The sequence below is a fragment of the Butyrivibrio sp. NC2007 genome, assembly GCF_000421405.1.
Lineage (GTDB): Bacteria > Bacillota > Clostridia > Lachnospirales > Lachnospiraceae > Butyrivibrio.
Genome location: NZ_ATWY01000011.1, coordinates 1 through 57,671, shown reverse-complemented (window position 1 = coordinate 57,671; position 57,671 = coordinate 1). Strand labels below are relative to the sequence as shown.

The 57,671-nt window shown below is 42.7% G+C and carries 56 protein-coding genes and 1 pseudogene (1 of these 57 running past the window's edge); 6 read left to right on the top strand and 51 right to left on the bottom strand.

The window, feature by feature from the left end; all coding sequences use genetic code 11:
- From G632_RS21205 to G632_RS0110070, 3 genes are all read right to left on the bottom strand, one after another.
- Positions 1-1,607, bottom strand: the 5' portion of a protein-coding gene (locus G632_RS21205; RefSeq protein WP_196802286.1) for an ATP-binding response regulator. 1,276 nt of this gene lie to the left of the window's left edge; the window shows 1,607 of its 2,883 coding nt (coding positions 1-1,607); the start codon lies at positions 1,605-1,607; its stop codon lies off the left edge, out of view.
- A gap of 53 nt (positions 1,608-1,660) precedes the next feature.
- Positions 1,661-4,189 carry a bifunctional diguanylate cyclase/phosphodiesterase gene (locus tag G632_RS21200; protein WP_022768989.1) on the bottom strand — a complete coding sequence of 843 codons (2,529 nt, stop codon included), beginning with the start codon at positions 4,187-4,189 and terminating at the stop codon, positions 1,661-1,663.
- Positions 4,190-4,363: 174 nt separating this feature from the next.
- Positions 4,364-6,010, bottom strand: a complete 1,647-nt coding sequence (locus tag G632_RS0110070) for a SulP family inorganic anion transporter (RefSeq protein WP_022768988.1) — start codon at positions 6,008-6,010, stop codon at positions 4,364-4,366.
- Between the two features lie 187 nt (positions 6,011-6,197).
- Here G632_RS0110070 and G632_RS0110065 point away from each other — a divergent pair, with 187 nt between their 5' ends.
- From G632_RS0110065 to G632_RS0110055, 3 genes are all read left to right on the top strand, one after another.
- Positions 6,198-6,413, top strand: coding sequence for a hypothetical protein (locus tag G632_RS0110065; protein ID WP_022768986.1), 216 nt, complete (start codon positions 6,198-6,200; stop codon positions 6,411-6,413).
- 124 nt (positions 6,414-6,537) lie between these two features.
- Complete coding sequence (locus G632_RS0110060; protein WP_022768985.1) at positions 6,538-6,837, top strand: STAS domain-containing protein; 300 nt, start codon at positions 6,538-6,540, stop codon at positions 6,835-6,837.
- Between the two features lie 14 nt (positions 6,838-6,851).
- Entirely contained in the window at positions 6,852-7,382 is a 531-nt protein-coding gene (locus G632_RS0110055; RefSeq protein WP_022768983.1) for a hypothetical protein, read from the top strand.
- 168 nt (positions 7,383-7,550) lie between these two features.
- Here the strand turns inward: G632_RS0110055 and G632_RS0110050 are convergent, their stop codons facing one another.
- The 26 genes from G632_RS0110050 to G632_RS0109925 all read right to left on the bottom strand — a co-directional run bounded on the left by G632_RS0110050 (position 7,551) and on the right by G632_RS0109925 (position 37,307).
- Complete coding sequence (locus tag G632_RS0110050; RefSeq protein WP_022768982.1) at positions 7,551-9,413, bottom strand: peptide ABC transporter substrate-binding protein; 1,863 nt, start codon at positions 9,411-9,413, stop codon at positions 7,551-7,553.
- Between the two features lie 99 nt (positions 9,414-9,512).
- Complete coding sequence (locus tag G632_RS0110045; RefSeq protein ID WP_022768981.1) at positions 9,513-10,520, bottom strand: ABC transporter ATP-binding protein; 1,008 nt, start codon at positions 10,518-10,520, stop codon at positions 9,513-9,515.
- On the bottom strand, positions 10,517-11,506 hold the full coding sequence (locus G632_RS0110040) for an ABC transporter ATP-binding protein (RefSeq protein ID WP_022768979.1): 990 nt from the start codon (positions 11,504-11,506) through the stop codon (positions 10,517-10,519). The genes G632_RS0110045 and G632_RS0110040 overlap by 4 nt, the downstream gene beginning before the upstream one ends.
- A 16-nt stretch (positions 11,507-11,522) precedes the next feature.
- Positions 11,523-12,581, bottom strand: a complete 1,059-nt coding sequence (locus G632_RS0110035) for an ABC transporter permease (RefSeq protein ID WP_022768978.1) — start codon at positions 12,579-12,581, stop codon at positions 11,523-11,525.
- Positions 12,582-12,595: 14 nt separating this feature from the next.
- Positions 12,596-13,525, bottom strand: a complete 930-nt coding sequence (locus G632_RS0110030) for an ABC transporter permease (RefSeq protein ID WP_022768976.1) — start codon at positions 13,523-13,525, stop codon at positions 12,596-12,598.
- Between the two features lie 334 nt (positions 13,526-13,859).
- Positions 13,860-14,630, bottom strand: a complete 771-nt coding sequence (locus G632_RS0110025) for a flagellin (protein ID WP_022768975.1) — start codon at positions 14,628-14,630, stop codon at positions 13,860-13,862.
- Between the two features lie 367 nt (positions 14,631-14,997).
- Positions 14,998-17,634, bottom strand: a complete 2,637-nt coding sequence (locus tag G632_RS0110020; RefSeq protein ID WP_196802285.1) for a YfhO family protein — start codon at positions 17,632-17,634, stop codon at positions 14,998-15,000.
- Positions 17,635-17,733: 99 nt separating this feature from the next.
- Positions 17,734-18,144 carry a hypothetical protein gene (locus G632_RS0110015; RefSeq protein WP_022768972.1) on the bottom strand — a complete coding sequence of 137 codons (411 nt, stop codon included), beginning with the start codon at positions 18,142-18,144 and terminating at the stop codon, positions 17,734-17,736.
- Between the two features lie 101 nt (positions 18,145-18,245).
- Positions 18,246-18,998, bottom strand: coding sequence for an ABC transporter ATP-binding protein (locus G632_RS0110010; RefSeq protein WP_026512525.1), 753 nt, complete (start codon positions 18,996-18,998; stop codon positions 18,246-18,248).
- 5 nt (positions 18,999-19,003) lie between these two features.
- Entirely contained in the window at positions 19,004-19,810 is an 807-nt protein-coding gene (locus tag G632_RS19575) for an ABC transporter ATP-binding protein (protein ID WP_051154926.1), read from the bottom strand.
- Positions 19,801-20,625 (bottom strand): ABC transporter permease, encoded by an 825-nt coding sequence (locus tag G632_RS0110000; protein WP_022768971.1) that lies wholly within the window; start codon positions 20,623-20,625, stop codon positions 19,801-19,803. The genes G632_RS19575 and G632_RS0110000 overlap by 10 nt, the downstream gene beginning before the upstream one ends.
- Positions 20,618-21,565: an ABC transporter permease gene (locus G632_RS0109995; protein WP_022768969.1), complete on the bottom strand. Its 948-nt coding sequence runs from the start codon at positions 21,563-21,565 to the stop codon at positions 20,618-20,620. The genes G632_RS0110000 and G632_RS0109995 overlap by 8 nt, the downstream gene beginning before the upstream one ends.
- A 39-nt stretch (positions 21,566-21,604) precedes the next feature.
- The gene (locus G632_RS0109990) at positions 21,605-23,128 is read right to left on the bottom strand and encodes an ABC transporter substrate-binding protein (protein WP_022768968.1); all 1,524 of its coding nucleotides are present in this window, start codon (positions 23,126-23,128) and stop codon (positions 21,605-21,607) included.
- A 129-nt stretch (positions 23,129-23,257) separates the two neighbouring features.
- A complete protein-coding gene (gene nrdR / locus G632_RS0109985) occupies positions 23,258-23,770 on the bottom strand; it encodes a transcriptional regulator NrdR (protein ID WP_022765473.1) in 513 nt (170 codons plus the stop codon).
- A 138-nt stretch (positions 23,771-23,908) separates the two neighbouring features.
- The gene (ftsZ, locus tag G632_RS0109980) at positions 23,909-25,159 is read right to left on the bottom strand and encodes a cell division protein FtsZ (RefSeq protein WP_022768966.1); all 1,251 of its coding nucleotides are present in this window, start codon (positions 25,157-25,159) and stop codon (positions 23,909-23,911) included.
- A gap of 112 nt (positions 25,160-25,271) precedes the next feature.
- Positions 25,272-26,144, bottom strand: coding sequence for a cell division protein FtsQ/DivIB (locus tag G632_RS0109975; RefSeq protein ID WP_022768965.1), 873 nt, complete (start codon positions 26,142-26,144; stop codon positions 25,272-25,274).
- A 7-nt stretch (positions 26,145-26,151) separates the two neighbouring features.
- Positions 26,152-27,282 (bottom strand): FtsW/RodA/SpoVE family cell cycle protein, encoded by a 1,131-nt coding sequence (locus G632_RS0109970; RefSeq protein WP_026512523.1) that lies wholly within the window; start codon positions 27,280-27,282, stop codon positions 26,152-26,154.
- A 31-nt stretch (positions 27,283-27,313) separates the two neighbouring features.
- Positions 27,314-28,684 (bottom strand): UDP-N-acetylmuramoyl-L-alanine--D-glutamate ligase, encoded by a 1,371-nt coding sequence (gene murD, locus G632_RS0109965; RefSeq protein WP_022768963.1) that lies wholly within the window; start codon positions 28,682-28,684, stop codon positions 27,314-27,316.
- 31 nt (positions 28,685-28,715) lie between these two features.
- Complete coding sequence (gene mraY / locus G632_RS0109960; RefSeq protein ID WP_022768961.1) at positions 28,716-29,681, bottom strand: phospho-N-acetylmuramoyl-pentapeptide-transferase; 966 nt, start codon at positions 29,679-29,681, stop codon at positions 28,716-28,718.
- Between the two features lie 23 nt (positions 29,682-29,704).
- Positions 29,705-31,945: a penicillin-binding transpeptidase domain-containing protein gene (locus tag G632_RS19570; RefSeq protein ID WP_022768960.1), complete on the bottom strand. Its 2,241-nt coding sequence runs from the start codon at positions 31,943-31,945 to the stop codon at positions 29,705-29,707.
- Between the two features lie 43 nt (positions 31,946-31,988).
- Positions 31,989-32,429 (bottom strand): cell division protein FtsL, encoded by a 441-nt coding sequence (locus G632_RS19565; protein WP_022768959.1) that lies wholly within the window; start codon positions 32,427-32,429, stop codon positions 31,989-31,991.
- Between the two features lie 15 nt (positions 32,430-32,444).
- Positions 32,445-33,383 carry a 16S rRNA (cytosine(1402)-N(4))-methyltransferase RsmH gene (gene rsmH, locus G632_RS0109945; RefSeq protein ID WP_022768957.1) on the bottom strand — a complete coding sequence of 313 codons (939 nt, stop codon included), beginning with the start codon at positions 33,381-33,383 and terminating at the stop codon, positions 32,445-32,447.
- 4 nt (positions 33,384-33,387) lie between these two features.
- On the bottom strand, positions 33,388-33,828 hold the full coding sequence (mraZ, locus tag G632_RS0109940; protein WP_022768956.1) for a division/cell wall cluster transcriptional repressor MraZ: 441 nt from the start codon (positions 33,826-33,828) through the stop codon (positions 33,388-33,390).
- Between the two features lie 243 nt (positions 33,829-34,071).
- Positions 34,072-35,649, bottom strand: a complete 1,578-nt coding sequence (locus G632_RS0109935; RefSeq protein ID WP_022768955.1) for a helicase HerA-like domain-containing protein — start codon at positions 35,647-35,649, stop codon at positions 34,072-34,074.
- Positions 35,650-35,706: 57 nt separating this feature from the next.
- A complete protein-coding gene (locus tag G632_RS0109930; protein ID WP_022768953.1) occupies positions 35,707-36,558 on the bottom strand; it encodes a DegV family protein in 852 nt (283 codons plus the stop codon).
- A 155-nt stretch (positions 36,559-36,713) separates the two neighbouring features.
- Entirely contained in the window at positions 36,714-37,307 is a 594-nt protein-coding gene (locus G632_RS0109925) for a low molecular weight protein-tyrosine-phosphatase (protein WP_022768952.1), read from the bottom strand.
- Between the two features lie 299 nt (positions 37,308-37,606).
- Between G632_RS0109925 and G632_RS0109920 the strand changes: the two genes are divergently transcribed.
- Positions 37,607-38,149 (top strand): hypothetical protein, encoded by a 543-nt coding sequence (locus tag G632_RS0109920; protein WP_022768950.1) that lies wholly within the window; start codon positions 37,607-37,609, stop codon positions 38,147-38,149.
- A gap of 32 nt (positions 38,150-38,181) precedes the next feature.
- Here G632_RS0109920 and G632_RS22675 read toward each other — a convergent pair.
- The 16 genes and pseudogenes from G632_RS22675 to G632_RS22160 form a co-directional block, all read right to left on the bottom strand.
- Positions 38,182-39,033: pseudogene (locus G632_RS22675) on the bottom strand (integrase DNA-binding domain-containing protein).
- 108 nt (positions 39,034-39,141) lie between these two features.
- Positions 39,142-39,396 carry a hypothetical protein gene (locus G632_RS0109905; protein WP_022768946.1) on the bottom strand — a complete coding sequence of 85 codons (255 nt, stop codon included), beginning with the start codon at positions 39,394-39,396 and terminating at the stop codon, positions 39,142-39,144.
- 79 nt (positions 39,397-39,475) lie between these two features.
- On the bottom strand, positions 39,476-39,952 hold the full coding sequence (locus tag G632_RS0109900; protein WP_022768945.1) for a zinc-ribbon domain-containing protein: 477 nt from the start codon (positions 39,950-39,952) through the stop codon (positions 39,476-39,478).
- A gap of 327 nt (positions 39,953-40,279) precedes the next feature.
- The gene (locus tag G632_RS0109895) at positions 40,280-41,434 is read right to left on the bottom strand and encodes an ATP-binding protein (protein WP_022768943.1); all 1,155 of its coding nucleotides are present in this window, start codon (positions 41,432-41,434) and stop codon (positions 40,280-40,282) included.
- A gap of 111 nt (positions 41,435-41,545) precedes the next feature.
- Positions 41,546-42,781 carry a S41 family peptidase gene (locus tag G632_RS0109890; protein ID WP_022768942.1) on the bottom strand — a complete coding sequence of 412 codons (1,236 nt, stop codon included), beginning with the start codon at positions 42,779-42,781 and terminating at the stop codon, positions 41,546-41,548.
- A 25-nt stretch (positions 42,782-42,806) separates the two neighbouring features.
- The gene (locus G632_RS0109885) at positions 42,807-44,000 is read right to left on the bottom strand and encodes a winged helix-turn-helix domain-containing protein (RefSeq protein WP_022768941.1); all 1,194 of its coding nucleotides are present in this window, start codon (positions 43,998-44,000) and stop codon (positions 42,807-42,809) included.
- A 29-nt stretch (positions 44,001-44,029) separates the two neighbouring features.
- Positions 44,030-44,476: a hypothetical protein gene (locus G632_RS19555; RefSeq protein WP_022768939.1), complete on the bottom strand. Its 447-nt coding sequence runs from the start codon at positions 44,474-44,476 to the stop codon at positions 44,030-44,032.
- A gap of 46 nt (positions 44,477-44,522) precedes the next feature.
- Positions 44,523-45,281 carry a hypothetical protein gene (locus tag G632_RS0109875; RefSeq protein ID WP_022768938.1) on the bottom strand — a complete coding sequence of 253 codons (759 nt, stop codon included), beginning with the start codon at positions 45,279-45,281 and terminating at the stop codon, positions 44,523-44,525.
- Positions 45,278-45,799 carry a GNAT family N-acetyltransferase gene (locus G632_RS19550; protein ID WP_051154925.1) on the bottom strand — a complete coding sequence of 174 codons (522 nt, stop codon included), beginning with the start codon at positions 45,797-45,799 and terminating at the stop codon, positions 45,278-45,280. Before G632_RS19550 ends, G632_RS0109875 begins: the two co-directional genes overlap by 4 nt.
- Positions 45,800-46,078: 279 nt before the next feature.
- Complete coding sequence (locus tag G632_RS0109865) at positions 46,079-46,378, bottom strand: helix-turn-helix domain-containing protein (protein WP_022768935.1); 300 nt, start codon at positions 46,376-46,378, stop codon at positions 46,079-46,081.
- Between the two features lie 76 nt (positions 46,379-46,454).
- Positions 46,455-47,003: a hypothetical protein gene (locus tag G632_RS0109860; protein ID WP_022768934.1), complete on the bottom strand. Its 549-nt coding sequence runs from the start codon at positions 47,001-47,003 to the stop codon at positions 46,455-46,457.
- A 6-nt stretch (positions 47,004-47,009) separates the two neighbouring features.
- Positions 47,010-47,225 carry a helix-turn-helix domain-containing protein gene (locus G632_RS0109855; RefSeq protein WP_022768932.1) on the bottom strand — a complete coding sequence of 72 codons (216 nt, stop codon included), beginning with the start codon at positions 47,223-47,225 and terminating at the stop codon, positions 47,010-47,012.
- Positions 47,226-47,442: 217 nt separating this feature from the next.
- Complete coding sequence (locus G632_RS0109850) at positions 47,443-49,488, bottom strand: methyl-accepting chemotaxis protein (protein WP_022768931.1); 2,046 nt, start codon at positions 49,486-49,488, stop codon at positions 47,443-47,445.
- Between the two features lie 132 nt (positions 49,489-49,620).
- Entirely contained in the window at positions 49,621-50,034 is a 414-nt protein-coding gene (locus G632_RS0109845) for a DUF6608 family protein (RefSeq protein WP_022768929.1), read from the bottom strand.
- A complete protein-coding gene (locus G632_RS21190; protein ID WP_022768928.1) occupies positions 50,021-50,488 on the bottom strand; it encodes a LytTR family DNA-binding domain-containing protein in 468 nt (155 codons plus the stop codon). Before G632_RS21190 ends, G632_RS0109845 begins: the two co-directional genes overlap by 14 nt.
- 9 nt (positions 50,489-50,497) lie before the next feature.
- Positions 50,498-51,208 (bottom strand): hypothetical protein, encoded by a 711-nt coding sequence (locus G632_RS22160; protein WP_022768926.1) that lies wholly within the window; start codon positions 51,206-51,208, stop codon positions 50,498-50,500.
- A gap of 227 nt (positions 51,209-51,435) precedes the next feature.
- Between G632_RS22160 and G632_RS0109830 the strand changes: the two genes are divergently transcribed.
- Positions 51,436-52,128, top strand: coding sequence for a hypothetical protein (locus G632_RS0109830; RefSeq protein WP_022768925.1), 693 nt, complete (start codon positions 51,436-51,438; stop codon positions 52,126-52,128).
- On the opposite strand, the gene G632_RS0109825 is transcribed toward G632_RS0109830, so the two are convergent.
- On the bottom strand, positions 52,117-52,764 hold the full coding sequence (locus tag G632_RS0109825; RefSeq protein ID WP_022768923.1) for an HAD hydrolase-like protein: 648 nt from the start codon (positions 52,762-52,764) through the stop codon (positions 52,117-52,119). The two genes, G632_RS0109830 and G632_RS0109825, sit on opposite strands and share 12 nt — an antisense overlap.
- Positions 52,765-52,856: 92 nt before the next feature.
- Positions 52,857-53,735 carry an SPL family radical SAM protein gene (locus G632_RS0109820; RefSeq protein ID WP_022768922.1) on the bottom strand — a complete coding sequence of 293 codons (879 nt, stop codon included), beginning with the start codon at positions 53,733-53,735 and terminating at the stop codon, positions 52,857-52,859.
- 196 nt (positions 53,736-53,931) lie between these two features.
- On the opposite strand from G632_RS0109820, the gene G632_RS19540 reads away from it, so the two are divergent.
- Positions 53,932-54,690, top strand: coding sequence for a transposase (locus tag G632_RS19540; RefSeq protein ID WP_022768921.1), 759 nt, complete (start codon positions 53,932-53,934; stop codon positions 54,688-54,690).
- A gap of 48 nt (positions 54,691-54,738) precedes the next feature.
- On the opposite strand, the gene G632_RS0109810 is transcribed toward G632_RS19540, so the two are convergent.
- The 4 genes from G632_RS0109810 to G632_RS0109795 all read right to left on the bottom strand — a co-directional run bounded on the left by G632_RS0109810 (position 54,739) and on the right by G632_RS0109795 (position 57,540).
- Entirely contained in the window at positions 54,739-55,482 is a 744-nt protein-coding gene (locus G632_RS0109810; protein WP_022768919.1) for a GNAT family N-acetyltransferase, read from the bottom strand.
- Positions 55,483-55,486: 4 nt separating this feature from the next.
- Positions 55,487-56,125, bottom strand: coding sequence for a GyrI-like domain-containing protein (locus tag G632_RS0109805; RefSeq protein WP_022768918.1), 639 nt, complete (start codon positions 56,123-56,125; stop codon positions 55,487-55,489).
- Between the two features lie 87 nt (positions 56,126-56,212).
- Complete coding sequence (locus tag G632_RS0109800; protein WP_022768916.1) at positions 56,213-56,626, bottom strand: VOC family protein; 414 nt, start codon at positions 56,624-56,626, stop codon at positions 56,213-56,215.
- Complete coding sequence (locus G632_RS0109795; RefSeq protein ID WP_022768915.1) at positions 56,623-57,540, bottom strand: helix-turn-helix transcriptional regulator; 918 nt, start codon at positions 57,538-57,540, stop codon at positions 56,623-56,625. The genes G632_RS0109800 and G632_RS0109795 overlap by 4 nt, the downstream gene beginning before the upstream one ends.
- Between the last annotated feature and the right edge of the window lie 131 nt (positions 57,541-57,671).

The window sequence follows — 57,671 nt, the reverse complement described above, 5'->3', positions numbered from 1 at the left end:
CTTGTAAGAACATGATCTACATTTACCAGCTGTTCCTGTATATATGCTTCTGTTCTTTCAGTGGTATCAATATCCTTGCCGGTGCTCTGGCTCTCATAGTAATCCTTTATGTTTCCGACAATATCTTTTGTCATGTCGTCGGTAGCTCTTTTAATCCACATTAGTGATGTGAAGAAAATCAGGAACAGGAGGGTCACCCAGACAACCGTTGATTTGCCGTATCTTCTTTCCGTATCCTTTTCAAATACGAACCTGAACCACAAGAACCCCAAAATACTCCAGGTCGCCAATATCAGATAGGACTCAGTTGACATAGCTTCTGCTGAAGACATCATAAAGAACAGGAAGAATAAAGCACTCATGACAATGCCTATTATGCCTGTTATCTCAACCTTCCTATTGTCCTCTTTTTTGGCAGTGGCAAGAGCCGCAGCTGAAGTATAGGCGTATGCTATTGTAGCTCCGATTGTTGTCACATCGACGATCCATCCTATGGCAGTCCTGCCAAGAAGCGGGATGAAAAGAGATATGCACATGATAAAAACAAGGGCATTCTTAGGATTCTTTTCCTCATTGAGCTTTGCAAACCACTGTGGAAGCATTCCCTCATCAGCCATGTAGAACATCAGCCTGCTGGCAGCGATAAAGTTGCCGATAAGGCCTGTTATTATTCCTGCAAAAGCAGCAAGTCCCAGTATAAATACGCCACTGCTTCCCATGGTATCAGAAACAACATGAAATGTGGGCAGTCCCTCTATACCGGAGAGATTACCAATATCCCTTATATAATCAAGCCAGGTTGAATACTCCTCATCAACATGTGCCACAGCTATCTGCGCAAGCAGCAGATAAGATAATACTGCTGTAAAAAGAGCTATCGCCATGATGCGAAGACTTCTTTTTGCAGGGAACTTGAATCCCGCAGCTGAGTTTGAGATGGATTCAAAACCTACAAAGGCCCAGGGTGAAAGAGCCGCAATTATAAATATCTGGTTGATCTTACTGCCTTGATTACTTACAAAATAAGGTCTTGGAGGAATCAGGATATTGCCGTCCACACCTGCAACAAATGCTGCACAAATGATAATTCCAAAGATGAGAATAAGCGCAAAGATCACCTGCAAAGTAAAGGCAATTCTTTTTCCTCTGATGCAGCATATTCCGCAAATAAGGACCGCTGCCACTGATAGCAGCACTTCTCCAAGATATACGTCATATCCAAGGATCACATAGTGGAAACCAAACTGAAAAGTGCTTCCTAAGAGAAATTTACTGATAAGCCCAAGGGCAGATGCATTGGCCCAAAGGATTGCGATATACACAAGAACCAGAAACCATGCACTCATAAAGCCATGGTCATGACCAAAGGTTCTAAGCGTATAGGTGAGAGTTCCTCCGCCATCCGGGAACTTGTTCATCAGATAGTGGTAATTGGCACCGATTATGAACATGACAATGGCGCCGATGATAAGGCCCACAAAAGTTCCGACAGGGCCTGCCTTTGGAAGGAACGTTGTTCCGGGCATGACAAAAGCCCCCCATCCCACGGCACATCCAAAGGAAAGCGCCCATATATGAATGGGATACAGATATTGATCAAACTTCATTTTATTATTGCCATTTGGCGTTGTATCCGTCCGGATCATCTCCCTTTTCAAACTTATTTCTTAAGTTCTTTCTTGTTCCTGTACATTTCCTCATCTGCACGTTTAAAGACATCTGCTACAGTTTCATTCCCCTTAAACCTGCTCATTCCGGCTGCTATTACAACATCGCCTTTTTGCTTATTCCTCATGTTGTGCTTTCTCATTTTCAGCATCAGAGCATCAATATTGAGATAATCATAGCCTTGCGCTATAACCACAAATTCATCGCCGCCAACCCTGTAGGCCGGACTGTGCTTAAAAATACGACAGATGGTATCGCATCCATGCTTAATGAACCTATCTCCCTCCTGATGGCCGTAAGTATCATTTATCTCTTTAAGGCCATTTAAGTCAAAGACACAGATTGCAAAAGAAGGTGTGTATTTCTCCTCTATTCTTGTATTTAATATCTTTTCCATCTCAACATAGGCATGCTTATTCTTGACGCCGGTAAGCTCATCAAGGTTTGCCTTTACCTCTGCTGCATTAAGGCTTATGGCATATTCCTGCTCGCGTCTTATCTTTTCATCAATATCAAAGATACCGACTATAAGCTTTTCTTCGCCGTCCTCCATGGTCAGAGTAGCCCTTAACTGAACATATTTGGGCTCTCCATTAATGATTGCTCTGTGTTCATTCTCAAACATGCCTGTCTTAAGTATCTGCTCATAGACATTTTCTTTGGTAAAAGCAGTCAGGAATGCATCCAGATCTTCATGATAGATACTCTTGTCGGCATTCTTTATGACGTCTACAAAGAAATCTTTTCCTTCACTTTCTATATTCAAATCCGTAGAATTTCCACCCGGATTATACTTGTAATATTCCTGAGTTCTTGGATCAATCGTGAAGATAAAAATAAAGTTTCCGGTCAGCGCACCTATTCTGGAATAAACAATGCTCTCTTCCTTAGCTCTTTCAACAATCTCCCTGCTCTTTATCTGATTGTCGACGTTATTGATTCCGATAATAACATGATTGGCTGCGTCATTTGTCTTTACTCCCTTGATGCTTACATATGTTGGAGCACCGCCCAGCATCATTCGAGTAACCATTGAAAAGAGACCATTCTCCCTGATCTGCTTTATGAAGTTATCCTTGGTAAACTCAGCTTTGAAGTTCTCAACATCCTCAGAATATATCTCAAAATCTATAGTATTCTTCTCAAGGTCAAAATAGTCATTTCCAAGCCTTTCAAAGGTTATATCCCTGCTATCTCCGTCAGGAGTATATTCTGCAAAAGTCTCTGTATCCAGATCTACAAAATACAGCTTGATATAGTCCTCAGAAAGAGCCCTTGCCACATAGTTATAGGTAAGCCCCTCATTACTTGCTATATCAGAAGCCGATAATATGGCCACCGCTACAGCTGCAACACCTGTAACAGGATTTACCGCCACCCTTCTGATGAACATCTGTATGGTATGACCACTGGCTGTAATGTCGTCTATTATTACCCTCTCTCCGTTTTTAGCACACTGTCTTATAGCATTATAAGAGTAATTTCCCGGGCCTTTACTTACAGTATCGTAAAAGATCTCCTTCCTGTTTTTGCCGTCAGGAAAATAATCCAGGACAAAACGTCTGTAGCTTCTGTTACATCTGACGAAGGTTGCCTTCTTATCATCAAGTGCAAAAATAACCATAGGGATGGTATCAAAGTATTTATTTAAATCCTTTTCATCGGTTTTCGAAGCTGCAAGATCGTATAGATTAACTCTGCCAAGGGTTTCAAAATATCCCGCCTCTGCAGGATTCTCAAACCCAATCTGTATTCCCCTGATATTTCTGTCAACAATATCTGCAAAAGAAATAGGCCTGGTATAGTAATTCCCCTGCAATTTGACGCAGCCTATTTCTTTCAGGAAATCCACTTGAGTCTTTGTTTCAACGCCCTCAGCCACAGTGTCCATACCGAGTGCCAATGCTGTCTTTACCAGCTCAGTAACAATGATCTTTCCGGCATCAGACTTATCTATTTCCTCTATAAAAACCTTGTCTATCTTCAAAAGATCAAAGTGCACCTTAAGAAGGATCAGCATTGAAGCATATCCGCTTCCGTAGTCATCCATCCATACCTTTACTCCCCCGGCTCTGAAGCGATCCACCACCTTTTTCATGCGATCAATGTCCAAAGACATTGTCCTCTCCGAAATTTCAATAGAAATCTTGTCTCTTGTAAAGCCATAGGAATCTATTAAGGCTGTGATCTCCGAAACCATGTCACAGCACTCAAAGTCTGAGGCAGCAAGATTTATGGATTCAGACACAACATAGTAGCCCTGTTCGGACTGCTCCTTCATTTTCTTAAGGACTCTCTCAACCATATAAAGGTCAAGTTTGTAGGTCAGCTTTGCCTCATCAAGTGCAGGAACAAATTCTGAAGCTGTAAAGGTTCCCATTTGGGGATCTATCCACCTCGAATAGGCTTCCTCATCGGAAACCTTACCACTTGCAGCACGAACAAGAGGCTGATGATAAGCCTTTATCCATTCCTCTTTAATGGCTCTGTCCAAATTGTCAATAAAGTAGCTTTTATCCAAAAGATGGTCCTTTCATCGCCAATTTCATAAATATAGTGTAATACATTTTTCTTCTAAAAAACGTATTTTTATAATTATTTTACCATTATATTATATTTGGATTAACCCAATAAAAAAGTGCAACCATCTATATTTTTAGGATGATTGCACCTTTATTTATGAACTGATTTTTATTCAAATTTCAGCTGCACGCTTTAAGGCATCGTCAATGTGAGGCTGAAAGTTCTCTCTGCCTACAAGATCAACAAATCCGTCCTTCTCCATAGTAGCCATAGGCTGCTCATTTACATGGGAAAAGACAAGCTGAACACCGTTTTCTTTGCATCTTTCATAGAGCTGTTCAAAGGAGTGCATAGCTGTTGCATCAATTGCAGGAACTCCACGCATACGGATTACAAGTGATCTTGTGAAGTCCTTAAAGCCGATCTCTGCGATCATATCAGCATCACCGAAGAACATAGGTCCGCTGATCTCATAGACTCTGACGTGCTTAGGAATATCTTTAAGCTCAGGTCCATCAGGATCTTCATCGGGGTCATAATACTTCCATCCTGTGATACCTGACTCGTCGCTCATTCTCTTCATGAACAGGAGGCATGCAAGGACCATACCGATCTCAATAGCTACTACAAGGTCAAATACAATAGTCAGTACAAAGGTGATGACAAGAACAAATACATCGCTCTTTGGAGCTGTCTTACAAAGATGTACGAAAGTTCTCCACTGGCACATGTTATATGCAACCATAAACAGGATTGCAGCTATGGTAGGCATAGGAATAAGCTTTGCAAATGGCATCAGTACTACAAGAACAAGAACCAGGCATAAAGAATGTACCATTCCGGCTATAGGTGTTCTTCCACCATTTTTGATGTTTGCCGCTGTTCTGGCAATAGCACCTGTTGCAGGGATACCACCAAAAAGTGCAGAACCGATATTACCTGCACCCTGAGCGATAAGCTCCATGTTTGATCTGTGGTGAGAGTTGATCATGGAGTCAGCTACAACACAGGATAACAATGATTCAATAGCTGCAAGGATTGCAATGGTAAAGCCGTCTCCTGCTACCGATCTGATTGTCTCAAAATCAAAGGCAGGAACATGAAGCTGTGGAAGTGTTCCCTTTATCTCATAAAGGTCTCCTATGGTGTTAACGTTAAGATTAAGAAGCTTCACCATTAGGATTCCAACGATAACTGCCACGAGAGATCCGGGAATCTTTTTGCTTACCTTGGGCCATACAATCTGAATAAGAAGGCAAACAACACCGACTACAAGAGCCCACACGTTGATGGTTCCGATGTTTGCACCTATGGCCTTCACCTTCTCCATTGTCTCAACTGTCTTGGTTCCTGCAGGATATGTTAATCCCAGGAAGTCCTTGATCTGTCCCACAAGGATTGTCACAGCAATACCTGCTGTAAATCCGGTTGTTATAGTATAAGGAATGAACTTGATAAGGGAGCCAAGTCTGAATACTCCCATGAGAATAAGAAGAATACCGGCAAATATAGTAGCAAGTGCCAGTCCTTCCATTCCCTTGGTTGCCACGATTCCGGCAACGATTGTTGCAAAAGCAGCTGTGGGGCCTGCTATCTGAACTCTTGAGCCACCTAAAAATGAAATAATAAAGCCCGCTACGATAGCTGTATAAAGACCTTCCTCAGGGCCAACACCCGATGCAAGAGCAAGGGCGATTGACAAAGGAAGTGCAATTATGGCAACTATGATTCCGGATACAACATCACTGCCAAACTGCTTTACACTATAGTGCTTCAGGTTTGAAAACAGCATTGGCTTTAATTTGTCTTTTGATTGCATGTTACTAACATCCTCCGCTAATACTAACATCATCTAAATAAATACACAGTTTTTAATTATATTACCATCTGCTAAAAAGTAAAGAAATATTTAGTGTGTGACATTACTGTGATAAAGCAAATGCTATTCTTTTAATATAACAAAGAGAGAGCGCTTCCCATCAGGGGAAAGTAAAGGAGAGAAAATTATGAAAGAAAGCACAAAACTGATTATCATCAAATCTATGATCAACACTGTTGTCACATGGCTGTTGTTTGCTATGATCCTTAGCGTTATAAATCATGTAGCTCTGGGGCAGTCACTTATCGAAATCCACACTATTCTGCTTGCAATTTTCGCCGGACTTGGCAGCTATGTCGGGTTCCTTAGAAAAGAGCTTGATGAAACATCCCATATTTCTTGAGAATTTTATGATGTTTTAATGATTAATCTCATTAATAATAGTGCACAAGCTATGCACAATTATGATAAAATAAGAACAATAAATCATATTATTGTTTCACCTACACACATTTAGGAGGAATGCTATGAATATCACAAAAACTGTTAATGGAGATCAGCTTAACATCGCGTTGGAGGGAAGACTTGATACAGGGACAGCACCTGAGCTTGAAAAGGTACTGAATGAGTCTCTTGATCAGGTTAAGGCTCTTACAATTGATATGTCCGCTCTTGAGTACATCTCTTCTGCAGGACTTAGAACTCTTCTCTCTGCTAAGAAGGCTCTTTACAACAAGGGTACAATTAAGATTGTCAACCCTAACGATATCGTTAAGGAAGTCTTTACCGTAACCGGATTCAGCAACATATTTGACATCGAGGGTTGAAAGGAGCAGAGACTATGAAATCAGACGTAATCGCTATTGATAACAAGGGTACCGGATTTAAAGAGGCAGTTGAAGCAACCAAGAAGCTTGCTGAATTCAATGGCCTTAATGCTACAGATTCACTTCATCTTCAGCTCTTTACAGAAGAAATGCTCAGCATGGTAAGGATCGTAACAGGTGAAGTTAAAGCTTCCTTCTGGGTTGATCAGGAAGATAAGACCTATGATCTCAATCTTACAACTGAGACCGTTATGGACAAGGATAAGAGAGCTACTCTCATCTCCGCATCCAGCTCAAGAAAGAACGAAGCTGCAGGAAGTTTCCTCGGAATGCTCAGAGATGCTTTTGAGCAGGCTATGACAGCTGATTCAGATAAAGTTTACTACGAGCTTCCCGATGACATCGCATCAGATGTAGTTGGTCACTTCGTAGATGATCCTGAGTATGATCAGTATGAAGCATCTGTTCTTAAAAAGCTTGCAGACGATGTTAAGATTGCCATCCGTGGTGGCAAGGTACACATGACTGTAAGAAAGGCTTTCTAAGACCGGAAACCTTTAAATAAACAAACTAATAAAAGAGCCGATACCAAATGGTATCGGCTCTCTTTTATTTCACAGTTTGTTTTCACAAGGTAGTTCTGCTCTCGCACTGCGTGCTCGCCAGAACAAAGTAGTACACTAGGCTCGAAAGGACCTCGCCAAGTGATTACTTTAGCCTGTGATTGTGCAGTACATGAAGTACTTGTATCCAAGAGGACTTGAGAAGAATCCCTTTACGTTGCTGCTGATCATGTAAAGATCTGTGTAGTAGTAGATAGGGCAGATGCAGCCTGTTGACATAAGAAGATCCTCTGCTCTGTGCATAAGCTCATAACGAGTCTTAACATCTGTGCAGGTCTTGATGTCGCTGATAAGTACATCATATGTCTCTGACCATGTGCCGTTCTCAACCTTTGTCTCGTAACCAAGATCTGTGATGTCAAGTGAGTAAGCCTGAACCTTAGCGTTGTCGCCCTTACCGAACTGAACATCGTTGTTACCTGACTGTGTTGTCCACATATCAAGGAATGAAATAGGATCGTTGTAGTCACCGAGCCAACCGTTACGTGCGATTGAGTAGTTACCTGCCTTACGTGTATCAAGGAATGTAGCCCACTCCTGGTTCTCAAGGTTCATTGTGATGCCGATACCAGCAAATGTAGCCTGGATAGCTTCAGCAATTGCCTTGTGTCCCTCTGATGTGTTGTAGAGGTATGTAAGTGTAGGGAAGTCTGTGAACTGCTGTGTAGCCTCATCAAATGTGTAGTACTTCTTGAGAGTCTCAAGAGCAGCACCCCAGTTAGCTTCGTAAGCATCCTCAGATACATCATAGTATCCGTTGAAGCTGTTTCCGCCGGCGTTCTCATAGAACTGTGATCCGTCAGCATCTGTAAGACCCATAGCTACGAATGAAGAAGCAGGAACCTGTCCACCCTGTGCTACGTCGTTTACGATGTAGTTTCTGTCGATGAGAAGTGCAAGTGCGTTACGAACTTCGTTCTCAGCAGCTGCCTTGTCAGCACCTGTAAGTGTGTTTGAAGCAGGAAGAATGTTCTCGTTGATGTTCCAGCATACATAGTATGTTCCAAGCTGACCAGCTGTTACGAACTCATCAGGATATGTCTCCTTAAGAGTAGCGATCTCGTTTGTAGGAACGTCATCGATCATCTGCCAGTCACCATTCTCGAAGTTAGCGAGCTGGTTGTTAGCATCATCTGAAAGGTAGAAGTTGATCTCTTCCATTGTGATCTTATCAGCATCATAGAAGTTATCGTTCTTTGTGATTGTGATAAGTGAGTTGTGATCCCAGCTTGTCATTGTGTATGCACCGTTACATACATAAGTTGAAGGATCTGTAGCCCATGCCTCGTTAGCAACTACATCTTCACGAACAGGCATGTATGTAGGGAATGCAAGAAGCTCATCCCAGTAAGCAACTGTGTTTGCAAGAGTAACCTCAAGAGTCTTGTCATCAATTGCGTTTACATTGAGCTTACCATCATCATATCCGTCTACTACCTCGAACATGTAGCCATAGTCAGCTGCTGTCTCAGGAGCGATTGCTCTGTTCCATGCAAATACGAAGTCACCTGCTGTTACAGGCTGTCCGTCTGACCATGTAAGACCATCTCTAAGTGTGTAAGTGTAAGTTACTGTTCCGTCGTCGTTTGTTACACCTTCAACGAGTTCCTCAGCACAGTCAGGCTGAAGCTCAAGATTTCCGCTTGCATCAAGGCCCCATTTAGCAAGACCTGAGAAGAGGTGGTTGATAAGTGTAGCACCGTCTACTGCAGAGTTAAGTGCAGGATCAAGTGATGCAGGCTCTGAAGCAAGACATACATTGATCTTCTGCTCTCCAACAGGCTCAGCTGCAGGAGCTTCTGCCTGAGTGTCAGCTGCTGTATCAGCAGGTGCAGCTGCCTCCTGAGTATCTGTTGAAGCAGGTGTCTCAGCAGGAGTAGCGCTGTTGCCGCAAGCAGCAAGGCTCAGTACCATGCAAGATGCAAGTACTAAAGAAACTAACTTCTTTTTCATAATTTTCCTCCTTATTATGAATGAGTTTTTATAAAAAATACGGCATTCACCATATTCTTTACCATTTTACCATATATTGTGCACTTCTTAAAATAAAATTTAATTTAGCACAATCTTGTTCTGGATCTTTGATACGTCTTCAATATGATGACAAGCAACAAAGTGTCCGCTGCTAACCTCTTTAAACTCAGGCATTGAAGCAGCACAAGCCTCATCAGCATAAGGACATCTGGTTCTGAAAGGACATCCTGAAGGAGCATTAAGAGGACTTGGTATATCACCTGAGAGGACAATACGCTTGTTAGCTCTTGCGATCTTAGGATCCGGAATAGGTACTGATGATATAAGTGACTTACTGTAAGGATGCATAGGATTGTCATAGATCTCATTTGCATCAGCAAGCTCAACCATCTTACCAAGGTACATAACAGCAATTCTGTCACTGATATGTCTTACAACCAGAAGGTCATGGGCGATAAACAGATATGTAAGCCCAAGCTTATCCTGGAGTTCGTCAAACATATTGATAACCTGAGCCTGAATTGAAACGTCAAGCGCAGATACAGGTTCGTCACAGACGATAAATTCAGGGTTAACTGCAAGTGCTCTTGCGATACCGATACGCTGTCTCTGTCCGCCGGAGAACTCGTGAGCATATCTTGATGCATGCTCTGAGTTAAGTCCTACGTAATTCATGAGCTCAAGGATTCTCTCTCTTCTCTCCTCTTTGGAGCTGCAGAGGTTATGCACATCCAGAGGCTCACCGATAATATCGGATACTGTCATTCTTGGGTTCAGTGATGAATAAGGATCCTGGAAAACCATGGTGGCTTTCTTTCTGAACTCATGAATGTCTTCTTTTGTCTTAATAAGCTTGCCATCGTACCAGATCTCTCCGTCAGTGGGCTTATAGAGGTTTAGGATGGTACGTCCTACTGTAGTCTTACCACAGCCTGACTCACCAACAAGTCCAAGTGTCTCACCTTTTTTGATGGTAAAAGACACATCGTCAACTGCCTTAAGTGGTTTGCTCTTAAAGAATCCTACGTTTACATTGAAGTATTCCTTAAGGTGCTTTATTTCAACAAGGTTCTTATTCTCGCTCATGCTTTTTCACCGCCTTCCATCTGCTTTTTAACATTCATCCAGCAGCCTGCCGCATGATCGTCATTAATCTGCATACGCTCTGCTCTCTCGCGAAGGCAGATCTTCATGGCATTATCGCATCTTGGTGCAAAAGGACATCCCTTAGGCATGTTCAGAAGGTCGATAGGTGTTCCTGTGATAGGTTCAAGCTTCTCACCGTCATTGCCCTCTGTAGGGATAGAACGAAGAAGTCCCTTTGTATACTCGTGACAAGGATTGTAGAAAATCTCATCAGCAGTTCCCTGCTCGCAGATTGAACCTGCGTACATAACGATAACCTCGTCGCACATCTGAGCTACAACACCAAGGTCGTGAGTGATCATGATGATAGCCATTCCAAGCTCTTCCTGAAGTGACTTCATAAGATCAAGGATCTGTGCCTGAATAGTAACATCAAGAGCTGTTGTAGGCTCATCCGCAATAAGGATATCAGGTTCGCAGGCAAGAGCCATAGCGATCATAACACGCTGTCTCATACCGCCTGAGAACTCATGTGGGTACTGATTCATTCTCTTTTCAGGCTCATTTACGTTAACGAGTCTTAACATCTCAATAGCTCTTTCACGAGCCTGTTCTTTATTTCTGTCTGTATGGAGCAGAATTGCCTCCATAAGCTGATGTCCGATTGTATAAGTAGGATTAAGTGATGTCATGGGATCCTGGAAAATGATTGAAACCTTATTTCCACGAACCGTCTTCATGACTTTCTCACCGGCGCCGACAAGCTCCTGTCCGTCGAGCTTGATCGATCCGGATACGATCTTACCGGTTCCTGCCAGGATCTGCATTATTGAATATGCAGTAACTGACTTACCACTTCCGGACTCTCCTACGATTCCCAGGACCTTACCTCTGTCCAGGTTAAAAGATATACCATTAACTGCCTTTACCTCACCTGCATCAGTAAAGAATGAGGTATGCAGATCTCTTACTTCTAATAATCTCATTATTCTTGCCTCCAAATTAAGTATCCAGCTTAGGATCAAATGCGTCGCGAAGTCCATCACCAAAGAGGTTCAGTGAAAGAACTATCAGCGAAATAACAATTGCGGGAATTATCAGTCTGTATGGATAAGATGAAATTCCGTTCAGCGCATCAGAAGCAAGTGAGCCAAGTGATGGCATAGGCGCATTAACACCAAGTCCGAGGAATGAAAGGTAACTCTCGGTGAAGATAGCGCTCGGGATCTGAAGTGCAGTTGAAATAATGATTACTGAGAAGCAGTTAGGGATGAGGTGCTTTAAGATGATCCATTTACCCTTAGCACCTGCAGCCTCAGCAGCAAGTACGTATTCCTGCTCACGGAGTGATAAGATCTGACCTCTTATAAGTCTCGCCATGGATACCCAGTACAGTACACCAAAGACTATGAACAAACTTATAATGTTCGAACCGATCTTGGCCAGGACCGTTCCGTCCAGAGCTCCTTCCATTACTACCTTAAGTACCGATGATAAAAGGATAACCATCAGCATATCGGGCAGCGAATAGATTATATCGACTATTCGCATTATGACAAGGTCCACGGCTCCTCCGGCATAACCGGCCACAGAACCGATGGTCATACCGATAATAAGTACGATAAGGCTGGCAAAGAAACCAACTGCCAGTGAAATACGTGTTCCGTATACAACACGGATGAAGTAGTCACGTCCCTGAGAGTCTGTACCGAAGATGTGAGGTACAACAGACTCACCGGCTTCTATTCTCTTAAGCTCTGACTTACCATACTCGAAAGGTCTAAGATCCTTGAAGCTGTTATCAACAGGCTTACCGGGTGTCATACCAAGCATGCTGTCATAGGAATAGGGCCAGAACATTGGGATAAAGATGGCTGCAAGAGCTATTATTATAATAATAAAGAAGCAAACCGTCGCTACCTTATTCTTAAGGAGTCTCTTTACAGAGTCCTTAAAGAATGTAGATGAAGGACGCATCTGCACCATATATTCTTTTTCTTCGTCGGTCGCAGGAATGAAATCATCCATATTGACCTGTGCACTTAACTTACTGATATCCATTATATTAACTCTCCTTACTCAAGTGTGATTCTCGGATCAACAACCTTGTACATGATGTCGCCCACAAGGTTCATGATAACGATTAGTGTTGCAAGCACGATGGTTGTACCCATGATAAGCGGATAGTCACGGCCTGTGATACTGTTTACGAAGGCCCTACCTATTCCGGGAACAGCAAAGATCTGCTCAACGACCAGGGAACCTGTAACGATACCTGCAAGCATTGGTCCGAAATATGTAATAACCGGAATCAGTGAATTCTTAAGTGCATGTCCAAAGATGATCTTCATACCGGACACACCCTTTGCCTTGGCGGTTCTGATATAATCCTGACCCAGAACCTCAAGCATTGAGGATCTTGTAAGCCTTGTGATATAAGCCATTGGGTAAAGGGAAAGCGTAAGAACGGGAAGTACAAGTCCGTTCTTGGATGCTCCGTTTGCCGGGAACCACTTAAGATTTATTGCAAAAGCAATCAGTAAAAGAGATCCCATGATAAATGAAGGCATAGATACGAATGCAGTTGTAATGATCATGATGATCCTGTCGATCAGCTTGTTTCTGCGAAGCGCTGCGACTGATCCAAGGACTACTCCGCTGGCAAGCGCAATCAAAGCAGCAATGAGACCCAGCTTAGCAGAAGTCTTCATTCCATCAAATATGATGTCGTTAACGCTTCTACCCTTCTGCTTAAGTGATGGTCCAAAATCGAATTTGGTTACTACATCAGAAAGATATGTAAGGTACTGAACTCCAAGGGGCTTATCCAGTCCGTACTTGGCTTCCATAGCCTTCATGACCGATTCACTTACGGCCTTCTCACCGATGAATGGACCACCGGGAACTGCATGCATTACAAAGAAGGTAACAGTGATAACTACCCAAACTGTAACTATTGCAAGCAGGATTCTCTTTACAATGTACATTAGTGTCTTAGTATTCATAGCATCTCCAACCTGTTAATAATAGTATTGCCGGCACATAGAATTTTTATCCCCACAAAGCGTTGCAACTTCAACGTGCTAAATCGCTAAATTATGACAAAATAAATGCAATCACATACTTGCCCGTACGTCATTGCACTGAAGATAAATCTCCTATTTAACACGCTTCTAAAACAAAACGTGCAAGCCTTGTTTAGTGTAGAATTTATATTACTTTATGTCAAGTATTTGACCTTAAAATCGCTACAACTGATTAATATATATCAAGAAAACCGCCCCAAAAGACACTTGTCTTTGTGGGGCGGACATTTTCATCAAATAATCTTTATCAGGATTACGCGAAGATGTTCATGGCTTTCTGCTCATCATCTCTCATCTTCTGTGCCAGAAGTGTATTCTGATAGGTATCCATGAGCTCTTTTTGCTTAGCTTCTATAACAGCTCTCATGGAATTGTCTTCTTCCTTATCCATCTGGTATCCGTTCAGCTCCATAGCTGCGTGAGAATTGTAGGTAAGAGCATGTTCTACTGCGTTAGTCTGAGCTCCGGCATTTGATCTATTCTTGGTAACAGCCTCAAGAGCCTTGTCTATCCTGCTCATATCAAAGCCGTCCTTGGTAACGTCATAGTCGTCGATGCCAAGAGCCTTGGTAGTACTGTTGTAGGTGGATACATTCACCAGTGAACCGTTTGAATCGGTTGCAACCTTAAGATCTCCTGCGTTTCCGCTTAGCAGATTCTTATCATTGTATTTAGCCTGATTGGCTGTGTCATTTATGCCCTGCAGGTACTCTTTTACCTGAGACTGAATTGACTGCTTATCATCGTCAGATAAAGTACCGTTCATTGCCTTAACTGAAAGTTCTTTAATATTCTGAAGATAATCGGTAATGCCTTCCATGGCTCCGTCTTCAATGTTGAGGACAGATCTTGCAGATTCGAGATTTTCTCTGCCTACTTCAAGTCCTCTTACCTGAGTATCTGTCTTTTCCTGCATAGCAAGTTCAGATGCTCCCTGAGAAGCCTTTGAAATCTGGCCACCGTTTGAAATGACGGAATACGCTGAGTAGTTACTGTAACCTGAAATTGCTGATATGCTACTCATAGTGCCTCCTTCTTGTGAAACAAAAATAAACTACTCCCATCTACCATAATACTATTTCACAGTCCATAAAAAGGGAATACCAAAAGTGGCTTATTTTAGGGCAAAATGAAACATTATTACGCTTTTTGCAATCATAAATTGAAAAGAAAATACGTTTATTTTTGTTTTAATTTTACGTTATATTTCTTTTAGAGTTCTGACATAATTTGGCAAAATTTAACCGTTATCATAATCTCATCAGAAGGAAACAACTTCTGAACCCCCAACAATACTTTTTTTCATACACGGGTTGTCTGGTTCCCCACTAGACAACCCCTCCTCCCAAAAAATACCACCTGCATCGGCAGGTGGTTTTCTTATGTGATTTTCACTTTGCTTTCTTTCTCTCTGATATTTCCACATATATAAGTAGAAACACCCCAATTATGCTAAGCACCACCCCAAACCATAGTCCTGATGATACGTATTTCATCCTGATAGTAACGTCACCTTCACCAAATGAATCATCAACAGGAATATAGGTGAGAGAATCATACACAGCAAGAGCCTGTGTTTTTTTACCATTTGCTGTAATCTTCCAGTTACTCTCGTAGGGCACTGTGAGAAAAAGGCCATCAGCTCCATCAGGAACTGTAATAGTCATCTCATTCTTAAAGGGTTTTATCTTAACATCGCACCCTCTTACCGAAAGCTCATTGTATGCAGCTTTTAGCGCAGCTGTATCTTCTGTGACAAATATAGCACTTCCAAAGTTTTTATCTTCTTTCTCAGCCTGGACAGTCAGCTTGATCTCCTCGCCGGTCTTGTGGTAACCCAGGTTTAATATCTTTACACAGGAGGCATTTCCATAAGTGGTCAAAAACTCATCATTAACAAAAACAGAAAGGCCCTCGCGCGCACCTATAAGCTCATCCAGATAAAAATAGAGTTCTCCGTCCTTAGCAGCTCTGACATTAAAATCAAAGCTTCGTTTTCCTCCAGCGATATACATATCGCTCTTCTTAACTACTGCCGGTGTAAAAATAGATATCTCTTTTCCCAAAAGTCTTGAGTATATATCCTCCTGAAGCTTAAACGGATCCTTCTTGGGAACATGTACCATGGAAGCCTCGGGATCATTGTTATCAGGATCGCAGATGTCTGAGATATCAAATCCATTCGTGGATACAGCCGCAGAAAGAGCAAATGGATTCCTGTAGGCCTTCTCCTTGTCATCCACGGTAAGCTCGTAATCAGGATGGGCCGGATAAGAGCCATCTGTAAATACATACTTGATACCAAGAAGTGAATCCATTGTCTTGGTGTTGTCATGGCCGTAATGAGTGTACAGCCCGTCATCGTTAAATCCAAGTCTTTGAAGGAAATATCTCACATATACAAGTCCCGCGGAGCTGTACTGGGTAACACCGTAGTAATTGTACTGAAATGCATCGTTTTGCTCTCTGGGATTAAGATTTTCCATTCTGTAAAGAATGTTGTCATCTTCGAGGTTCTTAACGGCTTCCACAGCATCCTGTGTCCTTGATATAACTTCTTTATATTCCGCCGCAGTATCACATTTAAGGGACTGCAAGTTATAAGTATGTACCGCATTTGCCGAAAGGTCTGCTATGTTTATTAGAAGAAGCGATAAAGCAAGCAATTGTACCAATACTTCTTTTCTTTTCAAATATGCAAAAGTCAGAGACATCAAAACTATTGTATAAACAGCTGTAATTCCAAGGTTTACATGCCACGTAAGGTCTGTAATATGGTCGTAGTTTTCTTTTCTTAAAAGCACAAGGAATACAAGCAAAACAGCGCCTGCTGCAAGCACCTTGACCGGCGAAAGCTCTTTTCCCAAGAAAGAAAATGCCCTGCAGCTGCAGATGATCATTATAAAAACACAGATAAAAGCCTGTCTGTAGGGATGACCTGATGGCTCCATTCCTGCATGCCATATTACGTTCAGGATATCTATGCCGAAAGATGCAGCAAAGACAATAAAGAGCGCCAAAAAGCCCATTTTTTCCCTCATGGGGATCTCTTTACAGGCAAAATACAAAAGTATAAGGAAAACCGCCAGCACTCCGCAGAAAAGCTGAGGATATCCGAATCTGGCTTCGAGGTAATCATAGGATAAAGTGGGAAGCTTTGAAAAAACATCCAAAAGACTTAACCTTTTGCCGGTGAGTTTCATTCCCAGGAGCGTCACATCCTTGGGGCTGTCCATGAGCTCCAGAAAAGTCGGAACCATGATGACAGCTGAGCACAGAGCTGATATCACTGCAGAATAAATAAGCCTTCCTATCTGAACAAATGGGTGTTTTTCTTTTCTTACCACCAGATCGGCTATGGTCCAGAATACGGTAAAGAAAAGCACCTGATAGGTGATGTAATAGTTGAGAAGCAGCATGAAGAAAAGCGTAACTATGTATGGAAGCTTTCGGCCTTCCCTAAAGAGCCTCTCCAGACTCCAGATATAAAGTGGCAGAAGCATTACTACATCTATCCACATAAGGTTCATACTGTGGGCAAAAAGAAATCCCGAAAAAGCCCAGGAAACAGCTCCGCAGTATACTGCTATGTTACCTGTGTCAGTTGGCAAAATACCTGTAACCTCAGCGATAAATCTCTGAAGGAATAGATCCATTATAAAAGCGGCCAGGATGAGCTTTAGCCCGATGACAACTGTAATCCCCAGCGGTATTACGCTTCTGTCAAAAAGGGACAGAATAAGAAGAAACGGGCTCGATAGATAATACGCAAAAAAGCCCAGTGTTCCAGAGCCCAGTGCTGCGTTAAACGAATAAAAAACACTGTTCTCTCCCGCATACACTGTCCGCAGATAGGCATAGTAATCCACATACTGGCGTTTGAGATCAAACATAAGGAATGTCTTTTCCCCAAAGGGAGTTATCGAACAAACCACCAAAACCCCCAGGTACATCGCCAAAATACAGGCAGCTGAGATAACAGCGTGGTAGATATTTAATTTATGCTTTTTAATCTTTTCCCCTAACATACCAAATTTCATTTTACCATGAATAGCTTTTTTATAGATGGATTTTTTTTCTCAAAAAAATCCCCGCCACTTATGTGACGGGGAATAATCTGCATATTATCAAAGCTTAATTACGATACCATCTTCTGTTCCGGCTATGATGTTGCTCGGCTTGCCTGTGAGGTCCTTGCCTCCTACAAAGTACTGGTACTCGTGAAGGATGCGGTCCTTCTGCATTCCTGAGATTGCATTCTTCATATCTCTTGATGCAAGTCCCATATCGCCATATATATCAAGTGAAGAGCTGTCATACTGTCCAAAGGAGATTGCTACGTTCTCAATAGAAGCGTTTTCTCTGGCGGGAACCTCGACAGTGAGGTCAAGTCCCTTTTTCTCCTGTTCCTTCTCCTGCTGAGCCTGTTTGGACTGTGGCTGGAGTTCAGGCTGTGGTGCTACCTGGGGATTATCTTTGACAGAGGGAATATTATATGCATTATAGCCGGATGTAAATGAACCAATATTTAATGCCATAGTATACGCCTCCTTTCAACCTTTTTAAAAAACAGCCATGTCTTATCAATGAATATATCGGACATGTTCCCCAAAAACTTAACCTATTTTAACATAAAAATTTAGGCAATCCCAGCAGCTTTTAAAAGCTGTTTCGTATAATCGGCCTGTGGACTGCGATAGAGCTGCTTTGTTTCGCCATATTCCACCACACTTCCGTCCTTCATGATCATTACGTGGTCGCTGATCTTATAGACGACTCGCAGGTCATGAGATATGAAGATAATGGATATTCCGTGCTTTTTATGGAGGTTCTCCAAAAGCTCAAGAATCTGTGCCTGAATGGTAACATCAAGAGCTGAAACCGGCTCATCTGCGATAAGAAGCTTGGGAGATCTCATAAGCGCCATACCTATGCATACTCTCTGCCTCTGACCACCTGAGAGCTGAGCAGGAAATCTGTCCAGCATACTAAGTGGAAGCTCGATATCCTCCATTACTTCCTTAACTCTTGCTGCGATTTCTTCCTTGGTCCACTGCCTGGACTTATCGACTCTTAAGGGTTCCTCCAAAAGCCAGCCGATCCTCTTGGCCGGATTAAGGGAACTGTAGGGATCCTGGAATACCATCTGTGGGCTTTGGTACTTCTGCCAGATTTCTCCGGTATAGTCCTTGTTGATGCCGACAATGGCCCTTGCAAGAGTTGATTTACCGCTTCCGGACTCACCTGCTATGGCAAGAACCTCTCCCTCCTGCATGGATACGCTGACATCGTGGAGAGCCTGTATTTTTTTGTTTTTGGAAAAGAGCTTTCGCTTCCTGTTCTTGTAAAAGACATTCAGGTTACTTACTCTTAAAACCTCGTCTCTATCCATTTAAATTACCTGTCTGTGTTTAGATCGATCTTTGGTATTGCTGCAATAAGCTTCTTGGTATAGGAATCTCTTGGTCTTGTAAAGACATCTACTGTCTTGCCGGACTCAACAATATTCCCCTTCTGCATTACTATTACTCTCTGACATATCTGATTAACAAGGCTGAGGTCATGAGATATAAAGATAATTGACGTTCCCATTTCCTTGTTGAGCTTTTTAAGGAGCTCTACAATCTGCGCCTGTACCGTAACATCCAGAGCTGTGGTTGGCTCATCCGCTATAAGGATCTTGGGATTGCCGATCATGGCTGCAGCTATCATGACCCTCTGTCTCATTCCGCCTGAAAGCTCATGTGGATACATATAGTAAACATCCTCGGCATTATCAAGGCCTACAGCTCTTAACATCTCAATTGCCCTGTTTTTTCTCTCTTCCTTTGAAACCTCGGGATGATGGATATAAAGAGGCTCCTCCACCTGCCAGCCTATCCTCTTAACAGGGTTTAAGCTGGTCATGGGCTCCTGGAAAATGATGGATATCTCATCCCCCTGGTAGGAACGGAGCGTCTTTCTGTCACAGGTCAAAAGGTCATTGCCGTCAAACATGATCCTTCCGCTCTTTGTAAGGCTCTTTCTGTTAAGAAGTCCTGCAATAGCCAGAGCACTCATGCTCTTACCGCTTCCGGACTCGCCTACTATTCCCACAATCTCGCCCTTTCCGAGCATAAGGTCAAAGTCCTCAACAGCCACTTCCGGGGATTCATGATCATGAAATTCTATATGAAGATCGGTTACATCAAGTATTATTTCCATCTGCTGATTCCCTCTCCTAGAAACGCAAATCCCAGAACCATAAGAACAATAACAATACCGGGACACAGAACGTAGCTGGGTGTAGTGAACATGTACTGCTGAGCATCTGAGAGCATCTTACCAAGACTTGCATATGGAGGCTGTGATCCTACTCCTAAATAGCTAAGTCCTGCCTCAGCCAGCACTGCATTGTTAAAGCCAATCATTATTGAAGAAGCCATAACGCCCTTTATATTGGGCAGAATATGGACAAATATCATCCTGAGGTTGGAGACGCCCTGGAGCCTCGCATTCTCAACATAATCCATGTTTCTGCAGCGAAGCACCTCTCCTCTTACGATTCTGGCGTAACTGGGCACAAAGGCTATTCCCAGAGATATAAGAAGCTGCAGCCATCCGGTTCCGAACACGCTGACGATAACCAGTGCCAAAAGGATACTTGGAAAGGCAAAAAGGGCGTCGATAATCCTCATGGTAACCTCATCAAACATTCCTCCGAAATACCCGGTAAGAGCGCCTATAATGGTGCCTACAACAGAGCCAATAGCCACTGTTCCTATCGCTATAAGAAGTGTGATTCTGCTTCCGTACATGACACGGCTAAGGACATCCCTGCCCATATTATCTGTACCCATCGGGTGCCTGAGTGAAATACCCTGGAGCTTTTCTGCGGAATTCATGGTGGTCGGATTATAAGGAGTCCAGAACACACCAAGAAGTATCACAAGAACAATGATTCCGGTGATAACTGTTCCCAAAAGCAGGTACGGGTTATTTTTGAAATTTTTCTTTAGCTCTTTCTTTGCCTTACTCATCCTCAAGACCTATCCTTGGATCAACAATGCGGTAGATAACATCCACCAGGAAGTTGACCAAAAGTACAATAATGGCAATACCCATGATGATTGCCTCTACAACCGGGTAATCCCTGTTGCTGATACTGGTAAGCAGTATCCTGCTGATGCCCGGGATACTGAAAACCTGCTCTATTACAATACTTCCTGCAACCATGTCAGCCAGCGCCATGCCAAGGAATGTAATAACCGGTATCATGGCATTTTTAAGGACATGTCTGTATAAAACACCATTGGTTGCATTTCCTCTGCTGTAAGCAGTTCTTGCGTAGTCCTTGCCTGCCTCATCGATCAGGCTCCCCCTTAGCATCTTGACCGTCATGGATATCTTGGGAAGCGCTATGGCAAGAGACGGGAAAAAGAGATATTGCAGGAATTTACCGAAATTAGCTGTATATGAAACGAAGCCTCCGGGGGTAAAGAGTCTGAATATCATACCAAAGATAAAGGTTATGAGTATTCCTGAAAAGAACGGCGGAATAGCCATAATGACCTGATTTATTACAATTATAATTCTGTCCAGGACACCATTTTCATGCTTAGCCGTAAATATCCCCAGTGGAATTGATATCAAAATCGTTAACAAGAATGCAATTATCGCCATGGTAAGGGTAATAGGGATCTTACTGATGATCATGCCCTTAACCGGCACCTTGTAGTTGTAGGAGGTACCAAAATCCCCCTGAATAAAAGAAACAAACCATCTACCGTATCTTACAAGCAGCGGATCGTTTAGTCCCATCTGCTGTCTTGTCTGTTCAACAAGCTCGGGAGATGCCTCCGTGCCCAGCATCCTCAGGGCCGGATCTCCCGGAATAACATTAAAGGCGAGGAAAACACATATAGATACCACCAATAAAGTAACTATCATCATTCCTAGCTTTTTAATGATGTATTTCATATGCGTTCCTCGCCTATCTAAGTCTTTAAAACCTATATATTACTGATCTGCAAGTTTGATCTTGCTTATATCCTGTACATAAAGAGGATAGAATACATATCCTGTGTACTTCTTGTTCAGAGCAACAAACTCAGGAAGGTCCTGAATATATACGCTTGCTGCTTCCTCAGAAAGGATCTTCTCACATTCCTTGTAGTACTCTGTCTTTGCTGCGTCATCAGATGTGCTCTGTGCATTTGCATAAGCCTCATCATATGCAGGGCTGTTGAAGTTTACAAAGTTTCTTCCTGCATCAGATGCATATCTTGCAAGAAGTGATGATGCTGAAAGTGTTGAAGCATCAACTCCGACTACTGTTGCCTGATACTTTCTGTCTGAATAAACATCTGAAAGCCATGTGTTCCACTCAACTTCCTGGATGTTTGCTGTAACACCGATTGCCTTGAGCTCCTCTGAAATAACCTGAGCTGTATCTACGTGCTGTGTGTAGTTTGAAGGCACTGTGATAGTAAACTCAAATCCGTCGGGATATCCGGCCTCTGCCAAAAGCTCTTTTGCCTTAGCTGTGTCTGTGTTGTAAGTGTCATTGAGCTCAGGCATGAAGTACTTGGTAAATGAAGGGAACATGGCACTTCCGATCTCTGTGCCTGCTCCATCAGATACGTAATCCATGATCTCCTGAGGGTTAATTGCGTAGCAGAGAGCCTGACGAACTCTTACGTCATCAAAAGGCTTCTCGGCATTGTTGATATACATAGCCTGTACCAGGTTCATGGTTCCCTCGTAGATCTCAAACTGATCATCGAGCTGTGAAACCTGTGTGCTGGTGATACGGGCATACATATCGATTGAACCGCCCTTAAGATCCATAACAACTGCATCTGAGTTAGCCTCGATCTTGAAGGTTACGTCCTTAATGAACGCCTTGTCTCCCCAATAATCATCAAACCTTGTAACTACAAAGTTCTCCTGAGGTGAGCTGGATACATACTTGTATGGTCCTGTACCAATGCAGCTTGTAGCAGGGTCTGTGTTTGATGCGGGGATAATAGCTACTGTGAGCTGAGTCAAGAACTCAGAATCCTCCTCATTCAAAACAACCTCTACTGTCTTGTCATCAACAATGTTTACGCTTGCGATCTTGGAAAAAGAAGAGATCAGGGGCTCACTTCCGTCAACACCCATGTTACGTTCCAAAGAATATTTGATATCCTCTACTGTAACTGCGTTTCCGTCGTGGAACTTAATTCCGTCTCTCAAGGTGAAAGTGTAAGTCTTGTTGTCATCTGAGATCGTGTACTGGCTGGCTACAGCAGGGTTAAGATTACCATTTTCGTCAGGTTTGACCAAACCTTCGAATACGTTGAAAAGCACCTCTTTAGTTCCTGCCCCTGTTGCATAATGGGGGTCAAGACTGTCAATGTCCTGAGGTATTCCGATTGTAATCTTAGAAGAATCATCTCCTGCCTTGTCGCTTGAGCATCCGCCCAATGCAATAGTCAGCGTTGTGAGCACGATCAGCAAAAAGCTTACGCTAACCTTTCTAAAGCTTTTTCTCATCATGTTCATAATCCTCCTCGATATTTAATTACGAGATATGGCACTTATCCATATCACATTCTACAATATAAAGCCCATGCCCCCAAAAGTCAAGGAATAAAAAAGCCCCGGAGAATGTCCGGGGCGATAGGATCAGTGATCTTTCAGAAGTGGAGTGTTCTTGTCTGTGGTGTCGGTGATGGTGCCTTCTGCTTCCTTCTTGAGGACGGTCTTGAGCTCGTCCATGAAGGTATTGACATCCTTAAACTCTCTGTAAACCGAAGCGAAACGAACGTAGGCAACGGGATCGAGGTTCTTCATCTTGTCCATAACAATCTCACCAATTGCACGGCTTGGAATCTCCTTCTGTTCCATATTAAATACTTCTGTCTCCACAGCATCAACAATCTTGGTGATCTGCTCTGCGCTGACAGGTCTCTTATGGCAGGCTCTGAATACGCCGGCCTCAATCTTGGCGCGGTCATAAGGTTCTCTGACATCGCCCTTCTTAATTACGATAAGCGGAATAGTTTCGACCTTCTCATAAGTTGTGAAGCGCTTACCACATGAATCGCAGACTCTTCTGCGTCTGATGGAAGTGTTCTCGTCTGCAGGCCTTGAATCAATTACTCTTGTGTCGTCTTTCCCACAAAATGGGCATTTCATAAGTTTCCCTCCGTATATAGTATTTAAACTATTTCACTCCACAAATTATTGTAGCATGGTTTTCCGCTTATTTCCACACAATATTGCAATTAAGCGAAAAAAAGCCCTCTGCATAAGCAGAGGGCATCGCATTTTGCATTATTTTCTCTGTAAGAAATCAGGTATCTTAAGAGATTTAGGCTCTACAGTACTTGTGATATTGGTAGGCCTGTTCAGTGAAAGAGGTCTTGTGGCTGATGATGTAGCCGGCTGATTGTCTGAAGCAGGTGTTCCAATAGGTGTGATTGTAGGCTGTACAGGAGTGATAGGAGTAACAACAGGCTGAACTGTAGGAGTAGGTGTTACTGTAGCAGTACTTGTCTGTGTAGCTACTGTCTGTGCTGCCTTAGCTGCTGCATTCTGAGCCTCAACTACTGCCTGGTTGTTAGTGTTGTTGATCTTATCCTCAATACCTGTAGCAATAACTGTTACGGTACATGTATCTGTCTTGCTCTCGTCATACATAGCACCGAAGATAACATTCACGTTATCTCCTGCAAGCTGACGAACATACTCTGATGCATCAGATGCATCTGTAAGAGTGATATCACCGGAGATGTTGATGATAACATCTGTAGCACCGTTAACCTTGGTCTCAAGAAGTGGTGACTCAACAGCCATCTTAACAGCGTCTGTTGCCTTGTCATCGCCCTTTCCGCTACCGATACCGATGTGGGCAATACCCTTATCCTTCATGACTGTAGATACATCAGCAAAGTCAAGATTGATAACTGCAGGAACATTGATAAGATCAGTGATTCCCTGTACTGCCTGCTGAAGAACTTCATCAGCCTTCTTAAGTGCGTCAGGCATTGTAGTACGTCTGTCAACAATCTGAAGAAGCTTATCATTAGGGATAACGATAAGTGTATCTACGTTTGTTCTGATATTGGAAATACCAAGCATAGCATTCTGCATACGAACACGAGCCTCGAAACTGAAAGGCTTGGTTACTACGCCTACTGTAAGGATTCCCATGTCCTTAGCAAGCTTGGCTACAACAGGAGCTGCGCCGGTACCTGTTCCGCCACCCATACCACAGGTGACAAATACCATATCTGCTCCCTTAAGTGCTGCAGAAATCTCTTCTGCACTCTCTTCAGCTGCCTTCTGACCAATCTCAGGCTTAGCGCCTGCTCCAAGACCTTTGGTGAGCTTCTCACCAATCTGCAAAAGCTTAGGTGCCTTGCAGAGCTGAAGCGCCTGTTTATCTGTATTTATACCGATAAATTCAACACCGGTAATATTTTCATCTACCATTCTATTAACAGCATTATTTCCTGCACCGCCAACCCCAACGACGATTATTTTGCAGGCATTTTCTGCTTCGTTAGACTTAATCTCCAGCAAAACAACTCCTCCTTCATCTACCTCATAGACTCCTAATAGCTATGATATAATTTTTTAAACCAATTATCAACCCGTTTTTTTATATAAAATTTTCTCTATATTTATCTACAATTTATTGATTTTTCTCTTCAAAAGTGATGTTTTTTGTACCGTCGTCAAAATCTTTCATTTCCAAAATACCATTTTTTCCTTCGAGCTCAGGTAAAATGTATTGAAGTTGGATAATTTTCTCGTCAATGAAGTCTCTGGTGCCCAGACTGACCTCAACATTGTCGAAATAAAGGTACACGTTATATTCACTGTCAAAGAAGATCCTGTCAGCCTTTAAGTTGTACTTGGAAAGAAGCTGTGTTATATCAAGAATCTCCTCAAATATCTCTTCATTCGGTGTAGGAAGCTTCTCATACATGATAATGTAGTCAAACTTAAGTCCCATTACCTGTGGAACTTCATCAGAGGTCTCATAGGAGCTCTCAACCACTATTCCGTCCCTGTCAAAGTACATATATCTTCCAAGATGGGCAAAATAGCCTGCAATGGCCTTCTCGTAGACATTGATCCTGATGGTGTCCTTGGAAACGATATCCACATCCACTTTTTCTATGAAAGGGATGTTCTCAATGCTCTTGTCCCTGTATTTAAGTGACAAAAACAGTGAATTATGGCTTGGCTTGTCATCCAGGACCATATCAATGATCTCATCGTTGGTGTAATGAGTGTTTCCCGTAACATATATGTTGGTAACGGTATAATTATCGTTTATATACTTATAGGCAATACCGCCGGCAATCAGCAAAACCAGTAGTATTATCGCAATGACATACAGACTCTTATGAAGCCTTAATGCTCTGAAGATACTTCTTACAGGATGAAAGTCCCTGAGAGGGTGAAAATCCCTTAGGGGATGAAAATCTTCCATTCTCTCCCTGAGCGATGGTCTGTATTCAATACGCCTCTTTTTTACTCTTCTTTTCTTCTTAGCCATATTTCTATCAGTCTCTGCCTATATTTCTTGCTACATTCAGCGCAATTCCTATCTCCGCCAGCTGGATGATAACAGCAGATCCTCCGTAACTGATGAAAGGCAGTGTAATTCCTGTATTCGGTATCGTATTGGTTACAACGGCGATGTTGAGGATTACCTGGATCGCAATGTGACCCATAACTCCGATAACAAGGAGCGCTCCAAACATGTCCGGTGCGTTGTTTGCAACCACCATAAGCCTCCAGATAAGGAGAAGGAACATAAGCATTACAGCTATGGCTCCAAAGAGCCCCAGTTCCTCACAGATGATGGAAAAGATCATATCATTCTGCGCCTCGGGGATAAATCCCATCTTCTGCATACTCTCACCAAGGCCTTTTCCGAAAATACCGCCGCTGCCGATGGCATAAAGAGCCTGCAGGGTCTGGAAACCTTTTCCGGAAGCATGCGCCTGGGGATCAAGCCAGGCAAGAACACGTTCAAAACGGTAGTTCATACCGCTGGTCTGATTGGAGTTGGCTATTATAACAACCAGCGCAGCTGCGAATGCCAAAACTCCGGCTGCAACAATAATATACATACGATAGCCGGGAGTTGAGATAAACAGCATTACTACAGTGATTCCCATGATGATAATGGCAGAACTTAAGTTTCTTGTGATGATATAAACCATTCCAGCAAGAACGGCCGGAAACATCAGGGCGATTCCAAAACCTTTTAGTGTGGTAAGGTTCTTTTTCAGCTTAATGATCATGGTCGCGGTAAAGATAATGGCTGCAACCTTGGCAACCTCCGCCGGCTGGATCGACACACCTGCGATGATGATCCATCTCTTGGCGCCGTTGATGGTCTTACCAAAAGGAATGATCGCTACCAAAAGAGCTGCTGCAGCAATATAGATCGGCATTGCAAGTCTTGCGTATATCCTGTAAGGGATGTAGGACAGCACAACCATCCCGACAAGGCCAAGGATCGACGGGATCAGCTGATGCTTGAAATAGTAAGCTGAATCTCCGTAGTCGAGATTTGCCTCGTACGAACTGGTTGAATAGAGCATGATAAGTCCAAACGCCAAAAGGAACAGTATGATGAATATCATGCTGTAATCAATATAGGACTCTTCTCTTTCTCTTCTCAAAAAACCTGCTCTCTCCAACTTAAGTAACCCCTTACTCAGAAATCTTATTTACATACTCTTTAAATTTCTTTCCCCTGGTCTCGTAATTCGGGAACATATCCCAGCTCGCACAGGCAGGTGAAAGAAGTACCGCATCTCCGGGCTGTGCGCTCTCTGTGCAGAATGTAAGCGCCTCCTCGAAGGTGTCTTTAAACACATAATTTGTAAAGCCGTGCTTTTTAGCGCACTCAGCTATCTTTTCTCTGGTCTGACCGATGAGCACCAGGAGTTTGACCGTATCTCCAAAGTTCTCAATCCATTCATCATATTCGCTACCCTTGTCATAACCGCCTCCGATGAGGATCGTAGGACGTGACATTGCTCTGATTCCCTGAATTGCAGCATCGGGGTTGGTTCCCTTGGAGTCGTTGTAATAATCAACGCCTCTCTTGGTGGCAACGAACTCTATTCTGTGCTCAACCGCCTTGAAATCCCTGATAACACTGAGAATTGTTGAAAGCGGAACTCCCATGGCAAGTGACATTGCAATGGCAGCCATTACGTTCTCTACATTGCACAGTCCAACCAGGTTCATATCGTGAATATTCATGATAGACATTGAAGTTCCTGCAGTTGCCATCATGATCTCGTCGTTATCGAGATAGAATCCGTCCGCAAGTTTCTCTTTTGTTGAAAAGAAAACTACCTTAGCCGGGCATCTGTCTGCAAAATCTCTTGTATACTCGTTATCATAGTTAAGAACGCAGGTGTCGTCCTTAGTCTCGTTGTTTGTTATGTTTTCCTTCATGGAAGCATAGCATTCCATGGTGTGATGTCTGTTGAGGTGATCGGGTGTGATGTTCAGGATTGCTGAAACTTTCGCATGGAAGTTGTCCACAGCCTCAAGCTGGAATGAGCTTATCTCTCCCACTATCACTGTGTCGTCCTTCATCTCGAGAGCGCTTTCTGCAAAAGACACTCCGATATTACCTACTACATAGACAGAATTATAGTGAGCCTTCATGATCTCGCCCACAAGAGTCGTGGTGGTTGTCTTACCATTTGTTCCGGTTATGGCTACCATGGTTCCCTTGGAGAAATTGTAAGCAAGCTCAATCTCACTCCAAATCGGTATATTCTTGGCCTTAATACGCATTACTGTCGGCGCATCAAGCGGAACTGCAGGGCTTGGAACTGTCAGTGCTATCGTATCAAGCACCTCGTCCGAAATCTCTCCGATGATGATTTCTGTATTCTTGTCACCATCGTGGAGCTTAGCCTTTATGTCATCCTGTGTTACCTTGGTGTTTTCCTCAAGGATAACAGGGATCGCTCCTACCTTGTGGAGGAGGTTAACAGAACCAACGCCTGATAAACCTGAACCTATTACGAGAACTCTTTTACCTTCTAAATCTGCCTTCATACCAAAAACCTCTTAAAATGTATAAATCTTGTTACAGACCTGCATAAGAGAGCAGGCAAAGCAAAATAGTTATTGTTGTAAATACGTTAACGACCTTGGTCTCGGACCAGCCACCCTTCTCAAAGTGGTGATGGATCGGGGCCATTCTGAAGATTCTTTTACCATGTGTGATCTTGAAGTAAGAAACCTGCATGATTACTGAGATTACTTCAAGAGCATATATAAATCCTGCGATAGCAATGAAGATGGGCATCTGCATAACGTAAGCAACGCCTGTTACAAAGCCTCCGATTGCCAGAGAGCCTGTATCTCCCATCATTACCTTACCGGGATATACGTTGTAGACAAGGTATCCAAGGAGTGCTCCGACCATGGCGCTGGACATTACTTCTGCCCCCGTTGCGCCGTAGTGCATTCCGGCAACTGCAAAGAATGCTGCGACAACCGCTGTGACTGATGCGCAAAGTCCGTCAACTCCGTCTGTAAAGTTTGTTCCGTTGGCTGTTCCCAGCGCGATAAAGAACAATATCGGGATGTTCCAAAATCCGAAATCAAGTACGATGCTTGTAAAAGGAACCTTCATGGCAAGGGAAATGTCTGTGAAGTTCTGTACATACAGTGAAAAAAGAACTGTAACTACAAACTGTCCGAGAATCTTCTGCCATGCTCTAAGTCCCAGATTATGCTTTCTCACAACCTTTATATAGTCATCAAGAAATCCGATGATACCAAAGCCAATTGTAAGGATCAGCACCGGAATAACCTCTTTGTGGGTTCTTCCGTAAAAGATTCCTATGATGACAACCGGAATAAGAAAGATTATTCCGCCCATTGTAGGGGTTCCGGTCTTTTTCTGGTGTGATTCAAGACCTTCTACTCTCTCTGTCTGTCTGGCCTTTAACCTTCTTAATAATTCAATAATCTTTGGGCCGATCAGTACTGCTATAAAGAAAGAAATCACAACAGGAAGAAGGGTCCTTAAAACATAACTATTCATAACAACATCTCCGTTAAATTGCTTTAGTTACCATTGCCTTCGGTAACGGGTTCAAAAATGCTCTCATCTCCGAAATCAGGAAGATCATCTCCGCCGAAAGCATGTCCACTTTCAGGATCGATAAGATTACCTGTGTTCGGGTCAATATAATACCCCGTTGTACTATCCACGTCAAATGACTCCCAGATTGATCCGGTCTCCTCTGACTCGGTAGTTTCCTCCTCCGTTCGTGTCTCCTCTTCAGTTGCTTCCCCTTCGCCCTCTTCTGTAGTTTCCTCACCCTCGGCAGTTGCGGTTGTGACCATCTGCTCGCGAAGCTCTGCAAGCTCAGCCTGCTCTTTTTCGGAAAGTTCTTCAGTCATAGGGTAATTGAGATAGGGAAGCGCCTCGGTAAGTACCGCTCTTACTATTCTTGTGGCAAACTTCGCATCGTCCTGATACTGGACATTACATCTGTCTACAACTACATAGATCGCAATGTCCGGATCACTTGCAGGTGCATATCCCATAAAGGATACGACGTACTGTCTGTTACCACGGGGAAGAGTCTGAGCAGTTCCCGTCTTACCGCCTATCATGTAGCCTGCAGGTCTTGCTGTCTTACCTGTTCCTTCTGCTCCTGCTACTACCTGATTACAATACTCTACTATTTTATCAGAAGTGCTCTGTGATATTGTCTGTCTTAAAACTCTCGGCTCAATATTTTTGATCGTAGCTCCGCTGCTGGATACAATTCTTTTAACAATATGAGGTTCGTAGTAGTATCCGCCGTTGATCAGTGATGAGAAGCTTGTGATCATCTCGATCATATCAACGTTAAAGCCCTGTCCGAAGGAGTTGGTCGCAAGATCGGTAGGTGTCATGTTGGCTGCAGTATAGGTAAGCCCCTCTGTTCTTGCCTCTCCTGCCAGGTCTACATTGGTCTTAAGGCCAAAGCCGAAGTCCTTCTGGAACTTGGTAAAGGTGCTGATTCCTGTAGCCTGTGCAATATACATCATGGCTACGTTACAGGAGATCTCAACGCCTCTTGCTACGGAAACCTCTCCATCACCATAGGTGTTATGACACTTGATATCCCATCCGCCTACATTTAAAAAGCCTTTACAGTTATATACTTCATTACCTGTGATCGATCCGCTCTCAATTCCGGTTGCAACCGTGAAAGGCTTGGCAACCGATCCCGGCTCGTAAGTATCTGAAATACAGAAATTCTTCCAAAGTGCGTTGTAATTCTGATAGAGCTGCTCATCACTGAACTCTGAGAGCATTTCTTCTGTAATATATACACCGGAGTCAAATACCGACTCTCCCTTTAGCTTGTTGCCCTTTTCATCAACAGCCGGCATTCCTATAAGATTGGCCGGATCCCTGGGGTTATTAAGGTCAAAACTCGGGTAGCTGGCCATTGCAAGTATGTCGCCTGTGTGGATATCCATCATGATGCATCCCACGTTGTTGGCACCGTTTCCCTGCCTGAAATTGTTGGCATACTGGTCGTTGAACTCTTTTAAATGTTTCTCTACTATATTCTGAAGGCTACCGTCGATTGTGGTAACAATGCTATCTCCGTCTGTCGCCGGAATTGTGGTTCTCTCAAGGTTGGAGTCTTCATCCAGATATCCGTACTCTCTTCCTGTTGTTCCTGAAAGAGTGTTGTTGTAATACTCCTCAAGGCCGTACATACCGTTGTTGTCACTGGATGTAAATCCGATAACATCACAGGCCAATGACCCGTTGGGGTACTTTCTTATATAACTTGGTTCAAACCACACGCCCTGAATATCGGCATCATAGCCATCCATTCCAGGGGTTATCATATCCTGGAAGTTCTTTATCTCATCATAGGAAAGTTTTTTAGCCAATATATAATACTGTGATGTAGGATGCTCAGACAGATATGATCTGATCTCTCCCGAATTCAGCTTAAACTCTTTTACCAAAGCATTGACTGTTGGGTCTACAAACTTCTGGTCCCTCAGAAGGAGCTTGGCATCAAGAATTACGTTGTAAACCTTCTCGCTGTAAGCCAGCACCGTTCCGTTGGCATCCAGGATCTCTCCTCTTCTGAAGGGCAGTGTTGTCGAATCATATTGCTGCTGGGAAAGGACCTGTCTCTCATACTCCTCACCGTTATTCTTGGTGATAAAGATAAGTCTGACCCCTAACCCAACGAAAGCCAGTAGTACTAAGACAAACAGTACTACCAGCTTTTTCTTCATTCCTATTGTGAATTTCTGAGCATTCCCCGTTCTTCTGCGTTTCATTAAACCATTTCATTTCCTTCCAACTAACTCATGACGGCTTTTACTAGTTCTTACCCACTTCAGGGATAGGAGCCAGCTGTCTGACATAATCATTTCCACCGCCATCGGAATAAGTAACGACCTGGCCTTCACCGGCGTAAGTCATGCCATATTCCTGGATAGCAATACGCTTTACTTCTTCAAGGTCCACGTTGCCATTGGCTCTATTATACGCCTCATCATTGTCCTGTTTCAAATTATTTAACTGACTCTCCAGTGTAGCGATGTTTTTAACGCTGTTCTTAACCTGTGACTGGAGTGAAATGTACCATGCCAAAGTTCCAAGCATAAGCACCATTGCCAGTGACAAAAACAGAAGGTAACCAAGGCTCATGTTATGTCTCTTAGGACGCCTTGTGTTCTCATGAACATGGTAAGGCTCTCTGTCATGAACTCTGTTTGGCTTTCTGACGGTAGTTCCGCGTATGTATTCACTTCTTGCCATGTTCACACCTCCTTTTTACATAATCTTTTCAAATACTCTGAGCTTAGCACTCTGAGATCTTTTGTTCTCTGAAAGTTCTTCTTCGCTCGGCAGGATCGGTTTTCTGGTGATCACCTTTCCTTTTGATTTCTTGCCGCACACACATACCGGGAAATCCGGTGGACATGTGCATGGGTTTTCGTTGGTCTTAAAATTGTTCTTGGTTATGCGGTCTTCCAATGAATGGAACGTAATCACGCACAGCCTTCCTCCCGGATTCAGAAAATCTATGAATCCATCCAGAGAGTTCTGAAGCACATCCAGCTCTCTGTTAAGTGCAATCCTTATCGCCTGATAGGTTCTCTTGGAAGGATGTCCTCCCTTTTCTCTCATCTTGGCCGGAATTGCAGCTTTTATAATGTCGTTGAGCTGCCCTGTTGTCTCAATGGGCGCCTTCTGTCTTTCTATGCAGATATGTTTCGCTATATTCTTGGCGAACTTGTCCTCGCCGAAATCTCTGATAATATGGAAGATCTCCGTCTCCGAATAGTCATTGACAATGTCTCTGGCTGTAAGTGCCTGTCTCTGGTCCATTCTCATGTCCAGCGGAACATCTTCTTTATAAGTAAATCCTCTCTCTGCGTTATCCAGCTGAAATGACGATACTCCCAGATCCAACAGGATTCCGTCAACACCGGTAACCCCGAGAGCTCTAAGCCTTGTCACTGCATTCTCATAGTTGTCCCTGATGATCGTAACTCTGTCATTAAAGGGCTCAAGCCTCTTTGTTGCAGCTGCGATGGCATCTTCATCCTGATCGGTCCCGTAGAGATGTCCGCCCTCTGTCAGTCTTTCTGCTATATGAAAAGAGTGTCCGGCTCCGCCAAGGGTTCCGTCGAGATATATCCCATCAGGCTTTATATTCAGATTATCGAGGCACTCCTTAAGGAGCACTGAATAATGCTTGAATTCCATAGGCTTAAATACTCAATCCGTACTCGCTCATCTTAGCAGCGATTCCATTGATATCTTCAAAGGTACTTGCCTTCTCCCACTCTGCCTTACTCCAGATTTCAGCTCTGTTGCCCACGCCGGCAATCACTGCTTCCTTCTCGATCTTGGCATGCTGTAAGAGATTGGTTGGTAAAAGAATTCTTCCCTGCTTGTCAACTTCTGCGTCAATGGCACCTGAGATAAAGAAACGTCCCAGCATTCTGGCTTCGGGCTTATCCATCGGAAGGGCCTGAAGTTTTTCTTCAAACTGGTCCCATCCATCCTGCGCAAACACGAAAAGACAGCCGTCAAACCCCTTGGTTACCACAAACTGATCACCGAGAAGCTCACGGAACTTTGCCGGAACTATGAGCCTTCCCTTAGCATCTATGGAATGGCTGTATTCTCCCTTAAACGCAGTTCTCACACTTTTGTACCACTATTTACCACTTTTTGACACTTTTTACCACCTGAAACCATTATAAACAAAAAAATCTCATTTAACAATAGCTTTTTCTCAGGTTTTATCTGCCTTTTTGGAGTGGGGGAAAAGTGGGGGATAAAAAATCGCTTATCTAGTGGTTTAGCCTTTTGCCATCCACTAAATAAGCGATTTTTTAATTTTGAATTATTACAGTTTTTTTAAAAATTTAATAATATGACTTGTTTATCATGACTTGAACAGTGTTGCAAAGAGTCCTCTTCCAAGGCTTGCACCAAGGTTTCCGCCAAGGGTCTTACCGAACTTACCAAAGGTTCCGCCCACTGTCTTTCCTACTTCACGGCCGACAGTACCAACCACTGAATTTCCGATGGTCTTGGCTGTCTGTTTCTTCTTTCTGTCAGCTGCTGCCTTTTCCTTCTCGGCTGCCTTAGCTGCAGCGGCTTCTTCTTTCTCTTTTGCCTTGCGCTCTGCCTCTGCTGCTGCGAGCTCTTCCTTGGCCTTAGCATCAGCAATTCCCTTTCTCTCAAGGAATTCGAAAGCTGAGTCAGGATCATGAGGCTCGAAGTACTTGTCATAGAGCTTACTTCCATTGATCTCACGGTTTCTTGTGGAGGAGTCGATTCCGCCCATAAGTGACTGAGGAGGAAGGATCTTGACCTTCTCGCAAACTGAAGGGGTTCCTGTCTCATCTAATAAGGAAATAACTGCTTCTCCGGTTCCAAGCTCCTGGATAACATCAGCTGTCTTAAATGCAGGATTCTCGCGGAAAGAGTCAGCTGCTGCCTTAACGGCCTTCATATCTGAAGGAGTGTATGCATGAAGTGCATGCTGGATCTTGTTACCGAGCTGTGCAAGAACGCCGTCCGGAATATCTCTTGGGTTCTGAGTTACAAAGTAGATACCTACGCCCTTAGATCTGATGAGCTTAACAACCTGCTCGATCTTGTCCATGAGCATCTTGGGTGAATCCTTGAAAAGGAGATGTGCTTCATCAAAGAAGAATACCATCTTGGGCTTATCAAGGTCTCCCACCTCGGGAAGTGTCTCGAAGAGCTCTGACATCATCCAAAGAAGGAAGGTTGCATAAAGTGTTCCGTTGTTGATAAGGCTTGTGGAATCAAGAATGTTGATCATTCCTCTTCCATCAGGACCTGTTGCAAACCAGTCATGAATATCAAGAGCAGGCTCAAAGAAGAACTTATCTGCTCCTGCCATTTCCAGAGATACGATTGATCTTACGATGGCTGCAACCGATACAGGACTGATATTGCCGTAATCTGCAGCAAAATCATTTCTGTTCTCGGAAACATAGTTAAGAAGAGCCTTTAAATCCTTGGTATCAATAAGGAGCAGCTCGTTGTCATCTGCAATCTTAAATGCAATTGTGAGAATATCTCTCTGAAGATCGTTAAGACCTAAAATTCTGGCAAGAAGAAGTGGTCCCATCTCTGAAACAGTTGTACGAAGCGGAATTCCCTGCTCTCCGAATACATCCCAGAAGGTTGCAGGATATTTCTTGTACTCAAATCCTGCTTCTGCAAGGCCGAACTTCTGGATACGCTTCTGCATATCTTCAGAGTCTCTGCCCTCTTCTACCATACCTGAGAGATCGCCCTTTACGTCTGCAAGAAATACAGGAACTCCCATGTCGCTGAAGGACTCAGCAAGGACTTTTAAAGTGATGGTTTTACCTGTTCCGGTTGCACCAGCAATAAGGCCGTGACGATTGGCCATCTTGGGCAAAAGAAATACATTCTCGCCGTTTTCGGTGTTGGCAACCCAAATCTTGTTATCTCTTAACATGAATAACCTCCTCCAACAAAAAGTCGAATTGAAACGCTGTATCTATTTTACCACAGTTTACGGTTTTTCGAAGTAGGCAAGTGCAATTGCTCCGGGTCCGGCATAAGTTCCGATTGTAGCTCCTACAGTAGCGTACTGGAGCTTTTCTTCGTGGCCTTCGTAAAGGCATTTTGAATCTTCAACGTATTTTTTTAACATCTCATCGCTAAAGCCTGTATAGCCTAGGCATATCGGCATATCCATGTCGATGCCTCCGGTCTTATTTACGAACTCAATCAGCATGTTGTGGCTGTTTCTTGAACCTCTGGCCTTGCCGATCACTCTGACCTCTCCGTCTTCTATTGTAATTACCGGCTTTATCATGAGCAGATTTCCGGCGAAGGCTGCTGCCGAGGAGAGTCTTCCACCGAGCTTAAGATATTCAAGGGTGTCAAAGACAGCGATGACATGTGCACGCTTCATCTCTTCTGTAATGGTCTCTACTATCTCTTTTGCCAAAAGACCTTTATCCCTGAGTTCCACTGCTCTCTGAACTATGATGTACTCAGATATGCAGAACTGCTTGGTATCCACAACATAGATGTTTTCAGAGAAATCATCGGCTGCCATACATGCGCTCTGGTATGAACCCGAAACGCCGGATGAGAGTGTAAAGCAGATAAGCTCATCCCCCGCATCCTCAGCCTTCTGATATTCCTGTGAATAATCGTATGGTGTTATCTGACTGGTCTTTGGTACTTCGTCTGTTTCTATAAGCTTTTTGTAGAAGTCTGCGCATGAAAGCGTTACTCCGTCAAGGAATTCCTCATCCCCAAACCTGACCTTTAAGGGCATTACGGTAATTCCCCACTGTGCAGCCCTCTCCTGCGATATATCGCTTGCCGAATCCGTTATTATCCTTACTGCCATTTTTATCTCCTCCCGATGAAATCGTTTCCTATATACATGCATAAAATAAGCTACCGCCGTATGCATGGAAGTTTTCGTTTCCAAACATAGACAGTAGCATATCACAATTCATCGAAGTAGTGCAATGTAGTATAGATTACTACGTTGACCGGGATTTATCCTCTGGGGAAGTCGTCGTAGTTGATACCGGAGTTTCTGTATTCGGAATCTGCGGATTCATCGATATCAGCGTCGTAGTCCGATAGCTCTTTTGCCATATCAGGATCTGTAAGTATCTGTCTGAAAAGGCCGTGGCATCCTTCGGAAACATCACGCCATGTAGCGTCGAAGTTGCCTGTGTACCAGGGATCTGCCACATCTCCGTCTCTATCTGCAAAATCAAGCATCTTGTAGAGCTTGTGGTCCGGGTCTCCGCCAAAGAGGCTGTTTAGGTTCCTCATATTGGCCGAGTCCATTCCTATAATATAGTCAAACTTGTCGTAGTCCGTTCTGGATGTGAGCCTCGCGCGCTTTGCGCTTACTCCCAGCTCGTTATCGGATGTACCGATCCCGTGCTCTCTGAGCTTGGCTCTTGCCGGCGGATACACAGGGCTTCCCACCCCGTTCCAGATCTCATCGGTATGGGTCGCTGAGGACTCAATGTGGAAGGCATCAGACAGGCCTTGCTTATTCACTATGTCTTTCATTACAAACTCTGCCATTGTTGAACGGCAGATGTTGCCGTGGCAGACGAACAGTATTTTTATCATTTATTTTGGCTCCTTGAAATTCTGAGTTATTCCCTGTAATGCGCACCGTTGCGGGATAAAAATTGTGTTCACATATCACGGTGACAGAACTATCATATCACAGTTTGTGTAACAAATAGGAATATCTAGGAAAATCATGGACATGAAAAGTAGTCAAAAAGTAGTAAGGCACATTTTTGATTCTGAGATATTCCGAGGAAGGTATTTAATATGCTGACTATCATTACAATCTCGTAGTTCTCAAAAATGTTTTTCTGTTAAAATATGAATAGAACAGATTTTAAGGAAGGAGCATTACAATGGAATATGTTATTGCTTTTTTTGGCGGTCTATTCTCTATAGGAATAATCTTTTCTTTCATGAGGAATGACTACAAACTAATAACAGGAAGCTATATAAAATGGTTTCCACTTATATCATTTCTGGCCATTGTCTACTGTTTTATACGTCTCTATGGGAATGCTATCCCTGATGGGTATACCGTCACTAATTTAGTTGAAGTTCAAAATGCGGATTCTAATGATGTTTATTATTGGAACTTAAAGATTGATATAGACAAAAATGATAGCACCTATGACATCATCGGATATATAGACCCTCAGTCGGGCGCTCTTAAAGAAGTAGATTCAAATGGCTTTGAAAGTTTTGGGAGTGATAATGCGTTTTATGATTCTAATGAAGAGTATAAGGTGATAATTAATAAAAAAGATGTTAATACCACATTTCTACAGGCTATTCAATATATTGGATTAGTGAATCTATTGATTTACTCCTTGCTCCTTATATCAACCATATGGGCATCAATACTCATCATAAAGCATACTCTGTTCGTACATGAATAATGTAAAAGAGGAAGTAGTTTTTGGCTACTTCCTCATACAACTCTAAACATTTTCTGACTTACAGGCTTGATCTTGCCTTCCTTCTTCATTTCGTTTCTGGCTCTGTTAAGCTCCTCTACCCTGATCATCTCTTCCTTGGCGTCATTCAATCCTAGATGAGTGTATACGTTCATGGTGATGCTTATGTCCGAATGCCCCATCAGGTATTGTAGCGTTTTAGGGCTCATGCCTGCCCTGGCCATATTGGTACAATATGTATGCCTGCAAATGTGAGGGGATAAAACCGGAATCTGAAGCTTAAAAATAGGTATAATCGTCATGAACAAACCTAAGGAAGCTCTCCATTTGCTTTTCATCAAGAGCGTCTCTTGGCTGAGTGTCATTTATTACAACTCCTCCAAATTGGAAACCAAATGGATTTTTGACAAGCATATCGTCATCAACAGCCATCTGGAATGCCGGCCTTAGAACCCCTCTAACATTTCTGATTGTGCTATAGCCTTTCCCGTCTTCCTGCAACTTGATAAAAAGAGCTTAGCATCAGAGGTTTTTACCTTGCAGATAATCTTATTTGAGAAATCTTCCTTAGAAAGCAAGTTTAAAACAAAACCATAATTTTGCTTTGTATTTGGCCTTACTGCAACTTTGGTCTTTACATATCTCTGAGCCAGCTCCAAGACTGTCATTTTCTTAGCCAGGGGAGAAATCGGTGAATCAATCTCCTTCTCTACCTGCTTTTCTAATTCCCTGAGTGATAAACAAGGCTTCTTGCCAGCAGGTAATGGATCAGTGGGCTCCAACTTCCAGCTATACACGAACTTTGGTTTGACTCCCCTAAGGGCGTTCTGTAATTTAGTTGTATCCCCGCCAATCTCGACGGTTATTCCTTTTATCCTGTTTGCCAAGATTCAACCTCCAGATAAAAAGCACGAAAAAAGCACCTACCCGTAGGTAGATGCTCTTAAACCCCGTATCTTTTATTTGAATTCCAACTATCTGATGCGTTTGTCTGCCAAAATAGCATATACGTATGACGATCCCCTGACCAGATTTGTTATCATACCTGGCCCAGTCAAATTTTTAATTTCAGCAGCTTTACCAATATTACTCTTTGGTATTAGCTGATTCGTCCTACTCGGGATAATACCATTGCCTTTGATCAGATACGTAAATGGCTCTCCCTTTATAGTCCTGAATTCTTGTCCTTCACAGTTTACAATATTCTGCCATATCTTCTCAAAATCCATGATGACTCATCCTCCTTGTCTTTATCTATATTGGCTTACCAACTGACCACAGACTGATCATGGCCCATACTCATAATGATTAGATTATATTTGCAACATAGAAAAAAACTCCTAAATAGAGGATGATAGCAAATAAGATGGTGATGAATATCCTACCCCAATAGCGTTTTTTCCACTTCTTGTTACATATAGGGCACGTAGTATTAAACGAAAGATATGTCTTCTTTTTTAGGAACATGTTGTACTTAGTATGGCATTTAGGGCAGGTGACTACTTCGCTCATTATTTCACTCTTGTTCCCAGCAGCTGTCACACTTTTTTTCTTAGCTACCTTGTTATAGCTTATTTTAGGTTGCAGTGGTTTACGCACATTATTGCGACTCTCAACTTCTGACCACATAGCATCAGCAGCTTCTTGCCTTCTCTGCTTTTGTTCTTCGTTTTTGTTCCGAAGAATCTGCTGTCGGGTTTTATAGTCATCCTTAATAGGCCTTCCGCAATATGAGCAGAACATACTGTCCCCTACTATAACCTTCCCACAAGATGGACACTTCATTATGATTCCTCCAAATATTCATTCACTATTATTTTAAACGATATCACACAAAAAATCGCTCTTAAGAATCATAAAGTATCAAAAATTATCGTAATCATCCTGTGTGGCTACTCCAATACATAAACATAGTAGTTCCGCGGCTTTCCAAGCTATTACGGGTTATAAATAGTACACCTTCGTGGTGCCGTGGCAGACGAATAGAATTCTTATCATCTTAGCAAAAAACCTCTATTTATGTGTATTTACTGGCTTTAAACCTATTTTTGTCCAACGTATTTTTCTCATTTTCGTGGATTTCCAGAAGTCAATTTCCTCCGGCATCATGCATCACACTCTTCTTTGCCGAGCAATCTCTACTGCATCAGATATATGTAGATCTTTTTTTACATAAGCAGCAAGATAAGGAATGCAAAACATGACCTTTCCCTGCTCAGGAGCCGCTATGATTCCATTGTCAATAAGGTAAGCTCTGGTTTTACTCAGTTTACTCTGGGTTGTTCCAAAGCCATGCGCAATATCAGCAGTTGCAGCCAGTCGATCTTCATTTAGACAGTCTGACATTATTCTAAGATATTTTTTCTCACTATTTGGTAATTCATCCAATAATGGCTTCAACGATCTTTGTTCATATGCAAATACAGAATTTGTTATAGCTACCGAAGCTTCATCTTCTGTAACAACATGCTTCTTTTCTGCATTAAGTTCATTTATCCGCAATATAAGATGATATCCGAGAAGTTGCATCAAATACGGATGTCCAAAGCTTGCACTATTAAAATTCGCTATTATACTATCATCAATTACCAGCCCCTTTATTTTTGAAAAAGCTTTTTTTAGAGCGTCAGTTGTTTCATCCCATGTGAATAGCCCAAGCTCCGAATGAGTCGCACGTCTCAAATAAGTACAACCTTCATGTCTTATTATCTCAGAATATGCATATGGCAATCCTGCTACAGCCAGAATAATATCATTTCCCTTTCGAGAAGCCATTTGAAAGGCATTGCACAAAGATGAAACATCCTCTATCGGTACTTTTTGAACCTCATCAACTGTAACCAAAATTCCATTCTTGGAGTTAGCACAAGCCTTGAGAAGAAGTTCCTGTAACCTTTCCTTTCCAACATGCTCAGTCTTGGATACTGCTCCTGCACTAATGCCACCGCCTATTCCCAACACACTCACATTAGCTTGGGGATTTACTGTTTTGGTCATTTCATCATATCCCGAAAGCGCATAAACAAGCTGTGATATTGTGTTTTCAGGTCCAAGATCTATTACAGTCCTTTTTTTTGCAGCAGCTCTGATAGAAAACTGCTCTAAAAGAGCTGTCTTACCGCTTCCTCTCGTTCCTGTAATAAACATAGCGCGATCTTCACTTCCCAAGTCTATCATCGCATGATCAAAAAGCTTTAAAATCTCTTCTCTTCCAAAAAAGACTCCGGGCTTTCCTCCAAATATTGGTGAAAAAGGATTAGTAAACATTGACATTCCTCCACGTTTATTACTTTTTCTATTTCTAATATACTCAATGCTTAATTTTATGTCAAATCTGTATTTTCTGTAAAATCTGTACATTCTGTATCACAATGCATTTTATATCTGATCCATCACATAATCCAGTTCAACGTCTTTTCCGATATTCTCAGGCTTCCACGGAATATAAACACCAACAGGTACACCCTTTTGACCAAGGCCTTTGCCATGATCAATTCGTGTATCTCTGGAAGTTGGATAAGTCAGCTTAAAGTCATCAAATTCAACCATATTTACGTTGGAATAGTCGGTGATTCCGCTTGTCGGCCTTCCCACTACGGTTACCTTCGGTGAAAAAGACATCGCTTCCACAAAGGCATCACCCGAAGAGCCGCACCTCTCATCAGTGATGACAAAGACCCTTTCGGGATTTTTTCTTCCGCACATATCAAGCGGCATCTCATCTTTCTCCTCGATCAGACCTTTACCATATTTTTCCTTAAGGTCTGAGAGCATCTTATCAACCATGGGCTTAACATCATCGGGAATCACATCACCAAAAAAGCTTTTTAAGAGCCTGCGTCTGTCATCGCAGTTCCTTTCTGAATAGTTTATGGCAATCGGATACTCCTGCCTGACATATTTACTAACAGGCTCACCCTCAGGAAAGCAGTATTCGAAAAGCGGGAAAAAAGCTCCATCAGCCCCTCCACCGTTATCACGTACGTCAATTATCAGATTCCTGCAGCTGTCGAGCTGCTGCCTGCATTCGTCGTACAGTTTACTGATAGCCTCAGCATCAACAAAATCCGCTAATCTTAAATACAGAGTGTCCTTATCATAGCTTTTATAATAATAGTTCTCTGCCGGTTCAGATTTTGTGCCAAGTTTAACCGAAAGCTCTTTTGCTGAGCCGTCACCATGCTCTACTGTCAAAGTGTTATAAAACTTAATGACTGAAGGCCACAGCATACCCTGACGCTCCATAGCCTCGCCCATGAGCATGATCTTTTCTTTATCTGCTATCTCCGGAATAGTCATACCGTCAATCTTCGTTATTCTATCACCGGGTACAAGGCTGGTTTCGCCATCTGCCTCCGTAACATAGAGCACATCTTCGTATCGCATAACAGCGAAGCCAACATTCTTCATAGCAGCATCTGAAAAGCCAATATGCGCAAACACCTTAAAACCTGCCAAATACTTCTGAACTACATGAACAAACTCTTTTCTGTCCATGTCGTCGGTTACTGTTTTTAAATACTTTTCATAATCCCCCGCGCCATAATCAGGATAAGTAGCGGAATCATGTGCCATGATACTACCTATTTCCTGAAATATCTCTGTATATGTCACACTTTTCTCCTCCGATTTAGATATATCATTTCTGAAAGCTCTCGCAATCATTGAATTTGGCAAAACGGCCAAGTGTCCGTTCCAGTTCACGATTCAATGCTTTTGTCTGCCGCACTCCCGGCTCCCACCACAAACCTTTGACCTGTAGAATACCTTCCTTACGATCCGGAACAGCTTCAATCCGGCCGACGAATCGATCTCCGTATATGATGGGAAGTGTATAATAGCCATACTTTCTTTTTACAGCAGGTGTGTATATCTCCCACGAGTATCTGAAATCCCACAGCGCCAGTATCAAAGCCTTATCCCACATAAGAGGATCAAGCGGTGCAATAAAACACATCCTTGGTTTCAAGTCAGCAGTCCCGGCAATGATTTCCTGCATGAGCGCTTCATCTTCGATGCGATAGTAAAAAGGTACCTTTATCCCCTCTACCATAACAGATCCGATCTTTTTATCGGTAGACAGGTTTGAGAGTACTTTTTTCCTCAAATCTGCTTTCAGGTCAATGCCCAAAAAAGCCGTACTGCTCTTATCCCACAAAAGACCTACAGCCCCGATCCTACGCAGAACGCGCCAGGAAATAAACTCGAACTCATCTTTGCAAGGATTGTCAGCTTTTAGCAATGTTGCAGGAAGATATTTCTCCGCAAGGTCATAATACTTACGGCTTCCTTTTTTATGATGAATGATCAGTTCACCGTCGGTATAGAGCTGCTCCAGGACCGATCTGGCGGCCTGAGACTTTTTTTGCCAGTTACCGCTCCAGTGCATCGAAGAGTGCCAGTAGATCTCACCCTCGATTGGCAATGTATCGCTGCAGACAGTGCCATGCTCTCTGATGAAAGATACCGCCTCCTCTTTTAGTTCCTGCAAGCCCTCGAAAGTATCACTCATCCGTAGGCTGCGCTCTCTGAAGGAAGCAAAATACGGCCAGTCCTGCGCGGGCCATATCGACAGTTCTTTATCCACATAGTCTACGAGCTTACGGTCCTCATACAACAGCTCCCAAAGCATGGATTTCTTAAAGCCTTTAACTCTGGACTGCAATGTCAGCTCAGCATTCTTGCCACAAACATCAACAGGGTCAAACTGAATACATCCTGCCTGACGTATATAATCATAAGCACCATTCTTCCCTGCAAACCGATACGAACCGATCAGCCCCTGCTTGGCAAGGATAAACTGCGTTGCCTGCTGTTTTGTAATTGTAAGCATATCCCCAACCCCTTATTCATATGATTCGTTTAATACCGGGCAATCACCACACTGATATCACAAGCCAAAAGCTTGCTGATAGCTTCAATCAGCTCATCATCTATATCTTTCGCCGGATTGACAATATCTATTTCGCAGCTCGCAAACCCGCATTTAAAGTCATAATCCAACTCATTGAGTGATGACTCTTTATTACAGCAAGGAAGGACTACGTCGAGTCCGGTAAAAGAGCTTTTGGACGCAGCGCTCATAGCTCCTTGCCACCAGTCAAAGCCTAATTTCCTGCCACATAATGGACATTTTATCCTCTCCAGATTACTTCCGCAGTCTATGAACTTCGGGTCATCCGAATACTGTACGTTTACCGAATCACACTTCAGAATATCTTCAACATACTTTCTTGCAGCATCCATTTTGTCCGGTGATATTTTGGTATTTGGATCTGCAGGTATTATCTTGCATACAGTATCTGACATTGCATCCCTCCAACTATTACATCTGCAGTTTACTCATTCTCTTCTGCTAAAACTCCTTTGACTTAAGCAGTAAGTATTTCCCCTCAAATACTTCTCTGCAGATCCTAAGTTCCAGCTCCTGCCTGTGCCTGAAATGGTCTAGTAAAGCATCGGTGCCTGACAGGCTCTTTTCCCGAGCGTAAGGTGAATTATCAAAATAGCTCTTCATCAGTGGAAACCACATCTCATTGCCCTTGTCATCTGACCTTTCTTTCCTTATAACATCGATGTTTGATGCTATGTCTTCAGTTCGGATATACATTATCTGATATTCCTTGCCGGCAAGAGCTTCCTTCACTTTCTTGTAGAAGTCAATAATCTCCTGATCGCTGCAATTCCGAAACAATATCATGTCCTCTACTATATTTTGAAAAAGAGAACACTCAAAAATATACTTATCTCCGCTCCAGTTCCGAAATCTCTTTAAGACAATTTCTCTGAAACTGTCCGGTTCAAGATTCCCGTTATATATCTCATACTGCTCCAGATCCTTATGGAATCCCGGAATATCGGTAATGATCTTAGTGTAGCAGATGATCATGTGGTCATCTTCTTCATAGCTCTTTTCCATGATCTCACTGCGGATATCGCTGTACTTATCAAGAATGCCTGCATAGGTTTTCTTATCAACATAAGCACACCACGCAAGCTCCACAGGAGAATAATCGCCCTCACAAACAGCCTTGTAGTCATGATACTTCTCCGAGAGCCGCCTTACAAGTGTGCTTTTGCCACTTCCCTGTAATCCTTCAACAAAATAATTCATGCAATCTCCTTTCTTGTCAGCCTGTTTCCCTGAAGTTTTAGCTCTTTTCCGGAATCCGTTACAAGCTCCTCTATATCGAGAGCTTCAATCACGTAGCTCTCAGCGAATTTGCTCAGCAATTTGTTACTACCTGCATTTCGCACATCGGCTTCGTAGAAAAACTCTGTCTTGCCGTACTTACTGTTAGCATAGTCTAAAATGTATTTCAGCGCTTCATACGCATAGTCCTTTCCCTGCTCGGATTCTATGATCCACGCTCCAAGTTCCGGAGAGTCTCCTGAAAGTCCGTGCATTTCGACGCTTCCGACGAATCTCTCATCTGCGTCAACTACGGCAAAAACAAGAGTTTCCTCTTTTTCCATCTCATCAAGAAAATCCTGAAGAATGGCTCTTGCATCCTCAATGCTCTCAAAGGGGTCAGGCCACTGATATTTGGTAATCTCCTCGTTAAAGTTCTTGTAATAGTCCTCAAGATATTTCATATCAAAAGGAACAATCCTGATCTTTCTGTCTGTCATCAAATTTCCTCCCGTTTCATCTGCCACCGCAAACAAAAAAGCCTATTCTGCATACGCAAAATAGACTCACACAAATAGACCTATATTATAAGGCCGGAAATGCATGATAATCCAGATTAAGCATACACAAAACAGCTGCAGTAAGCAGCCATCGAAAATCATTGTGTTCACTTAAGCCAAATTATCTGATAAACATCCCTTCACCTATACGCAAAGCGCTCTTTCTTTATATTTAAAGACCTTCTAATACTAACATATGCAGTATTAGAAGGCAAATGATTACGTATTTCTTTGTTTATATTTTTTCGGAACAAACTCTATCCTGAGTGTACTGTCCATCGCTTCCGCAAGGCGTTTCAAAAGAGCTATACTTGGATTCCTTGTTCCCTTCTCGAGACGACATATATCAGCCTGACTAATTCCACTTTTCTCCGCCAATTCCATTTGCGTCATGCCGGCTCGTATACGCGCATCTAGTATAGCTCTTGTAATATTCATTTCCGGCTGAAGCGCTTCATACTCCTTTTTAAAATCAGGATCCTGCATCAATTCATTGGTTAGTTCTTGTAAGTCACTCATATATGCCTGCCTCCTTTCTTTATGCTATATATAGCATAATAAATATTCTTAGTCAATCATACAGCATTCAGAGCATTCAAAGCATTGACGGCAGATTCTGCACAACAAATTCCTGTCCGGTTCTATCATATTCAATTCTGTAATATGAGTTTCCACTCATGCTTGTTTGCAATGAATGTGTTATACCGATAGCCTGAGCTTTTTCTGTGGTAAGTGTGACTTTCTTGCCCAGCTTGCTGTCTTCTGTTTCAATCAGATAGCCATTTCTCTTAAGCCAGTCTGTTATTGTTCTGTATGATAATTTCTTATATACCGACTCATCGATTCCGGAATTCAATTGCTCAGTCAGTCTTGTAATTGTCTTAACCTCTGAATACCTAAAGCTATCAAGCGTTTCTATCGGGAATTCTTTTTTCTTGTTTCCACCGGTTTTCCCAATAATTCCGTTGTTATCCTTAAGCTCTGCCAATACATCTTTTACAAAAAACATGCTTCTGATAATGACAGGATCATTCATTACATCAGCCTTATCAGCTATATCGTTATTAATGGGATTTTTCCCATCTGCTATGCGCTCAACAAATGTAAGCGCTGTTTCCACTTTTTCTAAATCAAATTGTTTCACTAATAATTAATCTCCATTTCTTTTAGTATCTTCTTTGCTCTCTACAAGCTTTTCCATTTCAATCTTATATGCCATCAATCTAAGGAGATAATCAGGCATCTTTCTATTTCCCAGTTCCCAGTCCTGTAGCGTGCGATATGGAATCTCAAAATATGTGCAGAATTCCTTCCTCGACATTCCTGTGCGATTTCTTAATTCAATCAGGTATTCTCTGCTATCCATCTCTGTATCCCCCTATCAGTCAATCAACAAACAAATTTCTATACTCAACGCGTATATTATTTCATACACATTGCGTATTGTCAATTGCATTTACAAAAAAGACATACCACTTATTGGTATGCCTTCTCTGTCAGATACTTATGCACTTTTTTCGCAGCAGCATTGTTGTCAGCAGATTTACCAAGCCACAGCCTTTTTCATATTCGCATGCTCTGTTTTACTGAATTGTAAATCTCTCAAGGTTTCCGTTGATGGTATCAACCGCCTCAGATACTGAAGATGCTGCACTAGCAACAAGCTCTGAGGATGATGCAACACCCTTGGCAGCTTCTGTAACTCTTTCAACATTGTCGGCAATTTCCTGAGTTGATGCCGACTGCTCTTCAGAAACTGATGCCATATTTGTTGCTACATCATTAACCTTCTCCATCTGTCCGGCAATAATGGTAAGTGTATCATTGGCTTCTGACAGCTGCTGTGTGATTTCCTTAAATGTAGAAGCCGCATTATTGATAGATTCAGCACTTGAGTTGATCATCTGAGTATTGGTCTCAGATTTCTCCGAAAGCTGCTGTACTCTTGCTGACATGTCTTTGATAATGTCTGCAATCTGCTTTGTAGCGTCTGCTGAGTTCTGAGCAAGCTGTCCGATCTCCTGAGCAACAACAGCAAAGCCCTTTCCTGCCTCACCGGCTCTTGCAGCCTCAATGCTGGCATTGAGTGACAAAAGATTAGTCTGTGAAGAAATGGAGTTGATAAGATCAACGATCTGATTGATCTTCTCAGCAGCCTCATCAACACTTGAAACTGCATCTGCCATATCCTTCATGGAATCAACAATATCGTTCATTCCGTTTGCGACACCTGCCATCTCATGCTGTCCGGAATCAGCCTTGGAAACAAGCTCGTTCATTGTTTCCTCAATCTGCTGCTCCTGCTCTGTTACATTAGCAACTGTCTGAGCAAGGACTGTAGCATTTTCTGCAACTTCATTGACAGCCTGGGCCATGTTTTCAATGTTTTCACGAATCTGATTCATGCTGGCCGACTGCTCGTTAGCTGCTCCCTCAAGGTCTTCAGCTGTACTCTTGGAGTTCTGTGCATCATCAAGAAGTCTGCCGGAAACATCTTTAATTTCACTCAGGGACGTTCTCATACCATTGACAAAGTCGCCCATGGCATTGTTCATATATGCAATTTCGTCATCACCGTTAGATGATATGTCAACAGTGAAGTCACCGTTCGAAATCTTTTCAATATTGCCTGTGAGGCTTGTAACAGGGTTCTTAATAAGTTTTCTAAGAACAATGTTCATTATTATGATCACAGCTGCAACAGAAATCACAATAACAACTGCAAGAATAGCAACAAGGCTGATAAGTGCTGAGAGCACCTCTTTTTGCTTAGCATAAACTATTACGAACCAGTCAGTACCACTTACCTGGGAAGCAGCGAGATAATACTTTTCTCCGTTTATCTTGGCATTGACTACTTCATGAGTCTCTTTTCCCGACTCTTCTGCTACATACTTGCCAATAGCGGTCAGGAACGGATCATCCTGAATATCAGCTACATTACTTCCGCAAACATCAGCATTTTTATAAGTAAGCAAAAGCCCCTGACTTGTGATCATCATAGCTCCGCCGGTCTGATATATCTTAACGTTACCAAGCTCTTCCTGAACACTTGATAAGAACATATCGGCTGCAAAAGCACCTTCTCTGCCATCCTTAAGATGAACACGTCTTATAACAGATGCACAAAGCCCGCCTGTGACCTTATCAAAATAAGGAACATCATAGTAATAGAACCAGCTGTTTGTGTACGTCATTGCTTCCTTGTACATAACATTTTCTGTACAATCTTCTATTTCATATGTCGGGTCAGCCGGATACAAAAATGTCTTATCATTAAGCATTACATACGTGCCGGTTGGAAGAAGCGCGTATCTGCCGACTGTCCCCGCAAGATATCCCATTATTTCTTCATTGGAGGAAAATTCATTCTGTTCAACTGCATCTGCCACAGCGTTGAGGTAATAGAATGTAGAATTGAGCTCTCTGTTTACCTTACTGGCATCTACAGAAACCTCGTTTTCCAAAGAATTGTAAATAAGATCCTTGATCATTGAATAACCAAGAGAAAATGTGATTCCCTCAGCTACCAGGATTGTGATGAGAAGCATTGCAACAAACAGTGCAGAAATCCTAGCACTGATTGCCTTTGGTGATGCGCCTGCTTTCTTAGACGTATTGTCACTCATGATATACCTCCATATAAAACATGAAAATTTCTTACAACGACTACACTATTTATAAGTATACACAATGATTATAAATATTGTATAAAGTAAACATGTAATCGTTATAAAAAACATTTCTTTTTACATGAAAGGCTACTCAAGATTGGAAAATACTTCGTTAGCTCTTTTAATCTGTCTGAAGAAACTTATGTAGTATACAATTGCCCCTGCTACATAGGGAATCGTCACCGAAACGAACATGTCTTTGTAGGCTGATGGAGCATTTTCCGTAAAATGTCCCATGATCCAGATGCACAAAAAGACAAAGCCTATTAGCGCAAGGTACTGCCCGATCACCACGGGTATGAACGGAAAGCGCTGCAGATAATAGTGAAGCGAAAGTACGAAGGTCGCCAGCACCGAGATTCCCAAGCAGGTAAAAATATTCTCGGTATAATATCTGTCGATAAATCCTGTACTCTTTTCGAGCAGAAGCTTACCGCATACGATAAGTGTAAAGCTGATACAGACGATGGAGATGAAATTGTTTCTGTTAATTAGTTTCATTTTTTTTCCTCCCCTGTAGGTTCTTTAAAGCTTCATAGAACTCTGCTCTATAGCCTCTGTTCATCACAAGGCACTCATCGTTCTTAAGATATATGAGCGTCCTCATGTTTAGATCTCCCTGAAGTCTTTTTATCTTATAGAGATTGACAATGCAGGACTTGCTGATCCGCACAAAACCTGCGTCTTTGTGATCATCTATGATTCCCTGCAAAGTTTCTTTTACCTCAATACAGGTATCCTTGGTATAACCAAATGTCTTCCTGTCCACGGTCTCAAAGTAGAATATGGCGGAAAGAGGATGCGTCACCCTCTTTCCATCCGTGGTTCCTTCTATGTATTTCAGCGCAGGCCTAAGTCTTTCAAGCACCGCAGCTGTCTCGCTGTCTATCACGTCATAGTGAAGTTCTAAGTAGTTCTCCTCTATGTTTTCCTCTCTGGTCTTAAGAAATTTCATCTTTTCCCCTTATAAAATGAACATGATGCAGAGGAACAGGTAGGAAAGTCTTAAATTCCTTCTCGTAAGAAGATATACTCCTCCAAAGACAAATCCTCCAATTGCAGTGGATATACCGGTCACAAGGGATCCCTTTGTAAACCAGTGACCAAGCCCCCATGTAAGTGCCACCACAATTCCTCCATAGGGAATCTTATCATTTTTGAACCACTTTTCAAATGCATACTGGCCAAAAACGATGATGAGAAGTACAAGAAATACCTCTGCCAGATAGTAAATGTACTGGAATGTGAAAAGAACCGGTCCCTTCTTGCTAAATTCTCTGAGGACCTTGCTTCCGCCCCAGTCAATCCATGTGGAGATCAGACACAAGGCTGTTCCTGTGATGAGGAGTACCCACTGGGTTAAAGACATTTCTTTGGCGCCACGGATAAGGCTCTTTTCCCTGAAGTTCCTGATGAGGTCAACTCCTGATTTACGTGCGCATTCCTTGATAACATACAGTCCGCCAAATATCCAGACGATGACGGTTAATGTCCAGTGCAAAATGCTCTGCCACATGTTAAAACTTCTAAAGTCATATCCATATACGTTTATCTCAATCACATATGCGAGTAAAAGCTCGAATCCGATAACGGCAAAAGCCTCTAAAGCATAGCTCAAAAAATCAAGTCCCTGGAAGAATCTGTTTTTGTCTTTTGTAAGTGTCATTGTTTTCATTTTGAAAAGCTCCTTTGCAGTAGTTGTTGTTTCATCTGATAAACATACCTTACTAGGCCCGGAGCCTTGTTACAATGCCTCATGTACTAAGTTGCAATAAACGATGCTTAAGTTGCAAATAATGTGACATTTCTGTGATAGGGGGAATTATATAATCATCACAAAATAGAAAAAAACTATCGTAATTGATAGTTTCTACTAAATAAATAAAAAAGGAGATGAAAAATATGAGAAAGATGAATTTAATCATAGCAGCTATCGCCTGCGTAGCACTTTGTGCATCTGTTTTAACTGGATTCAAGTCACTTGCAGCAACAAATGAAGCAGCTCAGGGAAAGACACTTGGCGGATGGGAAGTTGCAGAACAGAATAACCCCGTCATGATAAATGAAAAAGACAACGCTCGCATTCAGACTGTACTTAAAGGAAGTGGTGACAACTTCAAGGTGCTTGATCTTGTCGCAACACAGGTTGTATCAGGAGCAAACTACATGTATCTCGTATATGGAACAACAGCAGACAATGCAGTTCCTGGTTACTATTTCGTAACAGTTTACGAGAATACACAAGGAATCGATACAATAATCGGAACTACACCTATTGATGTAAATGCCATTCAGACTACTGCACCTATGGGAAAAGGCATGGTTGGCGGATGGGCAGTACGCGGAACAGGTAAGCCCGGTATGTTATCAGACCAGAATGCACAGGCTTCCTTTGATAAGATCAACAATGAAGCTGTTATGTACAATCCGATTGCACTGCTTGCAACACAGGTTGTATCAGGAACCAATTATAAGGCTCTTTGCAGAGGAAACGATAGTAACCTTTATGTAGTAACCTGGTACAATGATCTACAGAATAACGCAAGCTTTACATCTGCAGAGTGCGTTAACATCGGTGCATATTCAGGACTTTGATAATATATCCGAGATGTCTTTTACTGAATCAGCAATAAACGTCGCACCGGATTCTCTTAGGCTTTCGGTATTACCATACCCGTAGGTAACAGCAATGCTATCTACTCCGGCCCCCAGGGCACCTTCGATATCATATTTGGTATCACCAATCATAATACATTCATTCTTGTCAAGGCCGTATTCATATACGGCCTTTTCTATTAGCCTCTTTTTGTCAGAGCTGTGATCCGTTAGTTCGGGCGCGATTATGGCATCGAAGAGGTCTGACATTCCGATCTTCTGGATTATCATTTTTGAAAACTTCATGGGCTTGCTGGTCACAAGAAGGACTGTTTTGTTTTGGGCTTTCAGATTCTGCAACAGCGCGATGATGCCATCGTAAATGTCGACATCATACATGCGCTCTTTTTCATAAATATATCTGTACAGGGCTACTGCCTTGTCGCAATCCTCTCCATGAAACTGATACTCTCTCTCAAATGAATCATACAAAGACGGCCCAATGAAAGTTTCCAGCTTCTCTTTGGACTGATCCGTTATTCCGAACTGTTCCAGTGCATATTCAACTGATGATGTGATCGCCCTTCCGGAATCTGTCACGGTTCCGTCAAGATCAAACATTATATTCTTGTACATTTCTCTCCTCGCATTTTGAGCCCTGGGGACGGAGTCAGTGGCTCATTTGTGAGCCCTGGGGACGGAGTCATGGGCTCATTTTTTATGTCATGTCACAGGCTAAACAGGCTCATCTGCTCATACTTATCAGGTAGTTCATTCATATAGCTAAAGCAATCTTCCGGCTTGTACATGATTTTGTTTGATATGCAGAACTCTTGGAAGGTCTGCATTAGCTCTTTTGCATTAGGACTTGGAAGATCATAGGCGTTTCCGTAACGCGTAATATAGCGCTCTTTCATTCCGGGAAAATGCTTATCAAGCGCTGCATAGTAGTATTCCCGGTCGCCTTCCCGAAGCGTTAGTCCCATGCCGAAATCTATAATACCCTTTACACCCACGCGAGCGCAATCCTTAAGTATTGATGTCAGGTTTTGCTCAGTATCATTGATAAACGGCAGGATTGGCGTGATCCATACGACTGTTGGAATTCCTCTTTTCTGCATCTCTTCGAGCACTTCTATCCTGCGCTTTGTATTACAAACATTGGGTTCCAAGATGCTGCATAGCTCATCGTCGTAGGTTGTGAGGGTCATCTGCACCACGCATTTTGCGCTGCGATTTATCTCATCCAGGAGGTCTATGTCACGAAGGATTCTGTCGGATTTGGTCTGGATGGCAAGGCCGAATTCATACTTCATTATGACTTCCAGACAGCGCCTAGTCTGGCGCAGTTCTTCCTCGCAATGCATATAGGGATCTGACATAGAACCTGTTCCTATCATGCACTTTTTTCTCTTGGATTTTAGTGCCTTTTCCAGAAGCTCCGGCGCGTTGCGCTTTACTTCAATATCCTCAAATGGATGAGTGAACTGATAGCACTTGCTTCTGCTGTCACAATAAATACAACCGTGGGTGCATCCGCGGTAAATATTCATTCCATGGCGCCCATGGTTTTCTGTGAGAATTCCTTTTGCTTCGACAAAGTGCATTGTGTTCCTCCATTTTTGAGCCCTGGGGACGGAGTCAGGAGCTCATTTGTGAGCCCTAGGGACGGAGTCAATGGCTCATTTTTATTTTCATATTGCTTTTCTTTTTCAACAATTGTATAATGCGTTTTAAATTAATATCAATCACAGAGTTCTTCTGTGAGCAAAGGAGTAGAATATGCCAAGAAGGCCAAGAATCATGAGTTCGACTGGCATATATCACATCATACTTCGTTCTGTAAATCAACATCTCATCTTCGAAGAAGATTCTGATTATCAAAAGTTTGTCTACATTCTTTCAGATTGCAAAATGAAATATGACATTAAGGTATATGCATATTGTTTGATGGATAATCATATCCACTTATTGTTAAATTCCCCCGCGGATAAACTTTCTGTCTTTTTCCAAAGCCTGGGGACAAAATTTGTACGATGGTATAACAACAAATATTTGCGTACAGGACATCTCTTTCAGGATAGATTCCGCAGTACATCAATAGAGAGTGAAAGAGCTTTTCTTGCCGCAATAGTTTATATACATAACAATCCGGTCAAAGCAAACATGTGTCGTTATCCATCAGAATATCGCTGGAGCAGCTACAACGCTTATTATGGTCAAAAGAATTCTCTGATCGATGCAAGTCTTGCTGACAAGATCGCCGGTGACAGAGATTCTCTTCACAGATTCTTCTCCAGAGCGTCAAATCATTCAAATGATGAACTTTTTGCAGATGATCATAAAATGCAAAAGATCTTTCTGACCGATGAAAAAGCCCTGGAAGTCTTTATATCAACATCTAAACTGACTTCAACATCTGAAATAAATAACCTTAACAGAGTACAACGAAACCGCTTGATCTGCGAGTTGAGAGACAAAGGCTTAACCATAAAGCAGATTGCGAGGTTAATGGATATTTCTTTAGCCACAGTAAAACGACTGAGCAAAATGATCCCTTGACTCCGTCCCCAGGGCTCACAGATGAGCCACTGACTCCGTCCCTAGGGGTCATTTCGCAATCTTCAAAAACTTTTTGTCGTTCATCTGCTCATTGGTGACATATTCACCGTCGCAGAAGAATGCGTAGGTCGTTATAGGTGTGGGGGCGTTTTGTGCCTCTTCCTTGCTGGTTATCCTGATTGCCTTGAATGGGATATTGTGCTCAGCGGCAGTTTGTTCAAGAATCGGAACATACTTCGCGTTGAATGGGCATTGGTTTGTATAGTAGAGAACATAACCCTTTTCTTCTACATGCGGATGTTTAGCGCACTCTTTGAACTGTGGAGCCACGCTATCTTCTGCAAATGGCAGGTACCACAATTGTATCCCGTTGTCTGCTTCATCGCACACTGTAAAGCCCTTGTATGTAAGGAACTTCGGATCAGCCAGGAAAGGCTTTTTCTTTGCTGCAGCCAGAATACATAGACCAAGCTTTCCCTTCTCTTTGCTATCGCAAATGCAAGAATCAAGCAGCTCGGTAGAATATCCATGTCCCTTGAATGCACCTGATACCCACAGGCAGTCGATATACATATAATTATCTGCAACAATGGGAACCCAGGCATTCTCAGCAGGAATATATTCAATGAAACACTTGCCTCGCTCTGCGCTTTTTAAAAACACAAGCCCTTCATCAAACCTCTCAGCAAGCCATGCCTTCTTGGATGAAACCTGTACATCTTTATTGTTTGAGATAGCACAACAAATGTGCTCATCTTCCAGATTGTCTTTTGTAACCCTGACAAACTCCATTTACTCAACCCTCCTTAAGTTTTATCGGATGCCTGATCACGGTTCTCAGTTTCTCAGGCGCCACCTTCCTAGCATCGCTTAAATAGATCTCGTGATGAAGTCGTTTGTCTGTAATGTCCAGTGCATACCCCTGCTCCTCCATATACTCATACATCATCGCTACAGTCGCAGGTTCATCATCATATGGTCCGACATGCAGGCATTGGACGCAGAGGCCCTCTTCCAAAGTCATAAACTCCACCTTGGAAAAATCCTGCTTTTTCTTAGATGTAGCCTCTGCAACTGCCCAGTCAAAATCATCCTTTGTCACAAAATCCGGGAGCCGTATCGCAGAAATCCAATTAAAGCTTTCCTTATGTGCATAATCTATGCCTTCAACTCCGTCCTGCCACCAAAACCCTTCAAGCGGAGGCACAACATAATCGAAATAGCCTTCAATTCTATGGACGCCCTTCTTACTCATCTTTATGGTAAAAGAGATTGCATAAAGCATGCCAATTGCTCTTTTATATTCACCGTCTTCCTTATTAGGGTCACCACTTCCGTGCACGGCAACAAAATTCATCTTAGGTACAGTTACAATTTCCGGTTTTGATGCCGGCAAATAAAATTCTTTAAACTCTTTTTTATAATCAAACGCCATAGTTGATCCTCTCCACCCCTCCAAAAAATGAGCCCTTGACTCCGTCCCCGGGGTTCACAAATGAGCCACTGACTCCGTCCCTAGGGCTCATTTTACATCCTTGGTTTCGTAGGGTTTGTTCCAGGAGCCGATTTCGATAAGATTTCCTTCAGGGTCTGCGATGTAGCATGTTCGCTGGCCCCATGGCTCAAGCTCAGGCTCAAGCACCGCTGTTGCGCCGCCTTCTACTGCCTTTTTGAACGCAGCATCAACCTCTTCAAAGGTATCCACATAGAGTGCAATCTCAGAATGTCCGTTAAGTCCCTTGACATACTCATACTTCCTGTTTGTCATCTTCTCGAAATCCCCTCTTCCATACAGCAGGAAAAGAGTTCCATCCTTAACCAGATATACATTGGAAGTATCCTCTGCCTCTTTTATCTCAAATCCAAGAACATCTCTGTAAAATCTGATCATCTTCCCCATGTCTTCCACCAAAAGTCCAAATCCATCAAGTCTCATTTCTCATCCTCCTTATAAACATCATTCATATTCCTAACGATCTCAGTCAGTCTCTTTCGCGCTTGTTTCGGCTCAAGAATCTCCGCCTTTTCTCCAAAGGTCAAAATCCACGTAACGAGGTTCTCCATATCCGTGTAATCCGCCGTAAACAGCAGCTTTCCATCCTCCTGCTCTATAAAGCACGCAGGGCCAAACTCTTCTACCAGGCGCCACTTCACGTCTTTTGCAAAAAGAGCTTTCACCTTTATTCCACCCGGAAACAACTTTTCAGTTGAAAGATCCGGAGCCGGAACGCTTCTGCACTTAAATACAGCATTCGACTCACCGACCTTATCCATGCGATTTAGTTTAAACAGACGAAAGTCTTTTCTTTTAAGGCACCATCCCCACACGTACCAGCTGGACCACTTGAACACCACATAATATGGCTCAATCCTGCGACTGCTCTCTCCGCTCTGGCTGTAATACTTAAAGGTCAGTATGTGCCTGTTTTCAATGGCGCTTTGTATAGTTTCTATCTTGGGAGCAAGCGTATCCCGGTACCAGGACGAGAGATCGATCAGAATGGAATCACGGCCACTCACAAACTCAGATGAACCGGCACTGATCTTTTCCATGAGCTGTCCATAGTATCTGCTGCCACTGATACTGTCAAGGCTTCTGAGACCGGCAAGGATCACCTGCATGTCTTTTGACGTAAGAAGAGTCCTGTCCATCCGGTATCCATCCATGATACTGATTCCGCCGTGGGCGCCCTGGGTAGTCTGTATCGGAATCCCGGCTTTGCACAGGTCTTCTATGTCTCTGTTTATGGTTCTCTTTGATACTTCAAACCGCTCTGCCAGCTCAGGAGCTGTAGTTTTCTCCTGCTGAAGCAGCACGGAAAGTATCCCTATTAGCCTGTCTATCTTCATTTTCGCTCTCTTCCTGCTCTCAATATCTCAATATCTGGTCAAATGAAAAACTGAATTCCGGTTTATAGTTGCAAAAAATGCATGTGAGGCTTTTTTAGGAGTTTTTTTATAAAAATGGTACTTTGACATGC

Coding starts and splice junctions, on each gene's coding strand:
- G632_RS0110070 (WP_022768988.1), bottom strand. CDS start 6,010: ATGCAATCAAAAGACAAATTAAAGCCAATGCTGTTTTCAAACCTGAAG.
- G632_RS0110065 (WP_022768986.1), top strand. CDS start 6,198: ATGAAAGAAAGCACAAAACTGATTATCATCAAATCTATGATCAACACT.
- G632_RS0110060 (WP_022768985.1), top strand. CDS start 6,538: ATGAATATCACAAAAACTGTTAATGGAGATCAGCTTAACATCGCGTTG.
- G632_RS0110055 (WP_022768983.1), top strand. CDS start 6,852: ATGAAATCAGACGTAATCGCTATTGATAACAAGGGTACCGGATTTAAA.
- G632_RS0110050 (WP_022768982.1), bottom strand. CDS start 9,413: ATGAAAAAGAAGTTAGTTTCTTTAGTACTTGCATCTTGCATGGTACTG.
- G632_RS0110045 (WP_022768981.1), bottom strand. CDS start 10,520: ATGAGCGAGAATAAGAACCTTGTTGAAATAAAGCACCTTAAGGAATAC.
- G632_RS0110040 (WP_022768979.1), bottom strand. CDS start 11,506: ATGAGATTATTAGAAGTAAGAGATCTGCATACCTCATTCTTTACTGAT.
- G632_RS0110035 (WP_022768978.1), bottom strand. CDS start 12,581: ATGGATATCAGTAAGTTAAGTGCACAGGTCAATATGGATGATTTCATT.
- G632_RS0110030 (WP_022768976.1), bottom strand. CDS start 13,525: ATGAATACTAAGACACTAATGTACATTGTAAAGAGAATCCTGCTTGCA.
- G632_RS0110025 (WP_022768975.1), bottom strand. CDS start 14,630: ATGAGTAGCATATCAGCAATTTCAGGTTACAGTAACTACTCAGCGTAT.
- G632_RS0110020 (WP_196802285.1), bottom strand. CDS start 17,634: ATGTTAGGGGAAAAGATTAAAAAGCATAAATTAAATATCTACCACGCT.
- G632_RS0110015 (WP_022768972.1), bottom strand. CDS start 18,144: ATGGCATTAAATATTGGTTCATTTACATCCGGCTATAATGCATATAAT.
- G632_RS0110010 (WP_026512525.1), bottom strand. CDS start 18,998: ATGGATAGAGACGAGGTTTTAAGAGTAAGTAACCTGAATGTCTTTTAC.
- G632_RS19575 (WP_051154926.1), bottom strand. CDS start 19,810: ATGGAAATAATACTTGATGTAACCGATCTTCATATAGAATTTCATGAT.
- G632_RS0110000 (WP_022768971.1), bottom strand. CDS start 20,625: ATGAGTAAGGCAAAGAAAGAGCTAAAGAAAAATTTCAAAAATAACCCG.
- G632_RS0109995 (WP_022768969.1), bottom strand. CDS start 21,565: ATGAAATACATCATTAAAAAGCTAGGAATGATGATAGTTACTTTATTG.
- G632_RS0109990 (WP_022768968.1), bottom strand. CDS start 23,128: ATGATGAGAAAAAGCTTTAGAAAGGTTAGCGTAAGCTTTTTGCTGATC.
- nrdR (WP_022765473.1), bottom strand. CDS start 23,770: ATGAAATGCCCATTTTGTGGGAAAGACGACACAAGAGTAATTGATTCA.
- G632_RS0109975 (WP_022768965.1), bottom strand. CDS start 26,144: ATGGCTAAGAAGAAAAGAAGAGTAAAAAAGAGGCGTATTGAATACAGA.
- murD (WP_022768963.1), bottom strand. CDS start 28,684: ATGAAGGCAGATTTAGAAGGTAAAAGAGTTCTCGTAATAGGTTCAGGT.
- mraY (WP_022768961.1), bottom strand. CDS start 29,681: ATGAATAGTTATGTTTTAAGGACCCTTCTTCCTGTTGTGATTTCTTTC.
- G632_RS19570 (WP_022768960.1), bottom strand. CDS start 31,945: ATGAAACGCAGAAGAACGGGGAATGCTCAGAAATTCACAATAGGAATG.
- G632_RS19565 (WP_022768959.1), bottom strand. CDS start 32,429: ATGGCAAGAAGTGAATACATACGCGGAACTACCGTCAGAAAGCCAAAC.
- rsmH (WP_022768957.1), bottom strand. CDS start 33,383: ATGGAATTCAAGCATTATTCAGTGCTCCTTAAGGAGTGCCTCGATAAT.
- G632_RS0109935 (WP_022768955.1), bottom strand. CDS start 35,649: ATGTTAAGAGATAACAAGATTTGGGTTGCCAACACCGAAAACGGCGAG.
- G632_RS0109930 (WP_022768953.1), bottom strand. CDS start 36,558: ATGGCAGTAAGGATAATAACGGATTCGGCAAGCGATATATCGCAGGAG.
- G632_RS0109925 (WP_022768952.1), bottom strand. CDS start 37,307: ATGATAAAAATACTGTTCGTCTGCCACGGCAACATCTGCCGTTCAACA.
- G632_RS0109920 (WP_022768950.1), top strand. CDS start 37,607: ATGGAATATGTTATTGCTTTTTTTGGCGGTCTATTCTCTATAGGAATA.
- G632_RS0109905 (WP_022768946.1), bottom strand. CDS start 39,396: ATGGATTTTGAGAAGATATGGCAGAATATTGTAAACTGTGAAGGACAA.
- G632_RS0109900 (WP_022768945.1), bottom strand. CDS start 39,952: ATGAAGTGTCCATCTTGTGGGAAGGTTATAGTAGGGGACAGTATGTTC.
- G632_RS0109895 (WP_022768943.1), bottom strand. CDS start 41,434: ATGTTTACTAATCCTTTTTCACCAATATTTGGAGGAAAGCCCGGAGTC.
- G632_RS0109885 (WP_022768941.1), bottom strand. CDS start 44,000: ATGCTTACAATTACAAAACAGCAGGCAACGCAGTTTATCCTTGCCAAG.
- G632_RS19555 (WP_022768939.1), bottom strand. CDS start 44,476: ATGTCAGATACTGTATGCAAGATAATACCTGCAGATCCAAATACCAAA.
- G632_RS0109875 (WP_022768938.1), bottom strand. CDS start 45,281: ATGAATTATTTTGTTGAAGGATTACAGGGAAGTGGCAAAAGCACACTT.
- G632_RS19550 (WP_051154925.1), bottom strand. CDS start 45,799: ATGACAGACAGAAAGATCAGGATTGTTCCTTTTGATATGAAATATCTT.
- G632_RS0109865 (WP_022768935.1), bottom strand. CDS start 46,378: ATGAGTGACTTACAAGAACTAACCAATGAATTGATGCAGGATCCTGAT.
- G632_RS0109855 (WP_022768932.1), bottom strand. CDS start 47,225: ATGGATAGCAGAGAATACCTGATTGAATTAAGAAATCGCACAGGAATG.
- G632_RS0109850 (WP_022768931.1), bottom strand. CDS start 49,488: ATGAGTGACAATACGTCTAAGAAAGCAGGCGCATCACCAAAGGCAATC.
- G632_RS0109845 (WP_022768929.1), bottom strand. CDS start 50,034: ATGAAACTAATTAACAGAAACAATTTCATCTCCATCGTCTGTATCAGC.
- G632_RS21190 (WP_022768928.1), bottom strand. CDS start 50,488: ATGAAATTTCTTAAGACCAGAGAGGAAAACATAGAGGAGAACTACTTA.
- G632_RS22160 (WP_022768926.1), bottom strand. CDS start 51,208: ATGAAAACAATGACACTTACAAAAGACAAAAACAGATTCTTCCAGGGA.
- G632_RS0109830 (WP_022768925.1), top strand. CDS start 51,436: ATGAGAAAGATGAATTTAATCATAGCAGCTATCGCCTGCGTAGCACTT.
- G632_RS0109825 (WP_022768923.1), bottom strand. CDS start 52,764: ATGTACAAGAATATAATGTTTGATCTTGACGGAACCGTGACAGATTCC.
- G632_RS0109820 (WP_022768922.1), bottom strand. CDS start 53,735: ATGCACTTTGTCGAAGCAAAAGGAATTCTCACAGAAAACCATGGGCGC.
- G632_RS19540 (WP_022768921.1), top strand. CDS start 53,932: ATGAGTTCGACTGGCATATATCACATCATACTTCGTTCTGTAAATCAA.
- G632_RS0109810 (WP_022768919.1), bottom strand. CDS start 55,482: ATGGAGTTTGTCAGGGTTACAAAAGACAATCTGGAAGATGAGCACATT.
- G632_RS0109805 (WP_022768918.1), bottom strand. CDS start 56,125: ATGGCGTTTGATTATAAAAAAGAGTTTAAAGAATTTTATTTGCCGGCA.
- G632_RS0109800 (WP_022768916.1), bottom strand. CDS start 56,626: ATGAGACTTGATGGATTTGGACTTTTGGTGGAAGACATGGGGAAGATG.
- G632_RS0109795 (WP_022768915.1), bottom strand. CDS start 57,540: ATGAAGATAGACAGGCTAATAGGGATACTTTCCGTGCTGCTTCAGCAG.